The organism is Paenibacillus aurantiacus, assembly GCF_042431225.1.
Taxonomy (GTDB): domain Bacteria; phylum Bacillota; class Bacilli; order Paenibacillales; family Paenibacillaceae; genus Paenibacillus_Z; species Paenibacillus_Z aurantiacus.
Genome location: NZ_JBHMDO010000031.1, coordinates 114,680 through 172,350 on the forward strand (window position 1 = coordinate 114,680; position 57,671 = coordinate 172,350).

Consider the following 57,671-nt stretch of genomic DNA (forward strand, 5'->3'; position numbering starts at 1 on the left):
CAGACTGTTCAAGTAACGCGGATCGTTGAAGTTGACGAGGAAGCCCGCGAACTGTCTCTGCAGGATGAGCGTCAGGATGAACACCGCGAGAATCGTCAGCGCGACTCTGACCTTGCCCTTCCGTTCATACTTCATATCCCAGAACCCGTCGAACGGGTGGACGATGACATGGAGGGGAAACTTCACGAAATCATGCTTCACGTCTCTCACTCCTTCTCACCCTGACTTTCCGTACGATCCGATAGGCAACGAATGCGAATAGAAGCACCATGAGCGCCGTCATTCCATTGCCGAACTGCTCCTGCATCACTTCGCGGCGGTATCGCTTGAAGGCCGTCGAATAATACTTGCGGTCCATGCCGAGCTTGAAATACGCCATCGCTTCCTTGTTCTTCTTCTGCATGAGCAGCGAACGGCCGATGCCCCGATAGGCGATATCAAAGTTCGAATTCATGCGGAGCACTTCTCTCCAGATGCCGACGGATCGGTCGGTATTGCCGTTGTAGTGCTCGGTTGTCGCGGCGCCCACCAGTTCGCCGAATCGTGTTGGCTTGAAGACGGCGATATTGTTCTTGCCCCGGTCGAGCACGACCAGCTGATCCGCAACCCGTTCGACCGCGACCGGCGTATTGAATACGCCAAGCTGCGTACCTCGTCCGCCGAAGGCATACAGCAGCTCTCCTTCGTCGTTGTACGCGAACAGACGGGCGCGCAGGGAATCGAGCGCGACGTACATGCCGCCGCCGAGTACCTTGATGTCCACTAATTTGGACGGACCCGCGTTGTTGCCCAGCAGCCGGTAACGGATGTCGCCTCGCGGGGGATAGTGGCCGAACCGTTTCAGCACATCTTGCCCGGACGGGTTCAGCCGCTTGATCGTTTCGGTTGAGTTGATATCGATCGTCGTCGCATAGACGAAGCCTTTGCGGTCGATGTCGACGCTGGCGAATTCCGTCGGAATGAACAGCTGCATTTGGGCCTGCTGCGCATCCGTCGCAAGCGCCCGCCACAGCCGGTCGGCCGGATTCGTCGTCACTTTGATCGTGCCGACGTAGCCCATGAACCGGCCGGTCTCGTCGAACTGCATGATGCCTTCGTACATCCCGCGCGCGACGACGAAGATTCGGCCGGCCTTGTCTGCCGTCACCTTGAGCGGCACGAATTTGAAGTCGGGCGGCAATATTTCCGATTGCGGATTGTCCACGACGCGAATCAGCTTGCCCTCGTTCGTCAGGATGACGACTCTCCCCTTATCCGTATCGGCGACGTAAATCTCCTTCCCCTCCGAGACGAAAATCCCCGATGGATTGGCGAACTTGTTCTCCGCTCCATCCAACTCGAAATGATCGATCGTCCGGAGTACCCGCCACTGCGGATCCAGGGCGATGATCCGCGCATTGCCGCTGTCCAGAATATAGATGAATCCGTCTTCCGTAACGAACATGTCATTCGGCTGATTGAAGCTGCCGACGCCAAGGCTCTGTCCGGTGACGGCTTTCTCCGGCACATAAGGCGCAGGCAGCGGCACCGATTCTTCATAATAATTGTAAGTATAGGCTTCATACGGCGTGGCGGCAGAGGCAGCCGGCGCCGCTATGGCGGCGAGCAACGAGAGGATCGCCGCCAGCACGATCGTTTTGTGTACGCTCACGGACGGTCCCCCTTAATCTTTCATGCCGGATGTCGCCATCGTCTCGATAATGCGGCTCTGCGAGAAAATGAACAGCGTTATCGGCACGCTCATTAAGATCAGCGCAACGGCTGCGCCTACGCCGGCGCGAGCGATACCGCCTTGTATAATTTGGCCAGAGGCATAATGAAGCGTCTTCAATTGCTCGCTGTAGATGAACCCGTTGCCGTCCGTCCCCCACAGCAGCTGGAACAACAGAATGACGAGCGTCAGCCAGGCCGGCTTGACGTTAGGCATGACGACTTGCCAGAAAATGCGGTATTCGCTTGCCCCGTCGATCTTGGCCGCTTCCAGCAGCGAGTCCGGCAGCTGTTCCATGAATTGCTTCATGAGATAGAGCCCCAGCGGATAAGCGAATGCCGGTACGATCACTGCCCAATACGTATCGATAAGGCCGAGCCACGACATGATCATGTAATTCGGAATCGACGTCACGGCGCCGGTGAACATGAGCGACAGCACGACCGTCTGGAACATCAGCCCCTTGCCGGGGAACACATGCTTCGCAAGCGGATATGCGGCGGCCGAAGCCAAGATGACGTGTCCGACGACGCCCATCCCGGTAATGAAGAACGTGTTGAAGATATAGCGGGAGAATGGCACCCACGATTGGCCGAGCAGCGTCATGAGATCGACGAAGTTCGTTAGCGTCGGATTGCGCACGAACAAGGTCGGCGGGAACAGGAAAATCTCATCGAGCGGCTTGAAAGCCGAGTTAATCGCATAGACGAGCGGGAGCGCCATGAAGGCGCCGACAATCGCCAGCAGGATGAATAAGGAGAAGCTCCCCATAAAGGACCGGTTGACCCGCTTCCTGCGCATCGAAAGGATGATATGCATTCGATTAGTCCCCTACCTTCCTGAGCAGTCGTTGGATCACCAGATTCGCGCCAAGCATGATAACGAACAATACGGTCGCGATCGCGGAGGCATATCCCATCTCGAAGCGGATCGTACCGAAGTCGATCAAGTGCGTGACGATCGTCTGCGCGGCGTAGTTGACGCTCGGGAATCCGGCAAGGTTGATTGATACGTCCGCGACGGCGAGCGATGTCGTGAGCTGGATGACCGCGCCGAACATCAACTGGGGTCTCATCGACGGTAGCGTAATGTACCACAGCTCCTGCCAGCGGTTCCGTATGCCGTCCACTGCTCCAGCTTCGTATAATGTCTTGTCGACGGTCTGCAGACCGGCAATGAAGGCGAGGAAGCCGGTCCCAAGCGACAGCCAGAGCTGCACGAGAATAATAATCGGCAGAATGTACTTCTCGGTCTTCAGCCACTGAATCGGCTCCAGAATCATGCCGAGCTTGATGAGCAGGCCGTTGGCAATGCCGTACCGGTCCCCGGAGAAAATGATCTGCCAGATGAAATACACGTTGCCGGAGATGGACGGCGCGTAGAAGACAAGCGTCATGAACGCGCGGAGTTTCGGTCCAAGCTCATTGATGATCCAGGCGAAGACAAAGCAGGCGATGTAGCTGACGGGTCCGGTGATCGCTGCGAAGAGGAGCGTATTCTTGATGGCCGTCAAGAACACGTCGTCTTCCAGGAACAATCTCGAATAATTCTGCCAGCCGATGAAGCGCGGGAATTCGAGCAGGTTAAAGTAAGTAAAGCCGATGAGGATGGACATGATGACGGGCAGAATCGTAAAGGCCGCGAACAAAAGCATATAGGGCGCCATCAGAATATAGGAATGCTTCTGCTTCTTCATCTCCCGCTGCTTAACAGCCCACCATGTCTGGGAACGTGTCGATTTGCCCGTTCCCGCCGGCTGCTGCTTATTGCGCTCAATCGTGATATTGGACACGTATGTCCCCCCTTTTATTCCGGAAGGCCGAATTCTTTGCGTTTGGCTTTGATCTCGTCCTGAATGAACTGGACGTAGTCGACAATCGCTTCGCGCGGTTCCGTATTGGCGTTGACCACGGTTTTATAGAATGCATTGAGCAGGTGGCGTCCCGTGAAATACCCGCCCGGAACTTCCGGAATGCCTTGGACATAGTCGAACTGGGTCTTCAAGTTCTCATACTCGGCAACCGGCCAAGGCAAGCTGTCGAGCGATTCGATGTTGGCCGTTGGATAGCGGGCAGATGCGCCGAGCAGGCCTTCCATTTCGCGCCCGAACTGCGTCTGGGTGTCCGCGGATGTCCACCATTTCATGAACGCCCAGGCGGCATCTTTGTCTGCCGCGCCATTGAGCATAATCGTGCCGCTGCCCGCGCTTGGGACAGAGCGGTCGATGGCGCCGTCCGCCTTCTTCGTTCCGGGTGCCGGCACGAAGCCCCACATGCCGCGAATCTCCGGCGCGAATACGGTGAGCAGATTATAGGTCGTATAATCGGCGATGCCGATCGGCATCTGGCCGGTACGGAACCGGTTCGCGAAGTCGAACTCGCGCTCCAGCTTGTAATCCGTGTAGAATTCCGTCCATTGCTTGAACGTCTCGATGCCGACGCGGGAATCGAGATCCGATTCCTTGCCGTCGTTTCGATAAAATTGGCCTCCGTTCTGCATAAGCAAGGCGGCGTAAATCGAGTTCGGCGGCAAGTTCTCGCCTGGATAGGTCGGGTTCAGCACGAGCGGCAGACCGAACTCCATATGGTTCTTGTTCAAGATGGCCAGCAAATTGGACACGTCGTCCCACGTTTGCGGAATCTGGAGCCCCAATTCGCTCAAAACGTCCTTGCGGTAGAACAACATATTGAACGTCTGCGTCTCCGGCAGCGCGTACACGCCGCGCTCGTACGTATACGGCACGAGGGCGCTTGGCCGAAACCGCTGCGATACCGCCTCGAAGTCGCTGAATTGCGTCAGATCCGCAGCCGCGCTCCGCATCGCGTAGTTGACCGGGATATCGTTGCCGATCTGCATCGCCACGTCGGGTCCCTGACCAGCCAGCGTCGCAGGGAGCAGCGTTTGCATTTGCACCAGCTTCAGATTGACGTTAATCCCGGTCTGAGGCGTGAACGTCTCGTCGATCATCGCCTTGAGCGTGTTCGCCTGATCGCGGCCGGAGCCGATCCAGACCGTGACGGAACGCTGATTGTCGTCTTCGGCGACATTGCCGATCGAATTGTAATCGATGAAGAACGAGTAAGCGAACGTGCTGATTTCATGCTTCAATTCCGAAATGAAGCCAAGCCCGCCGCGCGGGAATTTCTTATCCGGCGAGGCGACGTATAGCTCATCGATCTCAAGCGGCATCTCGCGGGTTCGCAGCAGCCACGTGCCAAGACCTCCCGTATTCGTCTTGTAGGAGGCGAGACGGCGCGGAATCGTGTCCGGTTCGTCGATCATCTCGTCGAGCTGCACGTACATCGTCTTCAGCAGCGCCTCGGAGTCGCTGCTTCCGCCCGATAGACGGCGAAGCTCCCGGCTGACATGCTTGAGTCTGTCGCTCTCCGCCTTGAACGTATCGAGCAAATCCGGAATCCGCACATGGACGCGATAGTCGCGGTATTGGTCAGGCGCAGTGCCGGTAATCATCAATATTTTGCGGTAGAGGCTGTTCAAGTTGAACAAACTCTCCTCGATGGATCGGATCAGCGGCGCGAAATCCCCGAGGTTATTCTCCAGCCGGATGATGTTCTTGCCTTGGTTCAGCTTGACGAGCCGCGGTTCGTCGCCGCCCAAGACATCGACTCGGTATCCGCTCTTGTATCGGAACGGCACACGCTGCGCTTCGCTGAACGGGATGACGCCATTGACGAGCAATCTGCGCGTCGAATAGATGCCCCGAACGAAATTCTGCTGCGTCTTGAAGCCCAGCTTGTAAAGTCCCGTCTCCGGCACTTCGACCTCCCATTCGATCCATTGACCCGGGACGCGCCAATTGTAGCCGCCGATCGTATTGACGCGAACCTCGGATGGGCTGTAAGGGGTAACCGCAGGGCTGGATCGTTCCGTCTGCGGGTATAGCGTCGGCGATGATTTCGCGATGGCGTCTTCGCCTTGCACCGTCACCAGGATATCGCTTGTTTCCTGAACACCTTCTTGCTGGTAAACAGCCAACGTGGCTTCATAGGAAGCCGGCTCTTGGTACTGATATAGTTTCAATTGGCGGATCACCATCGGTTCGCGCTGCGAGACAAGAGTGAGCCTGTGGCTGCCGGCTGTCAGATAAAATTGGAACGGCTGCTCGAAATAACCCTCGTAATCCTTGAACGGCGTCTCGCGCCATTCCGGCTTCTCCGATTGACGCGGCCGCAGGTCGTTGCCGCGATTGTCCCGCTGCACCTTCTCGAGCTCATTGCCCCATACGCGGTCGAACTGCAAATACGCGGTTTCTTCGAATGGCGCTTCGCCGTCGATCAGGAACGACCGCTCGATGCTCGAGCTCTTGCCTTCGATCGGATAATAGAGCATCGAGACATGATACAGTCCCGTCTCCGGCACGTCGACAACCCATTCCACCTGCCCCTTCTCTCCGGTCTTCAGCGAGACGCCGCTCTGACCCTCGAAGTTGTCGAGCTTCTCGAAGCTGTCTCCGTAGATGGCATCGTATTCAGCAGCCTCGATGACGATTTCGCGCTTCGGACGGACAGCGCTTTCATGTTTCGCCGCATAAGCCGCATAACTCCCTTTGCCCTGAATCATGGAGAATAGCTCCTCGTCCGCAGACAAATTCCCGCTTGCCGTCTTCGTCCCATCGGTTGTACCTTCCGCCGAAATTCGGCTGCCGGATAACAACAAGCTTAGCGCCAAGACGATGCTCAATGCGGTGAGCGCTGTTTTCCTAATCCCCTTCAATTCAAGCCCCCCTAATAAGCTTTCGCGACGAGTCCTTGGCGAGACGCCTTTCACACCCGAGCGGATGAATAATCCTTGTTAGGTAAACGCTTACATTACATAAAGATCGTATCACCGAACCAAACAACAGTCAATAATTCTTTATTCATTTGTTATTGTTTTGTTATTATAAAAATAGCGTTAATTTGCCGTTTGCAATCGAATCCTGTCAAAAACAATTAGGTTTTGCGCTCATGCTCTCTATCTTGGTTCGTGCATTACCTCCCTTAGCTTGGTCCGCATTAGGTTCTGTTTGCCGACAAGGTGAAACGGCTAGCCGTCTTCTGTCGGTGCAGCGCGTTTCATTCTGCGATAAGCGGATTGGTTTGCGTTCACAATCGGAAGATTGAGAATGCAGCATTCCGCCAAAAGAAATACAAGATGACTTCTATAAGTGAAACCTATCAATGCTTGTATTTTAACGACAAAAAGGGATGTGCTTCGTAACAGCGCACCCCTTCTGTTATTTACCGTCTGCTGTGCGAACGGCAATGATGGTTATTTGACTTTTTGAATCGCAGCTTCTGCGGCTGCTTTGTGCTTCTCGATCGTCGCGGACACCGATTGGTTCTGAAGAATGATTTCGTCCAAGACCGCATAGATCGGGAAATCCGGGATTCCCTCTTCGACGGCCAGACGGCCGGTGCCGTTCACGCTCTTCAGCGCCAGGTCGATGTCGGCTTGGTTCTTGAAGCGGGATTCCAGCCAATCCTGGCCCAAGTATTCTTCGGTCGGCGGTACGTCGAAGCTTTGCTCCCAGATCGAGTAGATTGTCTTGGCATCCTTCACGCCTTTGAGCATGAACCAGCCGTTCTGAGCCGTGTTCGCATACGTATGCTTGCCGTCGCTGCTCGGGCCGCTCGGGTTCGGAACGACGCCGACCTCGAAGGTCAAATCCCCGACGTTCCAGTCATAGTTGATCGACATCAGGACGTCGCCGTCTTTGAACGTGTTCGTCTCGTTATAATCCATCTTGTTGCCCGTCTTGACTTTGACGACATTCTCTACGTTGTACAGACGGTTGACGAACTCCAGCGTCTCGGCAAATTTCGGATCCGTCATCCCCATGGTCAGGTCCTCGTTCACGAACATCGCATTATTCGTCACGCCAAAGTGGCGAGCTGCGTCCACCGGCCAGCCGGAGTAACCGAATGTGTCGTTCTTGCCGTCGTTATCCGTGTCGCGCGTCGCGGCCTTGGCAAGCTCAAGGAATTTATCCCACGTCCACTGGCCGGCGTTGTACAGCTCCTGCGGATCCTGCAAGCCAAGCTTCTTCACGAGGTCGCGGTTATAGTACGTGCCGACTATCGATACGCCCGGCGTTCCGAAAGCGTACTCCGCGCCCCCCATGGCAGGCAGCTTCTGCATCAGCTTCTGCTCGTTGTTGATGTCGTCCGTAGCCGATGTGAATTCGCTGACCGGAAGGATGAGACCTTGCTTCACCAGCGGAATCGCACGCTTGAGCTCCATAATCGCGATGTCCGCGAACGGCTCGCCTGCCAGCGTCGAGGTCGTAACTTTATCCATGTATTGTTCGAACGGTACATTGACGAATTCGAATTTAAAGTTGTACTGCTTCTCCAGCTCCGCCAGCTTATCGAGGCGCGCTTTCTCGCCAGCCGTGTTGCCCGCAGGCTTCTGGTCCCACCAAGCCGCGACTTTAATCGTCCGTCCGCCGAGATCGATTGCCGCAGGCGGCTCTTCCTTGGCCGGCTCTTCCTTGACCGGCTCGTTCGTCGCTTTACCTTCGCTGCCCGCATTGTTCGCCGGCGTATTCGTCCCCGCATTGTTGCCGCCATTGTTACTGCCGCCACTGCAAGCGGTTGTTACCAACATCATTGCGATAAACAGGATTGAAAGCCCTTTCAACTTTTTCATTGTCAAGCCTCCCATTTTTGTTATCGTGTAACTTTTGGCACCGATTACAGCTTGTCGAGCTATACGTCAGCAACCAAGTCCCCCAAAGTAACCGCATGCAAGTAAGCGTTTACAAATAACAGATTTAGGTTCTCATCACCACCAAAATATTGTGCTGTTTGCAAAACAATCATAACACCGACTTTTATTGCCGTCAATTACCATCACCTTATATTTCGAGTTTTTGTTTTTCTTTTGTTATTCTTGTTTGGTTCGCAATCTGCTCTCTCCCCCTTCCCCCTCCGCCGAGGGGAACCAAAGCATATGCTTCCGAAGTGCGCTTTCCGTTGGAAAACGCTCAGACTTCGCCCTCTGTACTCCCATTTCGTGCAGGCTCGTTTGTTCGCGGTCGGCGGGTCGGCTTGAGCTGGGCACGCTTTTGTCCTCGCGGACAAAGCTTCAGTACGTGTTGAAGTCAGTCCTAAAACATAAGCCTGTCAACTATAGGCCGTGGGTGGCTTCACCCGACGCGGCCTGATTCTCGAGCACTTGGCGGGATACCGTACTGACCCTCGCTTTCGTCCGCTCCCGCGGTCACGGCTTACGTTTTATCCACAACATGAACCGTTGCATATTTTCGTAAACAAAAAAAACCGATACATCGGCTCGCCGAGTATCGATTCGTTATCATTCGTGCTTATCGTCCATTCCCCTTATGCATTTCCATATGGCGCATCACTCCGTAGCCGCGACATTGTCCCTCGTATATGCATACTGCTCGCGAATGATCGGATCGCCTTGAATTAGTTTTTTCTCGACCGCCGAGTCTTGATTTTCGATGCGCCACAGCATCTGATCGACTGCCCGCATCCCGAGCAGTCCTTTATTGACGTTAACCGTGCCGAGGATCGGATGGGTTTCGCACGTATTATCGAAGCCCGTTACGGCACAGTCGCGCGGTACGCTATAATTCCGCTTGCCAAGCTCATCGATCAGGTATTGAGCTGTCGTGTCGTTGGCGCAGACAAATACCTCGGGCAGCTCCTTCAGTTCAAGCTGAGGGAACAATTTGTACATATCGTCACCGTCCGGCCCGATAAGGAGCGGATCCTGATTTAATGCAATCCCATAGCTTTCAAGCGTCGTCCGGAAAGCCAGCCATCGCTCAAAATAGCTTTGCGCATCGGATATATTGCCGACGAACTGAAGTTTGCGATAGCCTTTGCTGACAAGCTTCGTCGTCAAATTTTGCATGCAGCTGAAATTGTCCGTGAACACCGTATCGCACGGGAACGCCGGATCGATGTGATCAACCATCACAACAGGAATATTCAGACGACCGATATCCAGCAGAATCGGCGTGGATATGGAGCCGACCGTAATGACGCCTCGAATCGCTTCCGGCTTGACGAGCGCAAATACGTGGTCGTGGGTCGGCTCGGTCAGCGTCATAATATCGATGCCCAGCTGATTAAGCCTTGCCGATATACCGTCGAATACGGGCCCCCAATAGACGGATTCCTTGTTCTGATAACGAATATTCGGGAACAGGACGACGACGGTTCCCGACCTTGTCCGGTCGACCTGCTCTTGAAGTTCGCCGGCAGCACGTCTTGGTTCGTTGTTCTTGAAGTAGCCGAGTTGTCCGGCCACCTTATATATCATTTCCCGCGTAGTCGCGCTAACGCCTGCTTTGCCTGTAAGCGCGCGTGATACCGCGAACTTCGATACGCCCGCCATGTCGGCAATTTCTTGAATCGTTACTTTCCCTCTCATATCAATCATCCAATCCGACTAATTTTCGTAGGTTCTGCCAACTCCTCTTTCCTATAATAGCAGAAAACTTGTCGAATCAAACGCTATATCTCACATTTCGCCAGGATGCTCGCGGCGCGCAGGCAGAAGCACGATTTTGTCGTCTTCCAGCCGCAGCAGCACTTTATCGGCGTTCTTCGCGCCGACCGCTTCCAAGTAATGTTCCGGCACTTGGATGCGCCCTGCACGGTCCATGACGGCATACTCGATATGCGTGTCGCCTGATTCGCCATCGCCGGCATACATTTCAACACTCTCCATTTCGTCCGCCCGGCGGATCATCTCCGACGAGGTACGGCCATCGCGGATTTCGACGACGCGCTCGACCTGCTTGGCGAGATCGAGATCGTGCGTGACGATGACGATCGTAAGCCCCAATTCGGCATTCAACCTGCGCAGCAGTTCCATCACCTGAGCCGAAGTGCGCGTATCGAGCGCGCCGGTCGGCTCATCGGCCAGCAGAAGCTTCGGGCGGTTGGCGAGCGATATCGCAATCGCGACCCGCTGCTGCTCGCCGCCGGACAGCTCCTCGAGCCGGTTATGGATGCGATGACCTAGCCCTACCGCCTCAAGCAATCCGGCGGCGCGCTCGCGCTTCTTCTTCCGGTCATGCAGGAGCATCGGAATTTCGACATTTTCCCTTGCCGTCAAATAAGGAATCAGATTCCGGGCTTTGTTCTGCCAGACGAAGCCGACCGTCTCGCGCTTGTAGCGCGACAGCTCTTGATCCGTCAGCTTCAGCATATCGATGCCGTTGATGGCAAGCCGCCCTGCCGACGGACGGTCTAATCCCCCCAGCATATTCAGAAGCGTCGACTTGCCGCTGCCGGAGTTGCCGATGATCGCCATCATCTCGCCTTGCTTCACATGCAGATTAAGTCCCTGCAGCGCCATGACTTCGATCTCGTTCGTCTTGTAAATCTTCACGAGGTTCTCGCAGGTGATCATCGCTCTTAATCCTCCCCCAACTTGACCGCTTGATAGATGTTCATCCGTTTCAGCAACCACGCGAGAAAGAGGAGCGCAGCAGCGAGCATCATGCATGTCGCGGCCGCAAGCCGGACGATGTCGATGTTATCCGAGATGACTTCGAACGGCGGCACGATGCGCCCGGGATCGAACGAGAGCTGATACAACGGTACGAAAATGCGGCATGCCGCCCAGCCGGTTGTCAGGGCGATCAGGAAACCCGCTCCCGTCGTCAGCAATTGTTCGACGATCAGCATGCCGAGAAGCTGACGGAACGATATCCCCATCGCCCGGTATATCCCGAGCTGCAGCATCCTCCCTTGCAGCGACAAGAGCCAGAAGAGCATGAATCCGATGAAGCTGATGACAAGCGACACGATGAAGCCAAGGCTCATGACGCCGTTCATCGCCATGCGGAACGGATCGAGCCGGCTCTGCGCGATTTCCCCGGTCGTATCCTCGAACTTCTCAAGCGCGATGCCCTTCTCATCGATGGCTTCAAGCAGCTGCCGGCGATCGGCGCCAAGCGCCAGCTTGATCCATACGTCGTAGGGCTCCATCGCCAGCTCGCTTTGGATCTTCTCGAGGTGGCCGATGATGAGCATCGGATTCTGAATATCCAGCGATGCCTCGATCGATGTGGGATTCGGATTGAATGTCGGAAAGTAGTCCATGATCCCGTAAACAACGAACCGCGTCGGACGCAGGCCTTCCCAGCCTGCGTCGATGACATCGCCGATCTGCGCTCCGAAATAATCGGCCGCCGTTCTCGACAGCAGCACCGCGTTCGCGTCTGGCGCGATCAAATTCAGATAATCGTAGAAGTGATGCGGCAGTAAGCCCTCTTTCATCCAGGCAGCTTCGCCGAAAGCATCGGTATCAATGCCCATTAAGCGAACCTTGCCGCTCTTGTTGCCGAGCCAGGCGTCCGATTGTTCCTTGACGAACACTCTCGCCGCCCGTTCCACGCCGGGAAGCTGCTCGATCATGGCCAGCGGCGGCTCCAAATAGTTGATGCGCGTTGACACGGCAGCCTGCTGATCAGCTCCGGCCTGACCGGGGACCGATGGCGGCGGCGCATCGTTCACCCAATGTTGGCGCAGAACGATATCGCTGCCTTTCGCATACCAGATTTGATCCTCCATGTTGCCGTTGATCGTGCGGGCCGTGTTCGCATTATAGATGCCGGTGCCGATCGTCAGCACGAGGAATACCATCAGACCGTGATAAAGCCGATTGCGCCGGCTGACTAGCAGCAGCGCGGAATAAAGCTGCGGCGCCCACCGTTTGCGGCCGATTCGATAGAGGATCGTCACAAGGAGCGGGTAGGCGCGAATGAGCAGCAGGCTTGCGCCGAGAATAAAGAGCGTGGGCACCGTGTAGAGCAGCGGGTCCGCCGAGAACGACTGTCCGTCCAGGCCGAGTTTAATCAAATCGCGCATTCGCTGCTGGTAGACATAGTAGCCGTAGAACGAGAGGCCAAGGAGCATGATGTCCAGCCCGAACGTCTGCCACGCCGGACGTTTCCCCTCGCGGGCCTTCGCACGATTTTGGTCGACGATCGAATTGCCGCTCGCGAGGAAGACCGGAATCAGGCCGACGACCCAAGAGACGACCGCGGCTCCCCCTGCGTACAGCCAGCTTTCGGCAGAAATTTGCACGGCAAGCGCGCCGCGATCCACGAAGTTTAAGAACGTGCTGGTCGAACCGAGTATCCGCGTAAACGCCGCGCCTAGAACAGGGCCTGCCGCAAGCGCGAATAGCGCGATAAGTCCGAATTCCATCGCATAGATGGACATGATATGCATTCTTGTCGCGCCGCGGCTGCGAAGCACGGCGATCTCGGACTTTTGTCGCTCGATCAACATGCCGGTTACCATATAGAGATAGAACCCGATCAGGATAAAGAGCGGCACGTTGAGCGACCACAGTAGATGGCGAAGCGTCTCTTCCCGGTCGGCATATGCGGTCATGGCGTCATTACCGGGTACCCACACCGACGAACTGACGGCAAAATTATACGTTCCGAGCATGTCGTCCGTCATGTTCGATTTGAGATCGACCATGTACTCGGCCGTATGGATGTCGAACGTCGTATAATCGACTGCCGCCAGCGCCCCGATCTTCGCGAAGACGAACGGGCCATCTTCCGCGAAGTCGCTCCTGAACAGCCCTTCCGGCAAAAACAGCGTATTGCGCTCCTGACCAAGACTTGCGCGGCTCCAATACACGTCGCTCAAATCGTTCTCCGCGATGACGGCGACAGGCTTGATGCGAATCGCTTGCCTCTCCGGCCTCGGGTCGTCAATGATATATTCCTGGCCCAGCAGCATCTTCAGCTCGACGAGCGCATTGTCCGTCACCATCACTTCATATACGCCATCAACCTGCTCCTTCTTGGGGAGGACGCCGTCTACGACACGCACCTTCTCTTCGAGTCCGGTACGGGCGGCGAATTTGGCCGAACGCTTCTCCTCCGCGTTGACGCGCGAAGGGTCGGCCGGCTTCAGCGCGAAGCGGACGGTCTCCATCATCCGCTGGTCGAGCATAAGGTTCAAGCTGCCGTCCGTAATGTTGGACGCCCAGTACGAGGCCAACCGTTGCTTAATAGCCTTCTGAACCTGGGGATCGTCATCGCGCATCGTAATGTCGATGGAGACGACGCCCGGGTGAACGCCTGTTGCCGCGTAACTTCGATCCATGTCTTGGACTAGCATATAGCGGAGCACGGCGTTCTTATAGATCGGCATGCTGGATGTGAGCGCGATACAGCAAAGCATGCCTGCGAGCAGACTGGCAGCCAGCCAGCGGTTTCGTGCCAACTTGCGGAACAACATGATGAGAACGGACATAGCCTAACGCTCCCTCGTTTCCCCACATGACTTACTGTAGAATGATTTTCATGCCTTCCTCGACGCCTTGGACAATCTCAAATTCCGTCGCGTTCTCTAGACCCGTCTCGACATCGAGCTCCTTGCGGCGTTCCCCGTCAAGCACCTGCACGAAGGTCCGTCCGAAATAAGTACGCACGCCGGCCTTCGGTACGACAATCACGTTATCCCGCCGTTCGGCGACGATCGTAATATCCGCCATCTTGCCTAGCGCTGCCTCCGGGGGCAAGCTGTCCAGCTCGATATATAATGTCCGGGCATATTCCTCACGAAGCCTGTCGTCATCCGTCTGCGGCGCAGAGGCAGGCGTTTGCGTCACTTTGCCCGCATATTGCTGACCTTGGAACTTCACTTCCGCTATCATGCCGACTTTAATGTCGGAGAGTACGGGGTTATTGGTCGTCGTCAAAGCCAGCCGCATTGCTTGCGGGTCGGCAATCGCCGCCAGCACGCGTCCCGGTTCGACCCGGTCGCCAGGCATCAAGTCGGTGAAGTAGGAGACGATCCCGTCCCCAGCCGCTGTCAGCACAGAGGCGGCAGCCTTCTCCTTCGTCTTCTCGAACAGCAGCTCTGCCAGCTGATAATCGAGCTTCGCAATCTTGATGTGTCTACCGTTTCCGCCCTTGACTGTCTCTTCCAGCGCCAGACGTTTTCGTTCATATTCCAGCTCCCGTTGAAGCAGCTCAATATCGACGCCTTCATTGTCTAATGTGATAAGCACGTCGCCTTTCTTGACGACAGTTCCTGCCCGTACGTTGACGCTGTCGATCACGCCGCCTGCTTGGAGCTGGTAATACTTCACACGGGTCGGCACGAACGTGCCCGAACCCGCGATCTGTCTTGCGATGCTGCCAAGCTTCGCGTCGACCGTCCGCGCTTCGCTCTGCGCCGGCTTGACGAGCGGAGGCGCAAGCGGAGCCTGCTCCTGCGGCAGAAGACTGCAACCGCTCGACATCGCGGCGGTTACAAGCAGCGAGACGACCACAACTAAACGACGTTTAAGCCTCCCTGCTGCTTGCCGATCCAATTCGACCATCCTCCAATGCATATACGTCGTCGACCAGTTCCATAATGTGCGGGTCGTGCGTTGTCATCACGATGGCGATCCCCTCCAACCTGACTAGCTCACGGAAAACCTGCATCACTTGCTTCCCCATTCTGGAATCCAACTCTGCCGTCGGTTCGTCAGCCAGAATCAGCCTTGGCTTATGGGCGATCGCGCGCGCAATAGCCGTCCGCTGCTGCTCGCCGCCCGAGAGCTCTGCAGGCATATGATGCATGCGGCTGGCCAATCCGACGAACGCGAGCGCCTGTTCCGCCAGCTTCTTCCGCTCCGTCGCCGGAATGCCGGCGATGCGAAGACCGAAATCGACGTTCTCGTAGGCTGTCATATAAGGGACGAGCGCAAAGGATTGGAAGATTAGACCGATCTCGCGTTTACGCATCTCGTTCTTCTGCCGATCGGTCATCTTACCGCCGTCCCTGCCGCTATAAAATATGGCGCCTTCCGTTGGAGAATCAAGCGCAGCCATCATATTCAGCAGCGTCGTCTTACCTGATCCAGATCGTCCCTTCAACGCAATCAACCGGCCTTGGCTGACGCTTAGCGTTGCGCCCTTTAGGGCAACTACCGCGGCGTTTCCCTTGCCGAACACCCGTGTGACGCCGCGAGCTTCCAGCAGCGGCGCTCCGGTATTCCCCGTCCCGTTCATCTCCTCACTCCCATTGTTCGATTGTGGTGATGATTGGCTTTCGTGCGCCATAACTTATGGATGCGCTTACATTTATATCATAACAAATAACGAATCGAGCGCAATGTTTTTTTGAACGATAACCAATTTGTTATTTTTCTTCATGAAGAAAAAGTGAGTTCCTCCACCCTTGGCAGCTGGTTCGATACTCGGATGCTCATTGAATAGGCCAGAATATCGGGCGCTTATCCATTTAGGACCATCATCTTAAGCAGGCAAATAATCACCTAACATCGCCAAACACATTTTGATAATTTTCGCTCACCAAGAAAGCAAAACATACTGCACCAAGAGGATAAAGATCAATCGCGTCGAATAACATTAAAAATGAAAGGGTTTACATTCTTGCCGTTATAGACACTACCTTGTGACCGTTAAGGAGATGGCGATTATGAACACGCGAACTTCCGTTCTTGCCTTGCTCTTGTTCCCCCTGCTTCTCGCATCCTGTACGTCGAGCACGACCTCGCTGGACGACACGACACCCGATCCATTCCGGCAAGCTGAGCGGCTAGGTAAAGGCGTTAATTTGGGCAATGCACTAGAAGCTCCCCGTGAAGGCGAGTGGGGAATCACCTTGCAGGAAGCGTATTTCGGGCTCATTGCAGACGGCGGATTCGATACGGTTCGCGTTCCGATCAAATGGTCTGCCCATGCGTCTACAGAACCTCCCTACACGATCGACGAGACGTTCGCGAAGCGCGTGGATTGGGTCCTCGATCAAGCCGAATCCCAAGGATTGAATGCGGTGATCAACATGCACCATTACGATGAGATTTTTGAGGCGCCGGACGAACACAAAGAGCGATTTTTGCGCATTTGGGAACAGTTGGCGCAGCGGTATAAAGACCGGCCGCTCTCTGTTTACTTCGAGCCGCTCAACGAGCCGCACGGCAAACTGACCGCAGCGGCTTGGAACGATCTTCTGACTGAAGCGATCCAGACGATCAGAGGCGTAGATAACCGGCATACCCTCATCATCGGAACTTCCGAATGGGGCGGCATTGGCGGCTTGCACGGATTGAACGTGCCGGAAGAAGAGAAGAATGCGATTGTAACGTTCCACTACTATGAGCCTTTCCTATTCACCCATCAAGGCGCGGAATGGAACGGCGCGGAAACAAGCACGACGGGCTTGACTTGGCCTGGTCCGCCGTCAACCGAGGTGCAAGCCGCTGAAGCTGCCGATCAAGTGCCTTGGGTCCATCGATGGTTTGAAGACTATAACAACCAGCCATCCGAATCCAATCCGGCCAGCCAAGAGCAAGTGATTCGCGATCTCGACCAAGCTGCGGCGTGGGGCAAAGAACACAACCGCCCTCTCTGGTTAGGCGAATTCGGCGCCTATTCCAAGGCCGACATGGAATCGCGCACCCGCTGGACAACGTTCATTCGAAGCGAAGCGGAGAAACGGAGCATCTCATGGGCGTATTGGGAATTCGGGGCCGGATTCGGGGTGTATAACCGGGAACGCGCTCAGTGGAACCAGGAACTGCATCAGGCGCTTATCGGAAGCAGCGGCGAATAAGCCGCGGGACAGCTTTACACCTATCGTTCATTTCGCACACGAAAAGGCGGCCGATGATTGCTCATTAGCCGCCTTTTTTCTGCGTATTCGCCGTGGGTCTGTAAAGCTATTTGCGTAACCCCCATGAAGCAAAATATTAACGCATATATTAACCAATTCGGTCGGGGAAAAAGACGGAGAGCTGGAGGAGCATTTGTCCCTTGTTGCCGTCAAGATCGATGCCAATGACCATGTAGGCCACATTGTTCACAATGGCGCCGTCTTGCTTCACTTTGTAGTGAATGGTGACCATGAAGACGACCGCGTAAATGCCCTGCAGCGGCCGATTCTGCCATTCTTTAATGAGGGGACAATCTTGTTCGTCACGTTCGAGATCATCGTTGGCGAGACGTCAATGCCGTACAGTTGGTTCAGGTGGTCCTGGATATCCCGTGTGCTGACACCTTTGGCGTACATGGCGATGATCTGGTCCTCAATGCCGGTTACGGTGGACTGATGCTTCTTCACGATGACAGGCTCGAACTCGCCGTTACGGTCTCGTGGCACGCTAATCTCGACGTCTCCGTACTCGCTCGTTACGGTCTTCTTACTCTTGCCGTTACGGCTGTTAGACGTCGTTTTGCTCTTCACGTCGTGCTTCTCGTAGCCCATCTCCGTGTCCAATTCCGCCTCCAGCATCGATTGCAGCGTCTCTGCAAACAGCTCTTTCCGTGAGGATTGCACATCGTCCATCGTCTTGAGGTTATTCTCCTTCACAAACGCCTTCACTTGTTCCTTACTGAATCTCGCCATTGGTGCCATCCTCTCAAACCCTTTCTCTCATTGTAATCTAAATTCGGCTTGAGAGTTTACACAGTGCCTATCGGTTAGCCTAGTGCAGCCCCATCGATTGCAAAGCGTTTCACGCTAATTTTTATTTTCATCCTTCTTTTCCGCTTTTTTGGGGAAATTTTCATTTCCATTCTGTTTATCAGCCTTCCAAAATTCATTGATCAGTTGTATCAATTCTGTTAAAGCTTGATCAGCATTATTATTGGAATTGAAAATATCCCCTTTCTCTTCAGACCAATTAAGAAATTTTCCACCGATTTTTAACATATGGTTCGGTAGTTGTATACCATGCTTCTGAAGGTATTTATGGTCACCCATATCCTCATACTCATCTTCATCTTCATCTTCATCCTTATTCTTCTCCTTTTTTTTCATATTCACATGTGGCCAATCTACCTCATAGTTATCGGCCATATCGAGCAATAATTGTTGGATCTCGTCAACGTCGATATCCTCCGGTTGGAGCATGGGAATCAATATTTCAGGTATTGCGGATAAAATATCACTATAGGCGGCCTTATTTTCGTCTTTAGTTGAAATACGTGTCTTTAGTTCATCGAGTTTCTTATTTAGGAATGACTTTACCTCCTTTACCAGTTGTTCCTTTTGCTCTGGGCTCGGCTTTCCCTCAATCTTCTCCTTAATTACGTTACTCCATCCCCTTAGGCTCTCTTGATAAGAATTGATAAGCGAATTCTCATAGCCATCGCCGGGCCACAAGTTTTTAACGTTACTATTCAATTTACTTAGCACTTTTTTTAATACGAATTCTAAATCTTTTGTTATTTTTGATGACGGAATCTCGGGTATATTTTTCAACTGATTTTGTAGTTTAGCATTATCCTTTATTTTTAGTTGTTCTACTAATTGAGTTTTTTTATCTTGCAGTTCTTTTTCTATACCCATTTCGATGTATAGTTGATGAAAGTGTTTATACAGTACCTCAACCGTTCCACCTTGTGAAAGTATATGGTTTGCAACATTTTGCACAGCCCCCTTAATAGTATGCCATGCAATAATATGACGTCTATGTAGTCCATCTCTCATTCCAGAGATGGAGACATCTTTTTCGAAAGCAGGACGGCCGGTTATCGATATGCTCTCGTCAGTCACTTCAACGTCAAGGGTTCCGCTTCCAGTCGACTTTCCACTTTTATTAGAGCCACGATACACAAACAAGTCTCTAACCCATCTAAGGGCCATCATTATATCTGGATCCTTATATCTCTTTTCCTCGGTGCTTAAATCCTTTTCATCCTTCTGAAAAGCATTTTCCAACGCATCATCAATAAAATTTTTTAGAAGCGTTTTCTTATCAGCTGGATAATTTTCATCAAAGAAGAATTTTTTCATTTCTTCTCCAACTGAAGTGTTATTATCAATTTTTTCGGGTTTCGTATTAAGTATACTCGCACCTGAATACTTTCCTTGACTCTGTTCTTGATTCTCTTTACCTTTTAATGAAAGACTTCTATTTGTACGACCTCTTTTTGCTTCCCAATTAAACGGAATATCATTAAGTATTGGGAGCATTATTGTATTAAACTTTTCAATTTCAGGATCTACCTCCTCTTGTTTTTCCATGGCTTCGTTTTCTTCAACCTCTTGTTTTCCTTGGGATCCTATTTGTTTCACGTCTGAATTATCTGTCTCTAAGTTATTATTGATATCTCGCTTCTTCTTCACCATTTGTAGGATGGCTTGGTTTCCAATGACAGGCTGAAGAGACTGCAGCGTATTAGGTAAAAAATTAGTAGCGTGTTTATTTGACACAAACGATGTATTCGATATTTTGGAAGAATTCGCAAGTTCGTGATGAAATGTCGAATGTGGCTCTTTTTTAGGCATCTGATCATTAAACAATGTTGCATCCTCTCCAATCTCCAGCATCTTTCTCAACCATGGGTGCCCTTCCTATTAATATTAATTTCGAGTTTTGCATGTCGATTTACGTCATACTTTACATATTATAGAAATAACCATCGTAAGACGAGTGACATAGTTCCTAGGTGGATATATGCACCGTTCTCGGTAACGCCTGACCGTACTCCCTTTCGATTGCTGGAGACAGGTAAATGGTTAGGGACTGAAAGGGAAGATGAGTCTCAAGTTTTAGGCCAACACAAAAAGCAACTTAGCTTTGGACAACCAAAGCCAAGTTGCTTTTACGAACGATCTACGGGTGGTGTTTACATGGACATTCTTTATCTGTATAACGTACAAATACGAATTTCGGCGATTAGGACTAAACTCTCATCCGGCACCCACACTTCGACTCAAATACGCCCAAAACTCCGGTTCCATATCGGTGTATCGTTCGGATGGAGCGGTGGCTTGGGATTCCTATGGCTCATCGTAAATGCTACCCCATGTCCTTAATAGCCGTATATCCGAAGCAGATACCATATGCATGACCTCCAATTACGCTGGCTTTAACCAAACCAATGAAAATAAGCGCCGATAAGCGAGAGGACCAGCAGCGGAATCGATAGCACGGATAGCCATAAAAATAGATAGTAGTAGCAGTCTTGATCCCCGTGGCGCTTCCCTTTTGTCCCCATCACAACTACCGCCCTCCTATCACTCCCAAATTCATCATGGGATTTTGCCTAGTCACTGCTGATTTGCTTAAATTACATGATTAGACCGCTCATGGAAAAGGCTATCGCAGCGATCCCAAATACGATCAGGAGGGCACCGGAAATCCGATTGGCCCATCTCAACGCAAGCAAGGAAACGTGGGATCGAAAATAATCCGCAATCGTGGACAATAACATCCACCATAACAAGGAGCCGATAAATACGCCGATGACTAGAAGCAACGATGAAAGCTCGTTATGAGGCGCGCGTACGCTCGATAACGATGAAATAGCCATGGATTGCGATAAAGTCAGCAGGACGACTGAAAGATAAGGAATAAAGAGCGTGCTATTCCCGCGCCTAATTGCACGGAACATCCCCAACTTGACCAGACCAAGCAATAGAAATATCGCTCCGCTCAACAGTTGAAGCCAGCCCATGCGATCCATCAAAAATTTAGAGGTTAACGTCAAACCAAAGACGGCAATGAAGCCATAAAGCGCATCCACCGTCGCGGCTCCTAGTCCGGAGACTATACCGTACTATCTTCCCTTCACCAAGGATCGGCTGATGCAAAGAACGGCCGTCGATACGACCGGTACCGCAACAAAGATTCCCCAAACAATCCCGCTTACAAGAAAGGGAAGTAACACATGTCCGCAACCTCCTCTGACAGCTTACGCTTCTATCAGGAAAAACTAAGACAAGGCAATGTTTTCAACGACATACTCGCATTCGCAGCTCAGGCACGGCGACATGAACGTTGAATGATGATCTCCTCCCCACATGCTGGATTGACTTATACATTAAATGTAAATATCCGCAAATAAGCACAAAGGCACTCCGACGGAATAACCGTTCGGAATGCCCTGTTTGCATTTGATTTATAGATACATCTAATGTCAAAGTCTAGATCGATTATGGCACCCTTATTGTTAAATGTCAACAAATGTGGATGACGATTACAAGCCCGCTATGATTATCATTATGGAGTTAACGCACCATGGCTGGCCGTCTAATCGCGAATGCGCCTATGAAGATGAGATATATCTTTTACTACTAAGTATCTATTAAAGAATAAAACCTTTTAGCGAGGCCGAAGTAGAGCTGAATCCCGCATGGGACAAGGCTTCTGAGAAGGCCTGAATTATTTTTTCAGCCTTGACCACCCCAAAACGTCATTTTTTCAGACCGATTGAAAAATCGGATCAAAAATCAGAATGAAGCAGCCGGTTGGAAACCGACTCAACCGCCCCTCCTGATCGCCGGCGTTTAACCCCAGTATTTGTCCCCAATTCACAAGTTAAAGTCTTAAATATTAACGATTGCGGGAACAATGCGTCCGAAAGCGATCCTAAATTTCTGTTTTTATCACATAACTACAGTAAAAATAACAGCCGGCTGAATAAAGGTTTGTGAACAGACGGTGGATTATTCGCTATAGGTAGACGTGCGACCCGCCGCTTGGACGAAGTCGCCAACTCGAAACGACGCCAAATAACCCCCTATTATCGGGGGTTAAGCGATAAGCTGCATGTCTCCTTAAGCGAAGCGGGAAATCAGAAACTCTTCGAGATAAAACTCCCCGCCTGTCCTAAGATCAGCGTTCCCTGCTTTCAGCAGCCGCGCCGCTCGCTGGCAAGCCGTCTTAAATTGCCGGGTGGAGAAGAATCCTTTGACCGCCCTGTAGAACTGATAGGGACGTGCCAGCGCATAGTCGGTCTCTTCGCCTACGATGAAGGCGTAAACGCCTGTGTTTTGCGTAATCTCGATGAAGCGCTGGTACGTGCGATCCTCTAATTCTTTCTCAAGAACCAGCACGGGATCCGCGCTGAACAATTCGCGGCTATCGAACATTTCGCGAAGCCGTTTGGCGGCGAATCGCAGCACCTTCAACCCTCGGTTATGCAGCAATTGAGCAAGCCGAAGGAAGGTTTGTCCGTTGTCGAGCTGTTCGAGTTCGCCGATCCTGAAATAATTAAGCAGCATGCGAAGCCGCCCCACCGTCTTGCTGTAAGGCACTTTCGCCTTCGGGATTGCCCGATAATGCCGATTCGCCTCATGGCGAACTTGATAAGCAGGATTCGGTACGCAGCACAAAGACCACCGTCCCAAGGCGTCTTTGGATACGGTTGCCTTCGTAAATAACGGATTCCCCGGTTGCGGCTCCAAGGCGGCGAGCAATTGGAGCGACTTACGAATCTGGGCCGGCCGGCTCTTATGCGTAAGCGTATAGATCCAGGAAGCGTCTCCAAAAAATTCCTTGAACTCCGCATTCACCTTATCGCCATTCCGGCTGATGATATAGAGGTAAAGCTTCTGGGCGGATACCGGCAGATCCGTGAACGCTTTGGTAAAAACGACCGGGTTGAACAGCACGAAGCGTCCCGTCCGGCGCTTATAAGATTCCAGACGCCATTCCGAGATGATGCCTTTACTGGTGGTCGAAATCAGGCCAAGATCGATGAACTTCCGGATCTCGGCATAGAACTGTTCTTTAGAGCCCGCATCTTCGTACTCCTCGTTCATGAGCTGATAGAGCTGGTGAGTAGATACGCCGGTTAGCGTGCCTTCTGTATTGAAGCGCCGGGAGATTGTCATCATGAGACGGATCGACATCTCCGTAACATGGCACTTCCGCATCGGGTGGCTGTTACGGCGGAACAGCATGACGTCGTCCTGATCGTAAGCATGTTCGATATGGAATAGATCTTGAAGGAAGCTGTAATCGACCGATACTGGATACGTCACATCGAAGTTGCGATTGTTCAATTTCATATATGGGAATGAAGTGGGTCCCTTATACGGCTTCGGCATCCAGATCGGCCTCCTTCCTCGACAATTCATGGGATTGTAATGGTCAGCGTATTTACTCCCGGTCTCTGGAGCGTTATAATAGGGAAACAGCCGATAAAAAGGCAAAACTAAAGCAGACCTTTTTATCGCATTTTTTTGCGAAAAAGGACTTTGCGGATTTATCAGCCGATTCCCTGTTACCAGCAGGTAATCAGCAACATGCTTGTCATCGTCTCGATCCCCATCGATTCGTTGACGCACATGATTGACATCGCGATACTACCATCGAACGTAAGAAGTAAAGTTTACCAGACCTTACTTCCCCTAACCCCCGTTACCAGCGGGGGTTTTTTTCTTGTGAAACGCGACTCGCCGCAAGACGGAGCTAGCCATCTCGCTTTGCTTCCGGAGCTTTACATAAATCTCCTAGTTTCGACAATACCATTGCGACAAGGATATGGTCAAACGTACTTCAGGGGAGTTTTGACACGTATCTTTAGGGGAGTTTTGGGACGTACTTCAGGGGAGTTTCGTACTTCAGGGGAGTTGTTGCACGTACTTCAGAGGAGTTTCGTACTTCAGGGGAGTTTATTGACGTACTTCAGAGGAGTTTTGAGACGTACTTCAGAGGAGTTTCGTACTTTAAAGGATTCTTGGGACGTACTTCAGAGGAGTTTCGTACTAGAGGGGATTTTGGACACGTACTCTAGGGGAGTCTACTTTTAGAAGAAAATTTTTGAAGAACGAGAGAAACACGTACTACAGGGGAGTTTAAGGACGTACTAGAGAGGAGTTTTGGCTTTAAAACAAAAAAACACGCGCTACCCTAGTAAGGTAGGCGTGTTGAATTGAAGCTGATTGTCCATCGAATCCGCTTGCAATAGCCAATCGCTGGGAATGAATCGGACTTGAACCGGTATGCGCCGCTCTTTCCTCACAATATCGAAACTTTGAATGACGTCGAAGGATTGCAATTCTTCAAAGGCGCGCTGCATATGCGAGTAGGCTTTGGACTTCTCGCTCGAATGAAGCCCAAGGTGAGGAAGCAGCTGCTCGACGTCCAGCATGAGCTCGCCATCTTTCGCCTTATTGACCAAGATCAAGTACAGCGCTCGCGAAGTCGGCGAAGCCAAATCATTAAACAGCGAGATGCTAATCGGCACCACGTTCCCGATCAGCAAGTTCTTATGGAGGTTATTACTGAGCGTAACGGACACCGTGTTCGTCGTCCTGTCGATTTCCATATCTTGAAACGGGTTATGAATTTTCGTTCTCATCCGTTTTTTGGCTTCCGCATCGAAGAACTCTTCCATGACGATCGAAGTTTGGCCAAGATTGGACAAGCTATCGAACAGGTTATTATACTCGCCGCCGATCGCCTCCACCTGGACGCATTTCAGCAGTTCATTGAACGAAAATTCAAAGCTTTGATTTTTCCCCTTCTGCTCCCACAGCTTGAATACCCCGAGCATGTTGCGTGCGTCTGTCGGAAGCAGCAGACTGCCATTGCTGTTGTTGTAATACATGTTACGGAACCCCGTTTTATGTACCTCTAAGCTCCCGTCTTTCTTTCGCTGCTTCTTCAACGTCTCTTCATTCGGGCTGCTCGACGAAATGAAAGGGTGATCGATAAAATTTCGCTCCATATTGTGGCTGAGCTGCCGATTTTGTTTTTGCTTGATTTGAATGGCTTTCTCCAAAATCAAGATTTGATGCTGCAGCAGCTGGATTTCTTCGGTTACTTCTTCGTTCTGATTGTCCTTCAGCGCGATCTCCGTATACCGCGTAATGAGCGGAACCGAGATTCGTTTGAGTTCAGAGATGCTTTTATATAGTAAAGGTTTGGTGAATCCTTCGGCTTCTAGTTCGATCTGGCCTTTAATCATGACTTCGTCTTTCGAATATTTCATTAAATCCTTGCGGCTTTTGACGAGAATTTGAGCGTTCTTCTCGAGGTTATTTAGGATCGATTTGCTCAATTTACTGCCACCTGCTTTCCTGGTCGTTCTTCTTTCATTGTAGCCGCTAATCTAGGACATGACAATTCATATAGTAGGTCACATGACTGTAAAAAAAAGGACCGCATATGCGGCCCCTCTCCATGATCAGCTGTGGCGTAGATGTTCTAAGGTTTGCAGAAATACTTCTTGTACATGCTCATCATCCAAAGAGTAGAAGACCGTCTTTCCTTCTTTTCTCCTCTTCACAATCCTCAAATTGCGTAAGAAGCGAAGTTGATGCGATATTGCCGACTGTCCCATCTCAAGCACTTCCGTTAAATCATGGACGCATAGCTCGCACTGAGACAAAGCATGAATGATTTTTACGCGTGTTGGATCTCCGAGAGTCTTAAACAGATCCGCCATCTCGCTGGCAGCCCGGTCACCCATTAATTTCTCTTTTACCAAGTGCACATTTACTTCCGTCCCGTCACACGTCGTGTCACAGGCATCCTGCACATTTTTCTCCGTCACTTTTCCACCAACCACAACAATGTTTTTCGTAATTATAACACATTTGGCTGGTGAATTATAAGTTTGCCTCACTGTTCTCCACTTTGATTCGAATCGATATCGTTCGATGGCTTCCTTAAGGATTTGGATATCCCAATGCCTAGAATAGCGGCGGCAGCAAGTATGGCAATTAGATAGATCATTAGCTGTAACATGATTAATATCCCCCCATTCAATAGCTGTGACGTATCAATCATTCGCCTCATAATATAACACAATAACGAATGAACAAGTATTCATCAATTGAAAGTATCCGCTTAATTGGGTTTGACTTTCCAGCCTCTCCGCTTTATCATATGAACAAATACTCATATGTTAGTGAAAGAAGGATGAGGGATGAACGAGTATAGGGTTAAAGGGCTCTCGTGCGGCAATTGCGCGCTGGGATTAGAACACCAAATTAAAGAACTCGAACATGGAGAAACCGCTACACTCAGCTATAATACCGGGAAACTGAAATTGGATTCGCGTGTGTCTTTAACGCAAGTCGAGCAGATTCTTAAATCCGATAATGCCTATATTGATTGGAATCAAGCGCAAATCGCCCGCTCGGATCATAGCGATGGACACCGTCATGACAATCATTCACATGCTCATGATCATGAATACGATTCTGGCGACCATAGCCACGCGCATGGGCATAGTCATGAACATGGGAATTCGAAGATGATCAAGCTGCTTATTGTCTCTGCCATTCTCTATTTGGCAGCGGTGTTTGCTGGAGATAGCGTGAATGAGGCTGTTTTGACTGGCCTGTATCTCGTTACGATCGTGTTAAGCGGCTATTCCACATTTCTCCGGGGTTTAAAGAACTTGCTTGCCCTTCGCTTTACGATCGATACGCTCATGACTATCGCACTCACCGGAGCCGTAGCCATAGGCGAATGGAAAGAAGCCACCCTAGTAGCCCTGCTATTCGGGCTCAATGAGCTTCTAGAGGGTCTCGGCATGGAGAAAGCGCGCCGATCCATGGAGACGCTGCTCAAGGTAGCACCCAAAGAAGCCGTGCTTCTGAAGAACGGGATAGATACCGTCGTGCCAATCGCTTCGTTAAAGGCTGGCGATCTCGTTGTGGTCAAATCGGGCGAGAAAATCCCTTCCGACGGCGTTGTCGAAGAAGGCAAAAGCTCCGTGAATGAAGCTGCAATCACCGGCGAATCGTTGCCTGTGGAGAAAGAAATCGGAGCGCCCGTATTTGGCGGCAGCATTAACAATGAAGGCGTACTCCAAATTCGTATCGAAAAGGCGTATCAGGATTCTTCCTTAGCTCGCATTCTTCATCTCGTCGAAGAAGCCCAAGAAACCAAAACGCCTACCGAGCTTTTTATTAATAAATTTGCCCGTTACTATACGCCGATCATTATGATAATCGCCGCTCTCGTGATCGTGGTTCCCCCCCTTCTACTCGGAGGAGAATGGAGCAAATGGGTATATCAAGGGCTGGCCGTTCTTATTGTAGGCTGCCCTTGCGCGCTTATTCTCTCCTCGCCGATCGCGATTGTGTCCGGCATTACACGCAATGCTCGCAATGGGATTCTGGTTAAAGGCGGCGTGTTCTTGGAGCAATTAGGTAAAATCGATACGCTCGCATTTGATAAAACCGGGACGCTTACCAAAGGCGAGCCGCACGTCGAACAAATGGTCGTTTATGATCCGGAACGGTTTTTGAGAGTAGCAGGCTCGATTGAGAAGTCCTCCTCCCACCCTTTGGCTAGAGCGATCATGAAGAAAGTAGCGGATGAGAACGTGGAGACGACCTCTCCGGACGAGATGCAGACGGTATCGGGGCAAGGAATCGTTGCGCAAGTGGAAGGACGGCAGTACTGGCTCGGCAATGAGAGGCGTATGGCACATTTGAGAATACCTGCAGAAGTACGCGCTCAGATCGATGCTTTAAAAGCGGAAGGACTGACCCTTGTAGTAGTCGCCGATCAGGAACGGATACTCGGCATGTTCGGAATTGCAGACGAAATACGCGAGGAAAGCAAAGCGGTCATCGCTCAATTGCATCGCGCCGGTATACGGCGTACGGTGATGTTAACGGGCGACCACCAGAAAACCGCAGAGAAAGTCGCCTCGCTCGTTGGTGTTAGCAGCTTCTATGGCAATCTGCTGCCTGAGGATAAAGTGAGCAAAATTCGGGAGCTGGGTCAACAAGGAACGGTGGCCATGATCGGCGATGGCATCAATGATGCGCCGGCTCTGGCTACAGCCCAACTAGGAATTGCAATGGGCAAGGGTACCGACAGCGCCATCGAGACTGCTGATATTGTGCTGATGCAAGATCACCTTGGTAAGCTCCCAGAAGCAGTATCCGTGGCGAAGAGAGTCAATACGATCATTCGATTTAACATCCTATTCTCTCTCGGGTTAAAAATCATTGCCTTGCTGCTCACCATCCCAGGCTGGCTTACCCTTTGGTTCGCGATCCTATCCGATATGGGCGCTACCCTATTCGTCACTTTAGTTAGTTTGACGGTTTTAATCGGGAAGAATAAGGTCTAAGTTGGGGAAAGGCAGAGTCTAACAACTCTGCCTTTTGGCATGGTTTCCAATGCTAACGCCGTTGCGGTTGTAAGGCCATCCACAAGTTACGCGCAGCCATAATTTGCATATCCCCGCCCCATGCGTTATAGTTTTTACATCGACAAATTTGCAGGTCTATAGAAAGAAGGTTCACGCGTCCATGTGCCCTCGCACCAAAGAACAAAATGAACGCATCCGCATCCAGCGCAGAGAACAGATCCTGGACGCCTCCGCACGTACCTATTTCCGAACGGGCGCAAGCTTTGATATTCGCGACGTCGCTCGCGAGGCTGAGCTCGGTTACGGCACGGTGTACCATTATTATCCCAACCGGCATTTATTGATAGAAGATGTGCTGGACAGCGGCTTCGAGCGATGCGAGCAATCGCTGGCAGAATGGGCGAACATCCGCAGGGGCAGCCCCGATAACAAGCAGCTATTGATGTATTGCAAGACGCTGCTTCGGCTGTGGCAGTCGGACGCCCGCGCTTATCTCGTCTACAAGATGGCGGCAGAGCATTATGCGGGCTTACCCGAGAAGGATCGGCACGCCGCCCAGAGACGATTCAAGGAAAGACTGTACGTTCCGCTCCAATCGATCGCCCAATGCGAAGACGACAGCATCGACCTGCTGCTTGCCGTGCTGGTCGGCTGCTGCGGGCTGCAATACTACGCGGGCGCTTCCGAGCTGGATGTCGACCGAATCGCCCAGCTCGCGATGCAAGCCATGACGAAGGGGTCTTGATACGAACATGGTCATCTTAAAAAGCAAGCATGAAATCGAAGCCATCCGCAAGGCATGCCAAGTGGTGGCCGAATGCCATCGCACGATCGCCCCGCTCATCCAACCGGGCATCACGACGAACGAGATTGAGCGCATCTTCGAGGACATCATCTTGAAGCACGGCGCCAAGCCCTACACGAAAGGCTACAAGGGCTATCCCTATGCGACCTGCGCCTCGCCCAACGACGTGATCGCGCATGGCTTCCCTAGCGATAAGCCGCTGGAGGAAGGCGATATCGTGACGATCGACACCGTCGCGGAGCTCGACGGCTGGCTCGGCGATTCAGCCTGGAGCTATGCTGTCGGGAAGATCTCGCCGATGGCCGAGAAGCTGATGCGCGTCACGAAGGAATGCCTTGACCTGGGCATCGCGCAGGCGCAGCCCGGCAATCGGCTCGGCGACGTGACGAGCGCGATCCAGCGGCATGCCGAATCGAACGGCTTCGGCGTCGTGCGCGATCTTCTTGCGCATGGCATCGGGCGTGACCTGCACGAGGAACCGAACTATATGCATGTCGGCAAGCCCGGCAAAGGTCTCCGCATCAAGGAAGGCATGGTGTTCACGATAGAACCTATGATCACCGAGGGGACCTACTATATGACGATCGATGCGGACGGCTGGACCGCGCGGACGCTGGACCGCAAGCTCGCCGCCCAATACGAGCATACGATCGCCATCACGGCTGAAGGTCCACAGATCCTGACCGCGCAATAGAAGAAATAGAGGACGACCAACGAGTTGGTCGTCCTCTTATTTACCCTAATGCAGCTCGATAGACCGGCGAAGATCCGGGCCAAAATAAAAGACAGCCCGAACCTTCTTCTGGTCCTTGCTGCCTTGTATGAGCTATCGTCCCCCCAAGGTGCGATTATCAAGCCGCCGTCATGACTAGCCCCCCTCTTCACTCGGAGTTTGGTAAGCCGCGGCATTCATTTTCGCAAACGAAAGATAGAGGGCAAGAACCAATATCGTGGATAATACGATGAACCATGCGAACGTGGCCCACGACGACTGGAAGAAATCATTCAATTCCGTCGTGCTGACGTTCATTTGATTGACGATTCCGAACACGATCGCCGCCGTAACGAAGCTGAACGGTCTGCCGTCCTTCACCTTCACGATGCGGGTCATGAGCAAGGTGACGATATAGAGAAGCGTACATAGCTTGATAAAGATGCTAGCCGTCCAAATCGCCTCCATCAGCGGGTCCATATTCTCCAGGAAATCGCCGATGCGCACATACCGAATCACCTCCATAACCGGGTATGTCAGATGAGCGGTGACCGACTGACCGAACAGCAGCATGCTGTAGATGTAATAGAAAGCCGTGACCAGACTCGATCCGATAGAAGCGATAAGCAGCGTGCGATAGGTTCGCTGCGGAGCATCGATACGCGGCAGCAAAAACAGCACGAAGAACGATTCGCCGAACCATGGCGCGGTCTTGTAGACGGCTTCCCACATGGAGTCGAATCGAAAGTGCGTCACAAGCGCGATCGACCTGTCGAAATTGACGTCCTTCGTCACGAGCAACGGCGCAAGCAAGCTCGCCATGAACACGACGAAGAAGAATCCTGACGCGCATCGGACGATCGTCTCGAGGCCCGATCGGACCGCAATCGCCGCCGTATAGAGGAATAGCGCGGTGAGCAGCCACTCCGGCGTCGTCGGCAAATACATTTGCGCCATGAAGTCGGTAAATTCCTTCATAATATAAGCCGCCTGATGCAGGAAGAAGCCGAAGGCGGGAACCGTCAGCAGCAGCGCAAGGAACGTCTGCAGCATACCTCCCGAATGGCCTGGCATGCGATCGTCTAATCGATTCCCCAGCCACACGGTAACGCCAGCAGCCGATGACCCGATGATGGCCGCAATCGGCAGCACCGCCCAGCCGCTATAAGAGGCGATTCCGGCCAGCGGACCGATCCAGAAGCCGACCATCGTCGAGTAATTGAACAAACAAAGCAGCAGCCCCAGCTCCAGCTGCGATATCTTCTTCAAGCTTCCCGCCTCCTATACGATCCAGGCTTGCAGCGGCGCAAAGACAGCCTTAATCCACGCATTGGGACTCGGCAGCTCCCGATAAACGATGGTCGTTATGTTGTACAGGAAGGCCAGAACGAGAATAACCGTGAACGGCAGCAGCGCCGGTTTCACCCCGTGCTTGCGAATGAAGCGCGCCTCTCGATAAGCAATGCCGGCAAATACGATCGTGAGCAGCGTGATATACATGGCAGTCCCTACTTCTCTTGTTTTATCCAAACCGGATTTTTCTCGGTACCCATCCGCTTTATCGCGACCTTCGCTTCTACTTGGACATCCATCTTACTGTAGATCTCGCGCCAATCCGGTTCGATCTGCTTCCAGTATCGCGGATACCGCCATTCCACATGCCTGGCAAGCTCGAAGGCATCCACCTTCATCTTCTGCGAGTGCGTGATCGCGCGTTCGAGGCGTGCCCGCAAGATATCGGACAGTTCCTGCTCCATCGCCTTAATCTGCGCCGGGTCGGTCAAATCCACGGAAGATTCCGACGAATTCACGTCATCCTGTGCTTCGACCCGAAGCGTGAACGAAAGCCTGCCTGCCGCGAGTCGAGGGGAGATGGTCGCTTTCGAGCGCAAGATAAGGAAGCTGACCGGCTTGCCGTCCTTCTTCGCCCGCATCGTAATGAGCGCGCTTTGCATCTCGTCTTGCAGCCACAACCCTGCGCGCATTTCCTTCACGTCGAAGCTGCCCACCATTTTCCCCTCGCGGAAGACGGCGGCGCCGTCCGTCCCCGCCCAGGGGCTGACTTTGCCGCGCTCGCTCAGCATACTGATCTCCCCCATCGTAAGCAGACTGGTCACGAAATCCCCGCCGAATTCGAACGATTCCAGCGCATCTTTCACGGTTGTCCTCGGGATGAGCCGCATGCTCTCGAACTCCCTCAACACTTCGGATGGGAACCGCTCGAATACAGGCGTCAGGTTCGTGATGTCCTTCGCTTTGCGGGGAGCGACCATGATATAAGATTTGATATGAAAGGTCGGCTCTCGCGACACCATCTCAAGCACCGGCTTGATGCCGTGTTCGGCCATTCTTCTCCCGAAGACGATAATCCGGGCATGGCCCCAGTTGATTTCGCGGGTCAGGTCGGAACGAATTTTCCGAATCGCTTCGGGCACGTTCGGCGCGGTTTTGCTCACGACCGCGAACGGATTGTTGTTTCCGCCGGATGACGGAGCCCCAATCCCTGTAGATAAGCGGTTCGGGAGCGGGAAGCCCAGCGACACCTCATAGCTGCCGTCGTCGTTGTAATCGATGTAGAGCGCCGCGACGAGCGCCCTGTCATTAATCTCGATCCTGTCCCAGCAGCCTGTCAACAGGATCAGCGCGCCTATAGCCAATAGCCGTCTGGCAATGTCTCCGATGGCGATCATCCGCCTCACCACTCACGTTCCTCTTGTTTGTTCAATCTCCGCGTTGGTTGCATCCGTTCGCCTGCTCCGCCCTCGCCCAAATTCGGACGCTTCCTCATCATCCACCACGGTACCCGGACCAGCACATCCTTCCAGTCTCCGAACCGGATCGGCGCGGTCGGACTCAAATACGGGGTGCCGAAAGAATGCAGGTTAACCAGATGCATATAGATCGCAAAAATGCTGATCAGAATGCCATACAAACCCAACGTCCCGGCAAGGATCATGACGGGAAAACGGAGCAGGCGTATGGAGAGGGCCAAGTCAAAATGCGGGATGAGAAAGGATGCGACACCCGTTATGGAGACGACGATAAGCAGCGGAGCGGAGACGATCCCGGCTTGGACCGCCGCCTGGCCGATGATCAGCGCCCCGATGATGGAGACGGTCTGGCCGAGCGGTTTGGGGATTCGCAGACCCGCTTCCCGGATCGCCTCGAAAGAAATCTCCATAATGAACGCTTCCACGATCGCCGGGAAAGGCACCGACTCCCTGGCCGCGGCGACCGATAGAAGCAAGTTCGGCGGTATCATTTCGGGATGAAAGGTCGTAATGGCAATGTACACGCTCGGCAGGAAAAACGCGATCATCAAAAATAAGTAGCGGATCCATCGGATCCAGGTCGCCGCGAAATAGCGCTGGTAATAGTCTTCGGCGGATTGCAAGAACATGTACAGCGTGACCGGAACGAGCAACGCCATCGGTGTACCATCGACCACGATGCCGATACGTCCTTCCAGCAGCGCCGCCGCCATAATATCCGGCCGTTCCGTGTATTGGACCTGCGGGAACGGGGACAAGGGATTGTCTTCAATAAACTCTTCGATGTAGCTGCTGGCCAATACGCCGTCCATATCGATATAGGACATCCGTTTCTTCATTTCGGCAATGACTTTCGGATCGGCAATGCCGTCGATGTACGCGAGCATAATATTCGTGTTCGAATACCTGCCTAATTGCTGTTCCTCCAGCTTCAGCCCCGCATGCTTGATCCGTTTGCGAATCAACCCGATATTGGTTTGAAAATCCTCGACGAACGCTTCCTTCGGCCCTCGCACGACGGGCTCGTTCTCCGCTTCGGCCGCCGCTCGTTTATCGACCGACCGAATCGGAACGAGAAGCATGTCCGCTTCCGTCTCGAAAACAAGCAGCACGCACCCGGCTAGCAAAGACGATAGCGCATGCTGCGCATCCTGCGTAGCCGACGCCGATGCGGACAACATCCGCTGCACGTGCGCTTTCCACGCTGCGGCGTCGCTTTTATCGGCGCTGTTCACGCTCGATACGATGAATTGTTGGACAAACTGATGATCGATAATGGTAGCCAAATAGATTAAGGTGCAGGTCTGCCCTCCACCGTCTTCGACGACGACGAAGCGAGCGTCGGAGATCGACGTTAGTTGTGCGCGCAGCCACGGGATTCGTTCCGCGACAGGAACATGATGCACAGACTGGCCCCCTGCACCAGATGCTCGCGGAATCGGTGTCCGCTGCTTGCCGCGACGCCACATTCCGGCACCTCCTGATGAGCAAGTATTTGTAGCCTAACCAATATTTCTCATATTATGTAATGGCAAAAAGGGCAGTCGTTCTTATTGCCGACTGCCGTCGATTCTCCGCTTCATCTTCGATGATTATGCGGTAATCCCGTTCCATGATAAAGCGTTTGAGGCAATGGTTAATGGTAAAGCATAGGAAAAAGCGCTGTTTCCATTGCGGAACAGCGCTTCTTTCGCTAGACGGAAAATCATCCGTAGCCTTTAATGCTCCGTTAAACTGAGTAAGGCAACGGTCTCTTCCTTCTCGGGGTCATTCAAGGGATAGATTCTCGCGGTTTCAGCCTGTTCGTCGACATACTGAATGTATACAGGTACCCCATTGAATGTAATGTTAGCCAAGATCGGAGAGGACTCAATTTCTTTTGCTCGTTGCACGTTCATCTCCATGCCTCCCTTTGTAAGGTAACCACGTATACTATTTTCCAGAACCTTACTTATTATTCATGGTGTTCTTCATCACCATTGACGAATGCGATGCGCTAAGTGACGAGATTAATCCCCGACCAAGAGACCAAGATATGGGGTCAAAGCTTATAAAGTGCACTAGCGTCTAATTCCTTCAGCCATACCTGCATGAACCCAGGGCTCCGGTTATCCCAGGCATAGTAGGGAATGAGTCGGAATGTATTCCCCCGGCGATCATGAGCCAGCAACAAGGTTGTACCTTCAAGGATGCCGCTTCCGGGCGCAAGGGTGCAGGTAAGTTCGGCTGGAACTACATAATCGTCATATTGAAGATGCGGATTATCCGCTTGTTCTAAGCAGTATAGGATCGGCCCCCGCTGAATGGCGAATCGTCCGCGATTGGCTACCACCTCCGCTTTTGCTCGGACCAGCTGAACGGGTTGGTCTAGTCTAAGCTCCACAGAATCGCCTTCTTGCCAATTCCGCTCCAGCACCAGGTATCCTTTGTCCAGCTTATACGTGTTAGGCGGAATACGTTCCCCGTTCATGAATACTTGAAATCCGCGGCACCAGCCTGGAATTCGAAGCAGCAGCGGGAAGGTCCGTTCTCGTTCCGGACGGAGCTTCAAGTGGATGTTCCCCTCCCACGGGTATCCGGTGGCAGACTCGATTTGAACGTAGAAGCCGTCGGACAGCTGAAGTTCGGCAATGCCCGCGAAGTATTGGTTACATACAATCCCTTGATCGGCGACCGCGAATTGATACCCGCCGATGGATGGCAGGAAGCGGGCTAGATTCGTGGGGCAGCATGAGGTGTGGAACCATTCCACCCGATGGTGATTCCCTAAGGAAGCGAGCGGATTGACATAGAAGAACTTGTCGCCGGACAGGGATAAACCTGCCAATGCGCCATTGTACAACTCTTGCTCCACAATGTCGGCATACTTGGCATCGCCAAAGAGCAGGTTCATCCTGTGATTCCAAAGCGCCATGCCAATCGACGCGCAAGTCTCGCAATAGGCGGTTTCATTGGGGAGGTCGTAGTCGACCGTAAATCCTTCATTATGTTGGGAGGGCCCGATCCCTCCCGTCACATACATATTGCGCTCCACGGTATGCGCCCAGACGCGGAGCAAAGCATCGAGGTATCCCTCTTCGCCCGTGGCGCGCGCGACATCGGCCATTCCCGCATAGAGGTACATGGCGCGCACCGCATGTCCGGTTACCTTCTCGATATCCTTGACCGGTACATCATCTTGGCAATAAGCCGGCCCCCACTCTTCTTTGTCCCAGATGGCGCCGGAACCATGTCCATGCCCCCGCTCCTCCAATAGCCAATGCGCAAATGACAAGTATTTCGCTTCACCCGTTACGTGGTAAAGCTTGACTAGCGCAAGTTCGATTTCCTGGTGTCCCTCCACCCAGTGGCGCTTGCTTGGTCCAAACATCGAGAGGTAATGATCGGCAAGCTTGCAGGCGACGTCCAGCAGTTCCCGTTTGCCAGTCGCTTCATAATAAGCGGCAGCCGCCTCGATGAGATGTCCGCCGTTATACATTTCGTGCTTCTCCATATCCGTCCACTTGAGTTCAGGCGAGGTTAAGGTGTAATAGGTCGACAGATAACCATCCGTCTCCTGTGCAGCGGCAATCAGTCCGATAAGCCGGTCGATCTCCTTCTCCAGTTCGGGATCTCGCTCATGCATCAACGCATAGGCGGCGCCTTCGAGTACTTTATACACGTCGGAATCATCATAGTACATGCCTTGATGCAGGCCAGATTCTAATCCGCCCGCTCGAGCAAAATTCGATATCCGTCCGGTCTCCTCGCATTGCGCCAGGCAAGCGGGAAGCGTCACCTTCTTCAAGGCGTCGAGCCGCGGCTGCCAGAAATCGTCCTTCACGTTTACCTTGTTAAAGGGAACGTGGGTCCAGTTCAATACGCGTTTGGTCAAATTCTTCTCCATGGTCGTCAGCCTCCGCCAACCTATATTATAAAACTATATAAGTTGAACTAGTAAAACGAACAAAATGCGAAGAAAGAGAGATGAATCTGGAGAAGCGCCAGCGTTCGCCTTTGTTAACGGATATCCCCCTTGTATCCTTCATTCGAGATATCCGTGAACAACAGCGATCGGAAGATCATCACTCTTACGCAGCACTTTATTTGTTCGGATTGTAAGTTCAATTTATATACCCACTCCAACTCAACCCTTCAATCCTGTCAACGAAATGCCCTCCAGGAAGTATCGCTGGCCAATCAGAAACACCACCACACACGGGAGCACTACTGCCGCCGATGCCGCCATAAGCAAGTCCCATTGCGACGTATAGCTCCCCTGGAACATCTGCAAGCCGAGCGCCAGCGTGAATTTCTCGGTCGATTTCAAATAGATAAGCGGACCAAAGAAGTCATTCCAAGCGCCTAAGAACGTGAATAAGGAAATGACGATGATGGCGGATCGGCTCAGCGGCAGCACCACATGGTAATAGATCTTCAAGTATCCAGCGCCGTCCACTAATGCGGCCTCATCCAGGTCGCGGGGGATGGTCATATAAAATTGGCGAAGCAAAAAGATGTTGAAGATGCCTCCGCCGAAAAAGGCTGGTGCGATCAAAGGTACAAAGGTGTCGTAGAACCCCAGCGTCTTCCAACCCAGGAAGGTGGGGATCAGGGTCACGGCGCCCGGCAGCATCATCGCGGTGAGCAGTATGCCGAATACGCCATTGCGTCCCCTCCACTGAATACGCGAGAATCCAAAAGCCGAAATCGTGCTGCTCGTTACGGTGCCGACCAGGACGAGCACAACGATGATGATCGTGTTCATAAAAAACGTGTTGAACGGAAGAATCGTGAGCGCATTCGAGAAATTATCCCATTTGACCGGATCGGGAATCCAAACCGGGGGCATGACGAAAATTTGCGATAGACTCATGAGCGAACTGCGGACCATCCACACGAGGGGAAGAAGAAATAAGGCGGACAGGACCGCAAGCAGCACATAGACGACCGTCTTCTTCAAGGTCGAAGTTCTCATGAACGCCCCTCGCCTTCATAGTAAACCCAGGACTTGGCGGTTCGGAATACGAGCATGGTGAAGAGCAGGATAATGACGAACAAAATCCACGCGAGCGCCGAGGCATATCCCATATTCGTATCACGGAAAGCGGTGCGCCACAAATAGAAGATATAGAAGAGGCTCGCATTGTTCGGCCCGCCTTGCGTAAGAATATAGGCCTCATTAAACACTTGAAACGCTCCGATGATCGTCATGACCGTATTAAAGAACAAGGTTGGGCTTACCATCGGCAGCGTAATATGGATAAGCTTATGCCAACTGCCGCCGCCATCGACTTCGATAGCCTCGTAATATTGATGCGGAATGCCGCTTAACCCTGCAAGGAAGATCACGACGGTACCGCCGATCCCCCACATCGTGGTCAGCACGATCGAAGGAATGACGGATTGCTCGGCGAACAACCACGAACTGGTCGGTAGATGCAGCCATTGCAGCATCGTGTTGATTAACCCCAGGTCTGGATTCAGCAGCCACATCCAGATGATGGACGTGGCCACGGCCGGGACGATGCTAGGCAAATAGACGATTGTTCGAAATAGCGCTCGCCCTTTTATATTACGATTCAGTAACAGCGCGATAGCAAAGGACACGACGATGGTGACGGGTACCTTGAGTACGACGAAATAAAAGGTGACCCCTAATGATTTATTGAATAGCTCGTCTTGGCCCGACAGAAGCTTGGCGTAGTGATCGAAGCCAATAAAATGCGTCGCGGACTGAAACACATTATAATCCGTTAAGCTGTAGTAAAGACTCGCCAGCATAGGGCCGGCCGTAAACAGGATAAATCCGAGCGTAGCCGGAAGCGTAAACAAGATTCCGTAGAGCAGCGCTTTGCGTTCCTTGGACCGTAATCCGGCACGCGCAGGGGCTTGCGGAATCGTCTTCAGATTTGCGTTCATCGGGCCCTCCCTCTATAGGCTGCCGGACGGAAAAACGGGCCGCGAATGGCTGCCCGCTTCCATACAGGTCAGATAAGTACTTGCCGGGTTATTGAATATCTCGCCGACCTTGTACCTGAGCTTGGGCTTTGGCCGCGATGCCATTCATGGCCTGTTCAGCCGTCTGTTGACCGAGCCATACCTTATCGAGCGCGGGATTGACGATATCCATAATCTTATTAAAGTTCTTCACGTAACCTGTCGGGGTCTGATGACCGTGAGACAGCGCCATATTAATAACGGCGTCCCTATATCCTGGCTTGCGCCCTTTGGAATCAACCGTCCATTTGGCGATGAGCGTCTCGTCCTGATACCAGTTCTTCAAGGCGGGCATCCACAGCCCTTTGTGGTGGAGCTCCAGCGTGCCCTCTGGATCTAGCAGCGCCTTGACAAGCTCCCAGGACTCTTGCGGATGCTTCGTCGATTTGAATATGGAGAACATGCCATTCACAACGGTCGTTACCGGCTCCTTCAGGACGGGAAGCGGCGCAACGTCGTAGTTCACATCCGTAGAGCTCAGGTCGAAATTCGCCCATTGTCCGTCAATGACCATCGCGACCTTGCGGGTCTGAAGGGCCACATTCGTCCCCGGTACATTTTTGGATTGAACCGGAGATGGAGCCACATGATGGACATTGATCAAGTCGGCGACTTTCTGCAGCGCTTCTACGGCTTCGGGTTGGTTAAGCGCGAACGTCTTCCCATCCGCCGATACGAAGTCGCCGCCGTTACTGTAGATGAAATTGGACCAAGATCCCCACCAGCCGTTGGCGCCGCTTACGCCGAATTGTCTGATTTTACTCGGGTCGAAGCCGGGATCCGTTGCATTTTTGCCGGATTGGTCGATCGTTAACTTCTTGGCCGTTTCCACAAATTGATCCCAGGTCCAAGTCTCCTCCGCTTTGGCAGGCGGCGGTTCTAGTCCGGCTTCCTTGAACAAATCGACGTTATAGTAGAGGGAGAACGTCTCGATGTTCGAAGCAAGACCGATGATATTGCCAGGTTCGGTGAGATACGATGTATTCGGAAGCAATTGATCGGCATGAAAGGTGCTGTCGCTATCGAGCATGGTCTGCAAATTCACAAGCTTGCCCTGCTCGGCAAGCGGGAAGGCGATCGTAGCCGATTCCAGCATGGCGACGTCAGGCTCTTGGTTACCGGCAACCATGGTGGTTAGCTTCGTATCATAGTCTGTCGGAATAGATTCATACTTGACCGTCACGCCCGGATGGGTCTCTTCGAATCGGTCAATCGCCTTCTGATAGGTTTCGATTTCTTTCGGACTGCCCCAGTTGGTCAGCCGTAATGTAATGGGCTCTTTGGAACCGGCGTCTCCTGCCGTTCCGCCCGCTTCTGCAGCGTTATTATTGCCCGATGAGGTTGAGTTGGTATTATCTGTCGAACATGCGGATAGGCCGGATGCTAACACAACAAGACCAATGGATAGTGAAGTCAGTCGCTTCCATGAACGATTCACGTCCCGTTCCCCTTTCATTCGCCCTTTGGTTCATAGCTGCAGTCTATGATGGGATCAATATATCAAATATAAAGCGGTTTCAAAACTCAGTATTCTTGGATTTGGTGGACTAATCTTAGGTATCGAATGGCAGTTTGATGGTTACGCTTGTCCCTTGGCCGATCGAAGAACGAATGTTTATTTCGCAGTTGTCTCCGTAGCGATGACGGATGCGCGCAATCGTATTGGCAATACCAACGGTGGGCGTCTCCCCCGAGAGAATTCGCGTGATCGTCTCCTCGCCCATTCCGCACCCGTTATCCGTGACCGTGAACCGGCGGGCGTCGCCTTCGATCCTGCCGGAAATCGTAATGATGCCTCCGCTCTCCATAAGCTCGAAGCCGTGAATGATGGCATTTTCGACGAAAGGCTGAAAGAGGAGCCGCGGTACCTTGCCGTCGTGCAAAGCGGGATCAATGTCAACATGAACCGTGAATTTATTCTCGAAGCGGATGTCCATCAGGTAGAAGTAATTGTCCATCCATTGGATCTCTTCCCTTACCTGTACGGCGTCCCAATCCTTGCGCGTGGTATAGTGCAGCATATTGGACAAACATAGGAGCATCCTGCTTAACTCTTCTTGGTCGTTCTCCAGTGCCACCCAATTCATGACATTGAGCGTGTTATACAGGAAATGCGGGTTCATCTGGAAGTTTAAGGCTTGAATTTCGGCTTGCTGCTCCCGCAGTTGGATGGCATAGTTCTCGTTGACTAACACGCGTATCCTGTCATTCATCGTATTGAACTTTTGGATCAGGATGCCGATCTCATCATTGGACTTGGCTTCTACTTTGGCGTGAAAATCGCCTTCGCCGACAAAACGCATAGCAACCATCAAATGCTTGATTGGACCCGTAATCCGGCTAAATACGAAATAAGCAAGCGTCACCGCGGCTAAAGCAAGAATGGCGGCAATGGTAATGGTAGAGGTTAAAATGACCGGTACCATTTTCTCTACGAGGACTTGCTGCGGTATCATGACGACGGACATCCACCCGGTCACATCCGACCTGTCGAAACAAACGAGCATGTTATTGCCCGCGAGCGTAATGCGCTGCGTCCCGCTCCCCTTCTTAAGTAAATCGTATACCCACTGGTCTTGGATTTGCTGCGTAACGAGACGCTGCTCGGAATGCGCTACGAATGTGCCATCGGCGCTCACGACGAAGTATTGGGATTCGGCCGGAATGCTATCTTCGAAGAGGTGCTGGAATAGGTCTGCCTTCATGCTAATGGCCAGAACAGGCCGCTCGACGCCTGGATCCAGATTCGCCATCGTACTGTTATCGAGATAGGAGAAGTTCAGCAGCCTGGTGGCCGTAAATAAATAACGATAGTCATAATCCGCGGCCTTGTTGAGCCACGGCTGGTTAAACATCTTCGCGAAGTCGTACGTAGGATTCCAGACTAGCCTCCCGCCTGCTAGCTTCGCCTCCTTATAGATGGGACTCTCCGTAAGATTCCCTTGCGGCATATTCTGCGGACCGAACCTATAATAGGACGTCCAGATTTGATAGGCGAATAAATCCTCGGTCTGTGCAAAACGTTGTGCGAGAATGGCGCTAATTTTGCGGTCGGCCTCAAGGAGCTGCTCCTTGCGGGAGGGGTTCATCTGATTGAAAATGCCGAATAATTCTTTATCCGTAAACAAGTTCGAGCTGATCCGATCGATCTGCCTTAACTTGACGTCCATGATCTCGTTGTTCTTCTTGACGATTTGATAGAAGTTCTCTTGCGCCTGATCCGTCACGATGCCAAGACTCATGCGATAAAACAACGTTCCAAGCAGAAGCAAGGGAAGAAGAATCAGCAGCAGATAACTGACGAGCAGACGGGTGCGCAGCATTAGGCTCTCCCGCTTCCAAGGATGCCGTTGCGATAGGCTTCCGGCGATACGCCGACGTGGCTTTTAAATACGCGGGAGAAATATTTGGTATCGCGATACCCGCATCGTTCGGCGACATCATAAATTTTCAGCGGGGTCGCCGCATCGGCTAACAGCGCCTTCGCGTGCTTCATCCGCGTGTCGGTCAGAAACTCGGAGAACGTCTTCCCCGTGTGGGTCTTGAACATCGAACTAAAATAGGAGGGATTAAAGTAGAACTGCTCGGCGATCGTCTCCAGCATCAAATCCTCCATGAAGCGCTCACGGATGAGCTGAACACAGGATTCGGCAATATATTCGCCTCGGCCGCGCTTCAAACTCTGGAGCGACTGGCCTAGCTCCAGATACCGTGCCTCCACCAACGCAAGAACGGCAAAATACGAATCGCTATGGGGAATATCGCTAGCCGCTGCTTCCGTCATTCGCTCTGCCGTCTCCTTGTTGACGAACAGGTAACAGCGGCTCTTGAGCTTCATCACGAGCAGCGAAGCCTGTTCTTTGATCAGGATTGGATCCGTCCAGCCTTCCCCCGACAGCTGGTCGAACCATTGGCGAATAAGCGTCAATCCACGCTCCGTCTGTTGGTCTCGCGCAGCTTCGAATAGGGTCTCGATATCAAGCTCAGCCACGTTCATTGCGGGCTCGATTCGCTCATCTGCGAAGACAATCCCGTCCCACTTCTCATAGAACGCGTTCATCATGGCAAGGCTGGCAGCACGATAAGAATGTCGGCCTTCTGCCTGAAGGCTGCTGTAATGCGTACCGATCCCATGAACAAGCTTGGTTTGTCTGTATGTTGACCGTCTAGCTAATGCCGTGAGCAGCTGTCGTATCGCATCACGGTCGACATCGGAGGCGTTCACGCGTACGATAGCAACGAGCTTCGCTTCTTTTCCTTGATTCGACTTCTCCGGATAAACTTGAGTCTCTCCGATCTTGGACAAGGCTTCCTCAAGATCATGGATATACGCTTCGGGCTTCATCGGTTGTTGGCTTCCCAGCAAGTCCTCAATCCGAGAGATGATAACAAGCCCTGGCTCGTGAATAAAAGATGGCCCCTCCCCGAATTGCTCGTCAGGATAAGCATGCTGCCCGCGAAGCATCTGCTGCAGGCCGGCATCTTGCCATCCACTGCTCTGGACGGCATCCCGCTCAAGCTGCTCCTCGATTCGCTTGAGCACTTCATCTACCGCCCCCCGGTCTACAGGCTTCAGCAAATAATCGAATGCACCGTTACGAAGCGCGGACTGCGCATATTCGAATAGGTTATAGGCCGTCAGAAAGATCACCTTGGGCCGTACCTTCAATTCGGCAAGCTTCGCCATGAACGCTAACCCGTCCATCATCGGCATGCGAATATCGGAAATTACGATTTCAGGACGCTCCGCTATTACAAGGTCTAGCGCCTCCATGCCATTCTTCGAGACGAATACCTCGTAGTCGGGACGGAGGGCCTTCATCATACTGGTCATTCCCCTCAGGTGGCGGGCTTCATCATCAACAAGCAGCACTTTCATACGAATCCCCCTCACGGCGATTACTTGCAAGTGGTCGATTGCTACTAACAAGGCAGCTTCCTAGCAGGTAGGAATCCCTTGTATATTCTACCAATGTGCTGCAAGCCCCTTCTTCATTCGAGAGCGTTGAGGAATGGCGCAAAAAAACGGCAGCCGATTGGCTGCCGTAGTTTCTTACCCGCATGTCTACAGTTGGTGTTCCCCCGTGCTCTGGAAAAACTCGATAATCTCGCCGCTCAGTCCTTGAACAAAAGCAATGCGTACCGGTGTTGGCGGCGTATTCCCCAGCACGGCATCCTTCGGCGCTACCGTCACTACGGCGCCTGCAGCGACAGCCGCTTCGACAGCCGCGTCCACGTTATCGGTGCGGAACGCGACGTGGAAGTAGTACCCCTCCGGCTTGGGCTCGCCGGAGCCGCCTGCGAATACCTCTAAGTAGTTACCGTCGCCGGTATCCAGCAGTACAATGCGCTTGTCGCCTTCGCCCCATGCCTGGCGCAGTTCAAAGCCTAAGCCCTCGGTATAAAACTTGACCGTCGCTTCAAAATCAGTCGCTCTCAACGCGACATGATGAAAGCCCCCGCCGCCGATTTTGTTATTTGTGCCCACGCTGCTATTCCCTCCTTGATCGGTATACTTCCTGTCTCTACCAGTATACCTCATCAATGAGCGGGAAATGAACCTCTATATCCGGAAGCGATCTGTATAACTGGCCAGATCAATCACACGGCCTTCTACTCGGGATTGCTCTGCCGCAAAAGCCATCAGATGACTTTGTACCGATTGATTCGCCGAGGTGAGCCCTTGCCGCCGGCCATCCTCGCTGACCAGTTGCACGAAATCCTTGATTAGACCCATGTCGCCGCCGCCGTGACCAACGTGGCCTCCCTTATCTTCCAGGGAAATCCGTTCCACGCTGTCGCTGCCAAAACGGATGATCTCAATCTCGTTCTTCTCCATCGCGCCGCGAATTTCGCCATTGCTGCCCATTAGCTTGATCGTCCGGCTGACGTCTCGGGTGAACGCGCTCATGGTGAAGGCGACGGTGACCGAATTGGCGAATTCGAGGTTGACGACTTGATGATCGACGACATCGTTGTCGCAATGATACACGCATCGGCCATATGGCCCTTCCTGCAGCGCCTTGTAGCGGGCTTCATAGCTCAAATCATCGCTTATCGCCGACGTGGGCCAATTCGTGTCTTCCGTTAGATAGTGCTTGGGCGCATAATACAGACACTCGTCGGATACCGGGCATCCGTCCAAACAACGCAGCGGAGCCCCTTCCGGCGCTTGCTTGGATGTAAAATGAGAAAGCGAACCAAAGGAGGATACCCGCGTGCAATCCGAACCCGCTAACCAGAGCAGAATGTCCAGATCATGGCAGGACTTGGCCAGAATCATCGGACTGGATTCCGCCTTCTTGCTCCAATTGCCTCTGACGAAGCTATGCGCTTGATGCCAATACCCCACATTTTCGTTATGCGTAATGGACTGCAGCTTGCCGATCGCTCCGCTGTCGAGCAGGTGTTTGATCGTAGCGAAGAAATGCGTATATCTCAGCACATGACAAATCGAGAATACACGATCCACTTGGGAGGCCTTCTCCCCCATGAGGATACATTCCTTGGCATCGGGCGACATCGGCTTCTCGAGAAGCACATGATACCCCGCCTCAAGCGCCTTCATCGTCGGTTCGAAATGCTGTTGGTCCTGCGTGCAAATAAGGACGGCGTCCGCAAGCTTGGGAGCGGCAAAAAATTCGTCCCAGCTCGCAAAACATTGGTCGTCCGTCAGCCGATGCTTCGATTTAAAGCTGTCCCTTCGCTGGGCAACCGGCTCCGCAACGGCAACGACCTGCAGCTCGTCAGGATGCTGAAGCGCGTAATCCAAATAATTGATTCCCCGTAATCCCGCTCCAATTAATGCGACGGTTACTTTCTTCATGGATATCTTTCTCCCTTGAATATGCGTTATGGCTACTCCTTGACGCTGCCTACCGTCATGCCTTTGACGAAATATTTTTGCAAGAACGGATACACCAGCATGATCGGCAAGGCGCCCATGAATATTTGCGCGGTCTTGAGCGATTTCTCGCTCAGGTTCTCCATCATTTCCAGCTGCTCGATCGACATGGACGACATCTGGGCATTGATCGACATGATCAGCGTAGACAGATACGTTTGGAGCGGATATTTCTCCGGCGAATTCAAATACAGAATGCCGTCGAACCAGGCGTTCCAATGGCCGACAATGGTGAACAGCCCGATCGTTGCGATCGACGGCAGAGACACCGGCAAATAAATTTGCCACAGCACCCGTAAGTGACCGGCACCGTCTATCGTAGCGGCTTCATCCAATTCTCTTGGAATGGATCGGAAGAAATTCAGCATCAGCACCATGTTCCATACGTTTAATGCCCCCGGCAAAATAAGCGCCCAGATGGAATTGATCAATCCGGTTTCTTTGACCACAATATACGTAGGGATTAGCCCGCCGCCGAAAAACATCGTAATCGCAAAAAACCAGACGTACGGCGTTCGGAACTTAAACTGATCATTCGACTTGGACAGCGGATACGCCGAGATAAATACAAGCAGCATATTGACGGCTGTGCCAAGTACAACCCGCTCGATCGACACCCAGAACGAACGGAAGAACTCCACCTTCTCGCCTAGATAAGCATAAGAATCCCACGTAAATCCGACCGGCCACAGCTTCACTTCTCCGGCCATGGCCGCCGTATTGGTGCTAAGCGAAATCGCGAGCAAGTGAACGAACGGAATAATTCCGAGCAAGGTAATGAACGTCAACAACAACGTATTACAAACAACAAAGATTTTTCTGCTGATGGTCTGTTTGTGCAGCATGGCAAAACCTCCTGCCTAAAAGATTCGATAGTTATTGTATTTGTAAGCGGCGTAATAGGTTGCCGATACGAGCGCGAGCGAAATCACGGATTTGAAGAGACCGACGGCTGCTGCCGGCCCGAACTGCTGGCTGAACATCCCCAGCCGATAGACGAAGGTGTCAATAATATCCGCCCCCTCATAGACCGTAGGGTTATACATGATCAAGATTTGCTCGAAGCCGGCGTTGAGAACGCCGCCTAGACTTAAGACGGCCAGCAGAATGAGAATCGGCGCCATGCCGGGCAGCGTAATATGAATCATCTGCTTCCACTTCCCGGCCCCGTCTACTTCCGCGGCTTCATAGAGCGTCGCATTGATTCCCGTAATCGCCGCCAGCATCACGATCATGTTGTAGCCCATGCCCTTCCAGACATCCGATCCGATCACAATGCCTCTGAACCATTCATTGTCCAGCATGAACATAATCGGATCCAGCCCGAGTGCGGTAACTAAGCCGTTAACCGGTCCGCTCAATGAGAACAGCTCGATAATGACGCCGCCAAGCACGGTCCAAGAGAGGAAGAAGGGCAAAAATATGGCCGACTGGATGAAGCGCGAAAACCATATGCGTGTCACTTCATTCAGCAATAGCGCCAGAACGAGAGGCACAAGCAAGAACAAGATCATTTTGAAGACCGAGATCACGATCGTATTCCAGAGCACTTGATTGAAGTCCGGCAAATTAAAGACGTAACGGAAATTATCGAGGCCGACAAACTCCGATTCGAAAAATCCGGACAACGGTTCAAACCGTTGAAAGGCCATAACAAGACCGGCCATGGGGCCGTAGGCATAAATCAAGGTCACGATGACGCCGGGCAATAACATCAGATGCAAGAGATACTCTTTCTTCAGCGTTCTCATAGGCGGGTCTCCATCTCCTTATCATCGCTAATTTGAAAAGGGGAGGTATCGTCGATCGCTCGACTCCACGCTCCCGCTTGACGATCAGCATTATTTGGGCTGCTTGCTATACCATTCGTTGACCTCTTTCGTAATATCGTCGCCGCCCAGCGTCTTCCAGCTCGCCACGAACTTATCGAATTCGGCAAGATCTCCGCCCATGATGATTTTGGTAAAGGATTCTTGCATCAGCTTGTCTAGTTGACCGCCCTTCTCGACTTGCGTCGAAGTAGGCAGGCCATAAAATTCATTATGGACGAATGCTTGGCTTTCTTTGACTTTCCGAGTCAATCCCCAGCCGCCTTCTTTCGCAACGCGGCTATAATATTGCCCCCAGTTTACGCCTTTGGTCGCGGTCTGCGTATTGCCTTCCAGGAAATCCTTCGACGCTTTGAATACGCCCGCCACGTTCGTGTAATTCTCGTCATCCAGCGTGATTTCGGTCTGATTCGCTTCCAGCGCTTTATTCACTTCGGTATAGACCGTATCGATTTGGGCCGGGTTATACACCCGCGGATTGAACCAGTTATAGACGAACCCATCCTCTGGCTTTTTCTGATCCATATATTTCTTGTAGCCGATCTCAATGTAATAGTTCATCATCTTGATGATCGCTTCCGGATGTTTGAAATCTTTGCTCACCGCGTAAATTTTCCCGGCGCGAATTTTCGGTACTAGCGATTTGCCAGGTCCGTCCAGCCCCGGAATTTGAACGGCAATCCATTCCGCCTTCGGATCCTTGTCCACATTCATATTGAGCGGCCAGTTCGGATACCACCATTCGCCGTAAGAAATGCCAACCTTGCCCGAGGTGATGTCCTCGACGACTTTGTTCTCATCCTTCAAGGCGAATTCTTTGTTAATAATTCCTTTCTGGTACCAGGATTGCAGCTTGCCGAGCGCCGTCTTCATTTCCGGTTGAATCAGACCCGGCGCAAGCTTCCCATCGCCATCCGGAATCCATGCGGACTGGGCGTCGCCGACCGATGGGTAGGCGCCGAAGCCGTTGAAGAACCCTCTCACATCGAATCCCCAGAAGAACAACGTTTTCTGCAGGGCGACACCGTACGTGTCCGCCGCGCCGTTCTGGTCCGGATCGTTATTGACGAAAGCTTCAGCGACTTTCTCCAATTCATCCATTGTCGTCGGCGCCTGCAAATTCAGGTTATTCAGCCAATCCTTCCGAATCCAGAGCAGCTGCGTGGAGAGGAACGGATCCTCGAACACGGGAATGCCAAGCTGCTTGCCGTCCGAGCTGAACGTCTTCATGGTGAATCCGCCGTCGGACCCCATGTACTTCTTCAGCGCCGGTGATGCATATTGCGCATAGGCTTCCGTCAGATCGGCCAGCATCCCTTGCTGCTTCAGCTTCTCGAAATTTTTCGGATCCAGCTCCAGAAGATCGGGCAGATCGCCTGATGCCATGGCGAGCGAGAACTTCTGCTCGTATTGCGCGGAAGGCACCATCCATTTGAATTTCACATCGATGTTCATCATGTCTTTGAGATCTTTGAGGTAAGCATTCTTATCGGGCGTTATCCCTTTGGGAATCCGTGGATCCTCCGGGGGGTTATACCCGATGACTTGCGACACGGTTACGGTCTCGGGATATTTACCCAGCGGATCTTGCGCGGCTCCTGCGGTCTCGGAACCGGAATTGTCCGCAGCAGGCGGCGCGGCCGACGGCTCGTTGGAATTGGAGCCTTGATTCGAACAGGCCGTTGCGAGCGAAAGCAATAGCGACGAGGCTAAAATCCATTTCAGGTTTCCATGTTTGTACATTGAAACGCTTCCCCCTTTTTTGTAGATCACCGTACTTCTTGTATTAATTGTATGATCGTTCGGAAGCGGTTTCAATTTCAACCTCTTTACGTTACTTTTACTTTGTTTACCTCTTGTCTGGCTATTGAGAGTGCCGATACTCCTGAGGCGATTGCCCCGTCATCTTTTTGAAGAAAGTCGTAAAGTAAGAGGGCGAATCGAAGCCCGCCCTCGCTGCGATTTCATTCAACTTTAAGGAAGTCGTCTTCATCAAATGAATGGCGACCTTGATTTTGGTCGATTGAATATAGTCGAACAAATTATGGCCGGTAATCTGTTTGTAATAACGCGACAGATACGAGGGATTGAAATTCATCTCGTCGGCGATCGCCGTCAAGGAGACGTCATCGGCCAGATGCTCGTGAATATAGTGATGGATGTGGTCAATTAGCGCTTTTTTGCCGTCGTCTGGCCTCATGCCTACGCCGATGAGACGGGCGGCTTCCGAACCGCTTGTCTTCTCGAGATCGACGATGACCATTTTCTGTCCGAGCATCGTACGGTTGCGGATCATGGCGCGAGCCGCCTCCACTTGATGGTGGATGTTGTCTATCTTGCCGGACAGGCTGCCGGAAATTCCGAACGAAACCGCTGCATCCAATACCTCTTCGCATTCGTTCTGTACGAGCTCGAGTATGCCTTTCATATAAGCCACGAACCCCTGCTCTTTCGACTCCGCCCCGGAGGGCTTCCCGTCGAATCGATGCCATAACTCTTCGGCTGGCTGAATCAGCCACACCAGCACGCTGCCATCGTAGATGACTTTCTCGCAAGCTATGGAGGCGGGCGCATGATTGTCGAATATCCGCTGAACGGCGTGCAGCGCCTTTATTTTATGGATTTCAAGCCGTTCCGCCTGTCCGACAAGGAAGAAGAACGGGCGGCTTGGCGCAATTTGAAAATCCAGCTCCGCATAGCGCGTCTGGGCGAGCAAGGAGGGTAACGGTTCTCCGCCCAACATACGCTCCATCAGCTCTTTTTTCATGAACGGTTCGGCGATTTGCATGTACATTTGCGCCTTTTCTTGCTCAAGCCGATAACGGTTACTTTCCTCGATTTTGGCGATTGCCTTTTTCACCTCATGGAAAACAGGCTCTATGCCTTCTGTTTTGAGTATATAATTTTGCACGTTTTTGCGGATCGCTTCGAGTATGTAATCGAACTCGCTATAGCCCGTAAGGAAAATAACCCGGCATGACGGCCAATAATAGATCACCTCGTCCACCAATTGCAGACCGTCCTTCTGAGGCATGCGAATATCGCTGATCAGAATATCCAATTTCGTTTTTCTCGCGATTTCGATTGCTTCACTTGCGGAATAGGCTTTGCATACATCCAGTTCCATGTCCTTATTCTGCTGAAAGAGCTGCACTAAGCCGTTGACGATCGCAGGTTCGTCATCCACGATTAATAATCGGTACATTATGATGCTCCTCTCTGCTCCACATGTATAATAAGCTCAACCTTCAATCCGCCGTGTTTGCTTCGGGAGACGAACAAGCCGCTGCCCTCTCCATAGATTAATTCCAGTCGATTACTCACGTTGATTAACCCGGTTTTCTCCTTCTGGACGGCACTCGTCGCGAGCTTCTTCTGCAATTGCTCGATCTGATCATCCGTTAACGATTCGCCGTTATCTTCTACGGTCAGTCGTATTGTTTCGTCCGTACAGCTAGCCCCGATGTAGATCATGCCGTTCATCATGCCGTCTTCGAAGGCGTACTCGAACACATTCTCGACGATCGGTTGAATGATGAGTCTGGGCACCAATACGGTATGGAACCGATGCGGAATGTCGTCGTATTCGTACGAAATCCGATTGGAGAAGCGAATGCATTGAATTTCGCAATAATCCAGCGCGTGCTGAAATTCTTTGTGGAGAAGCACTTCATCCGCGCCGCTTCTCGTAATGTACTGATAATAGTTGCCCAGCTTCTGGGACAGATTCGCAGCGGTGTCGGAATCGCCTACTTTGCACATCATGTAAATATTAAAGAAGCTGTTATATAAAAAGTGGGGATTGATTTGGGACTGCAGCTGCTTTAACTCGGATTGCTGAAGCGCGATTTTTTGCTCGTAGTTCTCCTCTATCGAACGTTTCAGTCTGTGCGCCATGCGATTGAAGCTGGTATACAAATAATGAAATTCATCATTTCGCTTGGACTCGATGACCAAGTTCAGATTGTCCGTCTCGATCTTATGGAAGGCTTTGACTAACCTGGACAGCGGCCGGTGGATCATGAGATTCACGGAGAACGCATATAACGCGAGCACGACGAAGGCAATGCCGAATAAGAAGTAGAACAGGCTATTAAATTGGCTCAATTGCCTCGTGATTTCGTTCTGATCCACGTACATCACTAACGATAAATTCAAAGAGCCGATACTGTTATGCGAGACGAAATAGCGGACGCCGTTCACCTTCTTCAATTCCGGTTCCTGGTCAGCCTGATCGTCCCGTTCTTGAAGAAGCTGCCGCTCCACATCCATCAACCGGTCGTCGGAGGTCGAAGATACGATGCTCCCAAGGCTCTCGCTCCCTAGGTACACTTCGGAATCCCGCGATAATGCAGCGGTTTGACGGAGCGCGTCCTGCAGCCTCGATTTGGAAATTTCGATGTACGACCAAATGCCGGCATTATGTTCGGATTCAATGAAGAAGATGCTCTCCCCCACACTGTAAAAGGAAGGCTTCGGCGTCATTTTGGATAATGAGGCGATAATCTCGTACTCCTCATTGGGCGTATTCGTAACGCCGCTCTTCCCAGAGATGGTTTTGCCTATCGAAGCGATATAAACGCCCGCATTGGTCACGTATCCGCTGGACTCCAGAATCGGGACGAGCCGATCCCTCACTTGCTGGATCAATGACACTTCCTCGTATCCCATGAGATTATTCCCGCCCAGAAAGCTAAGCTTCTGCAAATCGCTGTCATTCAGAAATTGCAATTGCTGATTCCGTATAAAGTACAATTCTTTGTCCAACTGAGCGGCGTAGAACGATACCCCCTCCATGGCGGAGTCGATAATCGTATTTTTCGAGAAAGAGATGGCCTTGTAATTCACCCACAGGTTGACCGAAAAGAGCGGGATTAGAAAAAATACGAATACGATGACGATTTTCTGATAGACGTACCATTTGGCATTACCGGCAACTTGCAGCTTCATAGGACCCCTCCGACCGCGTGCTAAGAAAAAGTGCTCTTTATTGTCTCATTTCTTTATGGTAGCGCTTTCAACATATTAAAAGCAATGAGCAAAACGATCGTTCATTAAACCAAATGTCTCGAATTGGTCGCTTACCTGTCCAAACAAACACGCCCCATGGCATCAGGATGGATACCAGGGGGCGTTACGTAGAAGCTCCTAATAATGAATAGCGATGCGCCTGCCTCCTCCTCCGGCGGGAGGAATATGGACATATCCGGCACTGACGCTGCCGATCTGCTCGAATGAATACCCCAGGCCTCTGGGCTCCAGCTTGATCGCTTCCGGGGCAAGGTTGCTCATATCCGGCAAATAAATCGTGGTAGGCCGAGAAGCGCCGGCTTCTTCTTCCCATTCCATCGTGAACGTACCGGTCTCATGATCATCCCTATAGAAGCGGAGAATCCCCGCCGTGGCGAGCGGATACCCGCGGCATACGCCGCGGAACGACGAGTAACTCCCGGTCTCCGCGCCGAAGTAAGACCAATAGGCGTCGCTGCAGAGCAGCTTCTCGAACTTGCGTTTCATGAACAAGGAAGGCTTCTCGGCGTCAAGCGAGCCGTAATAAGCGCCCCATTCGCCAATCAGCATGGGCATATTCAGACGTTTGCGCGTCGATTCATGGCTGTTGAATATATAGTCGACCCTTCCTTCGCTTGCCATATGCGCATACGGCGTGTCGGTGACGAAGTCATAGCCATGCGGGGCGTAAGCCTGATGAGGATCTCTTCTCCCGCCTTGTTCGACAACGGGTTCAATGCCGCTCGGCACGCCCATGTTGGAGAAGTAGTTGGTCTCCAGAAATAATAGGCCGTTGGGGTCAACTTCGCGTATCAAGCTCGCTACCCGGTTGAACATGCACATCAGGTCTTTTTTCTCGAACGAATGCTGTGCGGGAGCCATTGCCTGCATCATGGATTCGAGCGCTTGCGGCTGCTCCAGCAGCTTCAGCGCCTCCAGCTTGCGAAGCGGATCCGTCCAGATTTCGGCCAGATCCGACATGTCGGCAGCGGTCGCGCCGTTCGCCTCCGCCCATATCTCGCCATACGCATGGAGCATGCGCTCGACGATGGCATTAACATTCGATCCGATGAACGGTTCGTTCATGAGATCATAGCCGATCACATTAGGTTCATGCCCCAGACTCCAGGCGATATGCCTCCACGCCATGGCGTACCTGTCCTGGATGCCGACGCCATCCGGTCCGGGCGCGTTGTTCCAAAACTGGTCGAAGGCTGTCTGCACGGCACGATCGAACAGATAAGCATCGCTCCAAGGTTCCGTTGGCACATATGCCGCTCCATCGGATAAGGTGGCCCAGGAGGGAGCCCCGTCGCCATAGGCCGCGCTATACAAGTCCTGATGCATGTCCAGAAGCACGTACAGACCGTGATCCCGAGCCATCCGAATCTGCTCGCGAAGCTTGCCCAGATAGTCGTCATCGTACACGCCCGGTTCCGGCTCCACGCCATCCCAGATGACGCCGAGCCGGATGAAATTGAAGCCCCATTCCTTCAACCTCCGAAAGTCGTCCTCCGCCCATTCCCCGATATAATGGAGCTTCTTTTCTTTGCAGACCATATTAATCCCATGGAGGATGACATGCCGGTGATGCTCGTCGACGAAACGGTCGTCTGATATGAAGATCCTGTCCATGATTGCCTCCACTCCTGCACGGAAAGAGGCCGAAATAGTGACATCGGCCTCTCTCTCGCTAGATTCGTTTATTGATTCGTCCACACACGCATTTCGTTCAGCGCGATATTGCCCCATTGCCTGTTGCCGTTATTGACCTTGATTCTCCATCTGGTCCCCGTAACGGGTTGAAAAGCAATATCTCTCGTCTCGACCGTGCTATTGTTGAGCGACCATGTAACGGAGACGTTCGATACCGCCGTTGCCCAGCTCGATCCATTGTAATACTCGACGTCCACGTTGGTGATGCCTTGGCCGATTCCAAAATGGGTGAGCAAACTGATTTTGTTCGCGGTCACGGCCTTGCTTCCGAAATCAAGCGTAATATATTGCGGGAATGTAATTGTTGAGGCGCTTGACCAGGACGTCGTTGGTTTATCGTCGTTGATTGTCGCGATCGATCCCGAATTGCCCAGCGGGAATGTGGTGCTTGCCGTCGCGCTAGGTGCCGCATTGACCGGCCCGTTAACCGGGGAATTGTACAATTCCAGCTCGTTCACGGCAATATTGCCCCATTGCCGGTTGCCAGCTTTCACTTTCAGCCTCAATTTGTACAATGTCGTTCTCGCGAAAGGTATCGTCTTGATTTCGTCCTCGGCCGTATTGGACGTCCAATTCAGAGTAACGCCCGATTGGATAGCCTGCCATGATGTTCCGTTATAATACTCCAGATCGAAGCTCGTAATCCCTTGACCTTGGCCGAATCTCGTATTCAGCTTGAGGGTATCGGCGGTTACGGGCGTGGCTCCGAAATCGAGCGTAATCTCGTTCGGGAACGTCGGCGACGCATTGCTGGACCACGCGTAATCGTAATTTCCATCATTGATGTTGTTAATGCGGGCCGTCGTTTGGTTCAACGAACCGAAGGTCGTGCTTGCCTTGGCCGCCTTTGCAAGATTGGACGGTGGAGATTGAGGGGCGAGAACATACGGAATGGATGCTTTATTCACCGCAGGGGCGACCGCGCCTTGATATTCATGGGCGCCTATATCCGGGCTGCCATTGTACAGCGGATTGCCGAAGTAGTCGCGTCCCCCGTGATCCGTTATCGGGATCCCCGCTCCGATCAGCGGCGAGCTCGCCTGCAGCTGATACCCGTTCACCGTGTTCATGCCCGTTCCCCCGCTTCCGGGACTTGTGAATTTCGGGTCGGCCGTCACCTTGTGCGAATCAGAAGCAACTAGCGTATTCCCACCGTAATAGGCATTGTAATCGAACGTTTGTCCCGTTAGATTCCAACCCTGATCCCCCACGCTGTAGTACGCGTTATTATAATTTCTAATATTTTGGGGCGAACCGGAAGCTTTCGTGAAATAATCGCTCATGACCGGATTGCCGGATGCGGCTCCGACATAGACGGTGTTGTTGTGATTCGTCACGTAATTAATCGATCCGCTGTACCGGAAGATGCTCTTCTTATCGTTCTGGCTGATGTTATACCGGACGATCGTATTGGTCGTGTAGTACGTATCATTCACGAATAACATAAAACCGCCCGCATTATTGTGACTGTAATTGTACTGGACAATCGAGCCGATGTTCCCTGCATCCACGTCGAATCCGTGGCCGTCTTCCGCCCCGTTCACGCTCTCGAACGATTCATTGAATTGCACGAGATTGTTGTCCGCGTATGCCCACCAAATCGCGGCGTTGGTCGCCAGGTAGGTAGCCTGTTGGACCGTATTATGTTCGACAATGGCCCCATCGGTTACGTTCCAAGCAATGCCGCCCGTCGCCGCTCGAATGACGGCGTTATTGGAGATTTTCACATTGGTGGATGGCGTCCATGGTCCGTATGGCTTCTGCACCCACGGCCACAAATCGCTCATGCCATAGCGCAGAATACAATTGGAACCGATATAGATGCCGTACGCATCCACGTCCGTCAGCGTATTGCCGTCAATGAGAATGCCATCGAACGCGCTTGGCGTGACCGACCCGACGGAATCGAATATAATGCCTCCCGAACGTGTCGTATAAGAGCCGTCGACATCATGGATCGTTAAGTTCTTGACCTGGATGTGGTGCAAGATGCCCGCTTCTTCGTTCAAAATATAGACGCCCCGACGTTGACCCCGAGGATTCTCCCAATTTCGGTCGAAAGGCAGCGGCGACCGGTTCGTAACCTCTAGATTGTTAATTTCCCAGTACTCCTGATTTTTCAGGAAGACCGCTTCCAGTTCGGACGTCACGCCGGCGATCAGAGGTTTGCTGCCTGTACCGTACTGGTCAATGATGATTGGACTTCCGCTTGCTCCCGAGCCTTTGGGCCAAAGTCTGCCGTTCCAGGTTCCTCCCGCTTTGAATAAAATTTTGTCGGCGGGCGAGAATGTCGTGGCATTGACCTTGTCGAGCGACTTCCAAGCGCCGCCTGGGCTTGTGCCGTTATTGCCGTCATTCCCACCGATATTATCGATGTAGTAGGTTGTACCGGCCGCATTGGCGACGGGCGGTGCCTGGAGTTCGAATCCGCAGACCATGGTCAGGATAGCCAAGATCGCGATGAACTTTTTGGATGTTCGCTTCATCATTGCAGTCCTCCTCATTATTATGCCTTCTCAATAAGCATCAACAGGTTATGAAGCAGCTTGGCGCCTTGCGCTCGCGTGCCATGGTCATCTGGCTTGAAGAGGTTGCCGGGGGAACCCTTCATCAGCCCCAAGCCGCGAGCTGCGGCGATCGCCTCTCGGGCCCAGCTCGGGGAGGAAGCCGTATCGTTGTACGGTTCAGAGCTTACGTCCGAGAATGCCGTCCCCGCTGCGTACGCGTAAGCGCGAACGATCATCGCAGCCATCTCTTGGCGCGTCACGGCGGCAGTCGGTTCGAACCTGCCCTCGCTCTTGCCGCTTATGATACCGGCTTTCGCTGCTAGCGCGACTTCTTTCGCGTACCAGGCATCGGGCTTCACATCTTCAAACTGGGATTCCGCTATCCCATCCAAGCCTAGCGCCCGCACCAGCATGGCTGTGAACTCGGCGCGGGTAATCTCCCTCTCCGGCGCAAATTGCGATGCCGACACGCCTTCGACCACATGCCGCGCCGAAAGATCCGTTATCGCCTCGCTGGCCCAGTGGCCGGTCGCAACATCTAGGTATGATTTGCGATATTCCAATATGGCGTAATTGCTGAAATGAGAGATCTCCGCCTTCATCCAGCCATCCTTCCACTCGCCGCCGATATATTCCAATGCTCCGCTATCGGATACGTAATAGACGCCCGCGAGCCGCCGATCGGTCTGCGGGTTCGCCTTCATCGCGACGGCAAGCGGCTGATCGAAGCGGCTGATTGCCGTCTTCCGTCCGTCTGCATTCGTCACGGTGAGGTTGAACGCCAGCATTTCGCCAGCCAATCCTAGATCTGCTTCTGCTTGACGACCGGCAGCGATCAGCAGCGATTTAGCCTTGCTTTGTTCCATTCGTTCGACAGAGAGGGAAATCGTGCTTTTC

Annotated in this window: 42 protein-coding genes and 1 pseudogene (2 of these 43 running past the window's edge); 4 read left to right on the forward strand and 39 right to left on the reverse strand. The window is 52.4% G+C overall.

What is annotated here, in order from left to right; translation table 11 throughout:
• The 11 genes from ACFFSY_RS18550 to ACFFSY_RS18600 all read right to left on the reverse strand — a co-directional run.
• Positions 1–201, reverse strand: the 5' end (the start) of a protein-coding gene (locus tag ACFFSY_RS18550; protein ID WP_377496746.1) for a Yip1 family protein. 420 nt of this gene lie to the left of the window's left edge; only the first 201 of its 621 coding nucleotides appear in the window; the start codon lies at positions 199–201; its stop codon lies beyond the left edge, outside the window.
• The gene (locus ACFFSY_RS18555) at positions 191–1,651 is read right to left on the reverse strand and encodes an NHL repeat-containing protein (RefSeq protein WP_377496749.1); all 1,461 of its coding nucleotides are present in this window, start codon (positions 1,649–1,651) and stop codon (positions 191–193) included. The genes ACFFSY_RS18550 and ACFFSY_RS18555 overlap by 11 nt, the downstream gene beginning before the upstream one ends.
• 12 nt (positions 1,652–1,663) lie before the next feature.
• Complete coding sequence (locus ACFFSY_RS18560; protein WP_377496751.1) at positions 1,664–2,530, reverse strand: carbohydrate ABC transporter permease; 867 nt, start codon at positions 2,528–2,530, stop codon at positions 1,664–1,666.
• A gap of 4 nt (positions 2,531–2,534) precedes the next feature.
• Positions 2,535–3,407 carry a carbohydrate ABC transporter permease gene (locus ACFFSY_RS18565; protein WP_377496861.1) on the reverse strand — a complete coding sequence of 291 codons (873 nt, stop codon included), beginning with the start codon at positions 3,405–3,407 and terminating at the stop codon, positions 2,535–2,537.
• 110 nt (positions 3,408–3,517) lie between these two features.
• Positions 3,518–6,445, reverse strand: coding sequence for an extracellular solute-binding protein (locus ACFFSY_RS18570; protein WP_377496753.1), 2,928 nt, complete (start codon positions 6,443–6,445; stop codon positions 3,518–3,520).
• A gap of 537 nt (positions 6,446–6,982) precedes the next feature.
• The gene (locus ACFFSY_RS18575; protein ID WP_377496755.1) at positions 6,983–8,362 is read right to left on the reverse strand and encodes an ABC transporter substrate-binding protein; all 1,380 of its coding nucleotides are present in this window, start codon (positions 8,360–8,362) and stop codon (positions 6,983–6,985) included.
• A 714-nt stretch (positions 8,363–9,076) separates the two neighbouring features.
• Positions 9,077–10,117, reverse strand: coding sequence for a substrate-binding domain-containing protein (locus ACFFSY_RS18580; RefSeq protein ID WP_377496757.1), 1,041 nt, complete (start codon positions 10,115–10,117; stop codon positions 9,077–9,079).
• A 90-nt stretch (positions 10,118–10,207) separates the two neighbouring features.
• Positions 10,208–11,104 (reverse strand): ABC transporter ATP-binding protein, encoded by an 897-nt coding sequence (locus ACFFSY_RS18585; protein ID WP_377496759.1) that lies wholly within the window; start codon positions 11,102–11,104, stop codon positions 10,208–10,210.
• Between the two features lie 5 nt (positions 11,105–11,109).
• Entirely contained in the window at positions 11,110–13,977 is a 2,868-nt protein-coding gene (locus tag ACFFSY_RS18590; protein ID WP_377496761.1) for an ABC transporter permease, read from the reverse strand.
• Positions 13,978–14,008: 31 nt separating this feature from the next.
• Positions 14,009–15,043, reverse strand: coding sequence for an efflux RND transporter periplasmic adaptor subunit (locus ACFFSY_RS18595; protein ID WP_377496763.1), 1,035 nt, complete (start codon positions 15,041–15,043; stop codon positions 14,009–14,011).
• The gene (locus tag ACFFSY_RS18600; RefSeq protein WP_377496765.1) at positions 15,015–15,728 is read right to left on the reverse strand and encodes an ABC transporter ATP-binding protein; all 714 of its coding nucleotides are present in this window, start codon (positions 15,726–15,728) and stop codon (positions 15,015–15,017) included. Before ACFFSY_RS18600 ends, ACFFSY_RS18595 begins: the two co-directional genes overlap by 29 nt.
• 430 nt (positions 15,729–16,158) lie before the next feature.
• Here ACFFSY_RS18600 and ACFFSY_RS18605 point away from each other — a divergent pair, with 430 nt between their 5' ends.
• Positions 16,159–17,295: a glycoside hydrolase family 5 protein gene (locus ACFFSY_RS18605; RefSeq protein ID WP_377496767.1), complete on the forward strand. Its 1,137-nt coding sequence runs from the start codon at positions 16,159–16,161 to the stop codon at positions 17,293–17,295.
• Positions 17,296–17,494: 199 nt separating this feature from the next.
• Here the strand turns inward: ACFFSY_RS18605 and ACFFSY_RS18610 are convergent.
• The 7 genes and pseudogenes from ACFFSY_RS18610 to ACFFSY_RS18640 all read right to left on the reverse strand — a co-directional run.
• Positions 17,495–18,087: pseudogene (locus tag ACFFSY_RS18610) on the reverse strand (IS256 family transposase); the annotation flags it as partial.
• A 114-nt stretch (positions 18,088–18,201) separates the two neighbouring features.
• On the reverse strand, positions 18,202–20,025 hold the full coding sequence (locus ACFFSY_RS18615) for a hypothetical protein (protein WP_377496768.1): 1,824 nt from the start codon (positions 20,023–20,025) through the stop codon (positions 18,202–18,204).
• A 533-nt stretch (positions 20,026–20,558) separates the two neighbouring features.
• Positions 20,559–20,690 (reverse strand): hypothetical protein, encoded by a 132-nt coding sequence (locus ACFFSY_RS18620; protein ID WP_377496770.1) that lies wholly within the window; start codon positions 20,688–20,690, stop codon positions 20,559–20,561.
• A gap of 69 nt (positions 20,691–20,759) precedes the next feature.
• Positions 20,760–21,242, reverse strand: coding sequence for a LysE family transporter (locus tag ACFFSY_RS18625; protein ID WP_377496863.1), 483 nt, complete (start codon positions 21,240–21,242; stop codon positions 20,760–20,762).
• A gap of 1,006 nt (positions 21,243–22,248) precedes the next feature.
• Positions 22,249–23,523: a hypothetical protein gene (locus tag ACFFSY_RS18630; RefSeq protein WP_377496772.1), complete on the reverse strand. Its 1,275-nt coding sequence runs from the start codon at positions 23,521–23,523 to the stop codon at positions 22,249–22,251.
• 800 nt (positions 23,524–24,323) lie between these two features.
• On the reverse strand, positions 24,324–25,481 hold the full coding sequence (locus ACFFSY_RS18635) for a replication initiator protein A (protein ID WP_377496773.1): 1,158 nt from the start codon (positions 25,479–25,481) through the stop codon (positions 24,324–24,326).
• 126 nt (positions 25,482–25,607) lie between these two features.
• Positions 25,608–25,916, reverse strand: a complete 309-nt coding sequence (locus ACFFSY_RS18640; protein ID WP_377496865.1) for an ArsR/SmtB family transcription factor — start codon at positions 25,914–25,916, stop codon at positions 25,608–25,610.
• 435 nt (positions 25,917–26,351) lie between these two features.
• On the opposite strand from ACFFSY_RS18640, the gene ACFFSY_RS18645 reads away from it, so the two are divergent.
• From ACFFSY_RS18645 to map, 3 genes are all read left to right on the forward strand, one after another.
• Positions 26,352–28,520, forward strand: a complete 2,169-nt coding sequence (locus ACFFSY_RS18645) for a heavy metal translocating P-type ATPase (RefSeq protein ID WP_377496775.1) — start codon at positions 26,352–26,354, stop codon at positions 28,518–28,520.
• A 181-nt stretch (positions 28,521–28,701) separates the two neighbouring features.
• Positions 28,702–29,286: a TetR/AcrR family transcriptional regulator gene (locus ACFFSY_RS18650; RefSeq protein WP_377496777.1), complete on the forward strand. Its 585-nt coding sequence runs from the start codon at positions 28,702–28,704 to the stop codon at positions 29,284–29,286.
• Between the two features lie 7 nt (positions 29,287–29,293).
• Positions 29,294–30,040 carry a type I methionyl aminopeptidase gene (gene map / locus ACFFSY_RS18655; protein ID WP_377496779.1) on the forward strand — a complete coding sequence of 249 codons (747 nt, stop codon included), beginning with the start codon at positions 29,294–29,296 and terminating at the stop codon, positions 30,038–30,040.
• 174 nt (positions 30,041–30,214) lie between these two features.
• On the opposite strand, the gene ACFFSY_RS18660 is transcribed toward map, so the two are convergent.
• From ACFFSY_RS18660 to ACFFSY_RS18760, 21 genes are all read right to left on the reverse strand, one after another.
• Positions 30,215–31,327: a GerAB/ArcD/ProY family transporter gene (locus tag ACFFSY_RS18660; protein WP_377496781.1), complete on the reverse strand. Its 1,113-nt coding sequence runs from the start codon at positions 31,325–31,327 to the stop codon at positions 30,215–30,217.
• 12 nt (positions 31,328–31,339) lie between these two features.
• The gene (locus tag ACFFSY_RS18665; RefSeq protein WP_377496783.1) at positions 31,340–31,558 is read right to left on the reverse strand and encodes a hypothetical protein; all 219 of its coding nucleotides are present in this window, start codon (positions 31,556–31,558) and stop codon (positions 31,340–31,342) included.
• 8 nt (positions 31,559–31,566) lie between these two features.
• On the reverse strand, positions 31,567–32,760 hold the full coding sequence (locus ACFFSY_RS18670; RefSeq protein ID WP_377496784.1) for a Ger(x)C family spore germination protein: 1,194 nt from the start codon (positions 32,758–32,760) through the stop codon (positions 31,567–31,569).
• Positions 32,754–34,235: a spore germination protein gene (locus tag ACFFSY_RS18675; protein WP_377496786.1), complete on the reverse strand. Its 1,482-nt coding sequence runs from the start codon at positions 34,233–34,235 to the stop codon at positions 32,754–32,756. Before ACFFSY_RS18675 ends, ACFFSY_RS18670 begins: the two co-directional genes overlap by 7 nt.
• 312 nt (positions 34,236–34,547) lie before the next feature.
• Positions 34,548–34,727: an H-type small acid-soluble spore protein gene (locus ACFFSY_RS18680; RefSeq protein ID WP_377496788.1), complete on the reverse strand. Its 180-nt coding sequence runs from the start codon at positions 34,725–34,727 to the stop codon at positions 34,548–34,550.
• Between the two features lie 143 nt (positions 34,728–34,870).
• A complete protein-coding gene (locus ACFFSY_RS18685) occupies positions 34,871–36,715 on the reverse strand; it encodes a glycoside hydrolase family 127 protein (protein WP_377496790.1) in 1,845 nt (614 codons plus the stop codon).
• Positions 36,716–36,955: 240 nt separating this feature from the next.
• Positions 36,956–37,786, reverse strand: coding sequence for a carbohydrate ABC transporter permease (locus tag ACFFSY_RS18690; protein WP_377496793.1), 831 nt, complete (start codon positions 37,784–37,786; stop codon positions 36,956–36,958).
• On the reverse strand, positions 37,783–38,730 hold the full coding sequence (locus tag ACFFSY_RS18695) for a carbohydrate ABC transporter permease (RefSeq protein WP_377496795.1): 948 nt from the start codon (positions 38,728–38,730) through the stop codon (positions 37,783–37,785). The genes ACFFSY_RS18690 and ACFFSY_RS18695 overlap by 4 nt, the downstream gene beginning before the upstream one ends.
• A gap of 88 nt (positions 38,731–38,818) precedes the next feature.
• A complete protein-coding gene (locus ACFFSY_RS18700; protein WP_377496797.1) occupies positions 38,819–40,246 on the reverse strand; it encodes an ABC transporter substrate-binding protein in 1,428 nt (475 codons plus the stop codon).
• A 115-nt stretch (positions 40,247–40,361) separates the two neighbouring features.
• Positions 40,362–42,131, reverse strand: a complete 1,770-nt coding sequence (locus tag ACFFSY_RS18705) for a sensor histidine kinase (RefSeq protein WP_377496799.1) — start codon at positions 42,129–42,131, stop codon at positions 40,362–40,364.
• Positions 42,131–43,687, reverse strand: a complete 1,557-nt coding sequence (locus ACFFSY_RS18710; protein WP_377496800.1) for a response regulator — start codon at positions 43,685–43,687, stop codon at positions 42,131–42,133. The genes ACFFSY_RS18705 and ACFFSY_RS18710 overlap by 1 nt, the downstream gene beginning before the upstream one ends.
• Before the next feature lie 186 nt (positions 43,688–43,873).
• On the reverse strand, positions 43,874–44,296 hold the full coding sequence (locus ACFFSY_RS18715; protein ID WP_377496802.1) for a VOC family protein: 423 nt from the start codon (positions 44,294–44,296) through the stop codon (positions 43,874–43,876).
• Between the two features lie 75 nt (positions 44,297–44,371).
• Positions 44,372–45,634: a Gfo/Idh/MocA family protein gene (locus ACFFSY_RS18720; RefSeq protein WP_377496804.1), complete on the reverse strand. Its 1,263-nt coding sequence runs from the start codon at positions 45,632–45,634 to the stop codon at positions 44,372–44,374.
• 32 nt (positions 45,635–45,666) lie between these two features.
• A complete protein-coding gene (locus tag ACFFSY_RS18725; RefSeq protein WP_377496806.1) occupies positions 45,667–46,557 on the reverse strand; it encodes a carbohydrate ABC transporter permease in 891 nt (296 codons plus the stop codon).
• A 15-nt stretch (positions 46,558–46,572) separates the two neighbouring features.
• Positions 46,573–47,463 carry an ABC transporter permease gene (locus ACFFSY_RS18730; protein ID WP_377496808.1) on the reverse strand — a complete coding sequence of 297 codons (891 nt, stop codon included), beginning with the start codon at positions 47,461–47,463 and terminating at the stop codon, positions 46,573–46,575.
• 90 nt (positions 47,464–47,553) lie between these two features.
• Positions 47,554–49,284 carry an extracellular solute-binding protein gene (locus ACFFSY_RS18735; protein WP_377496809.1) on the reverse strand — a complete coding sequence of 577 codons (1,731 nt, stop codon included), beginning with the start codon at positions 49,282–49,284 and terminating at the stop codon, positions 47,554–47,556.
• 121 nt (positions 49,285–49,405) lie between these two features.
• Positions 49,406–50,746 (reverse strand): response regulator transcription factor, encoded by a 1,341-nt coding sequence (locus ACFFSY_RS18740; protein ID WP_377496811.1) that lies wholly within the window; start codon positions 50,744–50,746, stop codon positions 49,406–49,408.
• The gene (locus ACFFSY_RS18745; RefSeq protein ID WP_377496813.1) at positions 50,746–52,491 is read right to left on the reverse strand and encodes a sensor histidine kinase; all 1,746 of its coding nucleotides are present in this window, start codon (positions 52,489–52,491) and stop codon (positions 50,746–50,748) included. The genes ACFFSY_RS18740 and ACFFSY_RS18745 overlap by 1 nt, the downstream gene beginning before the upstream one ends.
• Before the next feature lie 198 nt (positions 52,492–52,689).
• Complete coding sequence (locus ACFFSY_RS18750) at positions 52,690–54,186, reverse strand: cellulase family glycosylhydrolase (RefSeq protein WP_377496815.1); 1,497 nt, start codon at positions 54,184–54,186, stop codon at positions 52,690–52,692.
• Between the two features lie 68 nt (positions 54,187–54,254).
• The gene (locus ACFFSY_RS18755) at positions 54,255–56,756 is read right to left on the reverse strand and encodes a hypothetical protein (RefSeq protein WP_377496817.1); all 2,502 of its coding nucleotides are present in this window, start codon (positions 56,754–56,756) and stop codon (positions 54,255–54,257) included.
• Positions 56,757–56,773: 17 nt separating this feature from the next.
• Positions 56,774–57,671 carry the 3' portion of an S-layer homology domain-containing protein gene (locus ACFFSY_RS18760; RefSeq protein ID WP_377496819.1) on the reverse strand. Its footprint extends 2,708 nt past the window's final position, so only the last 898 of its 3,606 coding nucleotides appear in the window; its start codon lies off the right edge, out of view; the stop codon is at positions 56,774–56,776.

Excerpts from the sequence above, each read along its gene's own strand:
- ACFFSY_RS18560 (WP_377496751.1), bottom strand. The coding sequence starts at position 2,530 with ATGCATATCATCCTTTCGATGCGCAGGAAGCGGGTCAACCGGTCCTTT.
- ACFFSY_RS18565 (WP_377496861.1), bottom strand. The coding sequence starts at position 3,407 with ATGAAGAAGCAGAAGCATTCCTATATTCTGATGGCGCCCTATATGCTT.
- ACFFSY_RS18575 (WP_377496755.1), bottom strand. The coding sequence starts at position 8,362 with ATGAAAAAGTTGAAAGGGCTTTCAATCCTGTTTATCGCAATGATGTTG.
- ACFFSY_RS18580 (WP_377496757.1), bottom strand. The coding sequence starts at position 10,117 with ATGAGAGGGAAAGTAACGATTCAAGAAATTGCCGACATGGCGGGCGTA.
- ACFFSY_RS18585 (WP_377496759.1), bottom strand. The coding sequence starts at position 11,104 with ATGATCACCTGCGAGAACCTCGTGAAGATTTACAAGACGAACGAGATC.
- ACFFSY_RS18590 (WP_377496761.1), bottom strand. The coding sequence starts at position 13,977 with ATGTCCGTTCTCATCATGTTGTTCCGCAAGTTGGCACGAAACCGCTGG.
- ACFFSY_RS18600 (WP_377496765.1), bottom strand. The coding sequence starts at position 15,728 with ATGAACGGGACGGGGAATACCGGAGCGCCGCTGCTGGAAGCTCGCGGC.
- ACFFSY_RS18605 (WP_377496767.1), top strand. The coding sequence starts at position 16,159 with ATGAACACGCGAACTTCCGTTCTTGCCTTGCTCTTGTTCCCCCTGCTT.
- ACFFSY_RS18630 (WP_377496772.1), bottom strand. The coding sequence starts at position 23,523 with ATGCCGAAGCCGTATAAGGGACCCACTTCATTCCCATATATGAAATTG.
- ACFFSY_RS18645 (WP_377496775.1), top strand. The coding sequence starts at position 26,352 with ATGAACGAGTATAGGGTTAAAGGGCTCTCGTGCGGCAATTGCGCGCTG.
- ACFFSY_RS18650 (WP_377496777.1), top strand. The coding sequence starts at position 28,702 with ATGTGCCCTCGCACCAAAGAACAAAATGAACGCATCCGCATCCAGCGC.
- map (WP_377496779.1), top strand. The coding sequence starts at position 29,294 with ATGGTCATCTTAAAAAGCAAGCATGAAATCGAAGCCATCCGCAAGGCA.
- ACFFSY_RS18665 (WP_377496783.1), bottom strand. The coding sequence starts at position 31,558 with ATGTATATCACGCTGCTCACGATCGTATTTGCCGGCATTGCTTATCGA.
- ACFFSY_RS18680 (WP_377496788.1), bottom strand. The coding sequence starts at position 34,727 with ATGAACGTGCAACGAGCAAAAGAAATTGAGTCCTCTCCGATCTTGGCT.
- ACFFSY_RS18685 (WP_377496790.1), bottom strand. The coding sequence starts at position 36,715 with ATGGAGAAGAATTTGACCAAACGCGTATTGAACTGGACCCACGTTCCC.
- ACFFSY_RS18690 (WP_377496793.1), bottom strand. The coding sequence starts at position 37,786 with ATGAGAACTTCGACCTTGAAGAAGACGGTCGTCTATGTGCTGCTTGCG.
- ACFFSY_RS18695 (WP_377496795.1), bottom strand. The coding sequence starts at position 38,730 with ATGAACGCAAATCTGAAGACGATTCCGCAAGCCCCTGCGCGTGCCGGA.
- ACFFSY_RS18705 (WP_377496799.1), bottom strand. The coding sequence starts at position 42,131 with ATGCTGCGCACCCGTCTGCTCGTCAGTTATCTGCTGCTGATTCTTCTT.
- ACFFSY_RS18710 (WP_377496800.1), bottom strand. The coding sequence starts at position 43,687 with ATGAAAGTGCTGCTTGTTGATGATGAAGCCCGCCACCTGAGGGGAATG.
- ACFFSY_RS18720 (WP_377496804.1), bottom strand. The coding sequence starts at position 45,634 with ATGAAGAAAGTAACCGTCGCATTAATTGGAGCGGGATTACGGGGAATC.
- ACFFSY_RS18725 (WP_377496806.1), bottom strand. The coding sequence starts at position 46,557 with ATGCTGCACAAACAGACCATCAGCAGAAAAATCTTTGTTGTTTGTAAT.
- ACFFSY_RS18730 (WP_377496808.1), bottom strand. The coding sequence starts at position 47,463 with ATGAGAACGCTGAAGAAAGAGTATCTCTTGCATCTGATGTTATTGCCC.
- ACFFSY_RS18735 (WP_377496809.1), bottom strand. The coding sequence starts at position 49,284 with ATGTACAAACATGGAAACCTGAAATGGATTTTAGCCTCGTCGCTATTG.
- ACFFSY_RS18740 (WP_377496811.1), bottom strand. The coding sequence starts at position 50,746 with ATGTACCGATTATTAATCGTGGATGACGAACCTGCGATCGTCAACGGC.
- ACFFSY_RS18745 (WP_377496813.1), bottom strand. The coding sequence starts at position 52,491 with ATGAAGCTGCAAGTTGCCGGTAATGCCAAATGGTACGTCTATCAGAAA.
- ACFFSY_RS18750 (WP_377496815.1), bottom strand. The coding sequence starts at position 54,186 with ATGGACAGGATCTTCATATCAGACGACCGTTTCGTCGACGAGCATCAC.
- ACFFSY_RS18755 (WP_377496817.1), bottom strand. The coding sequence starts at position 56,756 with ATGATGAAGCGAACATCCAAAAAGTTCATCGCGATCTTGGCTATCCTG.